The sequence below is a fragment of the Streptomyces sp. SCPE 10 genome (assembly GCF_051980735.1).
GTDB classification, from domain to species: Bacteria; Actinomycetota; Actinomycetes; order Streptomycetales; family Streptomycetaceae; genus Streptomyces; species Streptomyces misionensis.
Genome location: NZ_CP197069.1, coordinates 5739718 through 5797388, shown reverse-complemented (window position 1 = coordinate 5797388; position 57671 = coordinate 5739718). Strand labels below are relative to the sequence as shown.

Below are 57671 nucleotides of genomic sequence, written 5' to 3'. Positions count from 1 at the left end.
CGACCGTGCTGCTCCAGGACAGGTCGGCCGTGCGGGTGGCGTGCCGGTAGCGGACGGTCTCGTCGGCGTGCCTGCCGCCGAGGATCACCAGGCAGCCCGGTGCGTGCTCCTTGGCCAGTTCGGCCATCTCCAGCGCGTAGCGGTGGCCGGCCGACACCGAGCTGAGCAGCAGCACCTTGGGCCGCAGCGCCCGCAGTTCGGTGATGAACGCCGCGCGGGCGACATCGTCCCAGATGCGCGGGTCGAAGACGTGGCCGTCGGTGGTGCGGCTGTCCGCCACGAGCACGGAACGCGGTCCGTCTTCGGCGCGGCGGTAGGCGTCGTCGGGGTAGCGGCCCCAGTCGGCGGCGACGTCGTCCAGCGACGGCTGCGCGGGGAGCCCTCGCACCAGGCGGGCGACGGACCGTTCGATGGTGAGGGAGAGGGCCGAGTACAGGCACATGGGGTCGCCGGGGTAGGCGACCTCCCCGCCACGGCTGGTGGCGACGGGGGCCAGGGCGGCCATGATCGGAAACAGGTAGGGGTCCCGGCCCGGGCGGGTGGCGGTGTCGCCGGCCCGCTCGAAGAGGTCGCGCCGGCGGGCGAGGCGGTCTGCCAGCTCCTGCCGGGCGCCGGAGTCGGGACATCGCGGTTCCAGGGGTGGACGAACCGTCAGTATCACGTGGGGTCCCTGCGCTTCCGGGGCGATCAGATCGCCGAGATCAGCTCGGCGACGGCGGGCTCGGCGGCCCGGCTGGTCACCAGGGAGGTGGTGTCGCCGAGCTTGCGGTAGGCGTGGGTGGCCAGACAGGCGCGCGCCACGTCCGCGAAGTCGGTGACGGCCGGAGTCGCGGCGATCTTGTCGATCGTGGCGGTGTCCTTCGCCTGGGCGGCCTGGCGGAGCCGGGATTCGAGGTCGACGAGTTCCCGCGCCGCCTCGCGGGCGCCCTCCGGAGTGGTGGGGAAGGCCGGCAGGGCGGCCGGGAGCGCCGGGTCGTCCACGATCTTCCGGGCGAGCGCGGTCTCGTTGTCGTAGAAGTGGAACGTGCCGGCCTGGTGGATGTACCGGCCTGCGGGCACACCGAGCAGACCGGCGGCGTACTGCTGCATGCCCATGAAGAGGAAGGCGTCGTAGGGCAGCACGGTCAGCGCCTGCTGGGCGCGCATCACGGTGAGCCAGACGAGGGCCCCGTCCCTCAGGAAGAGGTGCACGCCGACGGCGCACGGGTACTCCCGCGACTTGCGGAAGTTGTCCTGCGGCTCCAGGACCAGGGCGAAGGCCCGGCGGTGGGCGGGGTCGCGCTCGATACGGCCGACGACCTCCTCCAGCTGGTTCCCGTTGGCCGTGATCAGCCGGTGGCCGAAGGCGCCGCTGAGGGTGTGCTGGTCGTCCGAGTACTCGTGGGCGCCCCGGCGGTAGTACGCGGGTGTCTCCACGTCGTTGCGGCCGTCGAGCGACCAGGCGAGGAGGCCGAAACAGTACGAGAGGTTCACCGGCAGGTGCGGGGTGACCGCGAGGCAGGAGGTGGGGTTCTCGACGGTGCTGCGGTGGGCGATGAGTTCGCGGTAGGGGCGGTCGTTGCGGCCGAAGTCGGATGCCTTCGAGAGCGGGTCGCGGACGGAGGGGATGTCACTTCCCTCGTCGAGGACCATCTGGAGACCGGAGGTATAGGCATCAGCAAAAGAACGGAAAACATCCATGCCGCGTTCCCCTTAATTTTGAGAGTTGCCCGAGGGATGGGATGGGCGAAAAGTTCACTTCGCGTCAACTCGGACAAACCATCGTGGCTTGTTGGCCAGCTGCCCAAGTGATCCCACACCAGCCACCCAGCCATTGTCAACCAACCCCTGAAATACGCTAGTTACAGTCGCGATCACCCGAGAGACCCATGAATCAGGAAAGTCACTGGCGCCGTTGACACCCATTGGAGAGGCCCTGCTAGTGTGCGCGCTTGAATTTCCAGTAATCACCTCGCTTCCGTTGGAATGAGGTCAAAGAATGGCTGGTTTCAATCGCTCGGCTCCCCCCTGGCTGAACGAGCGATGGCGTATAGGGTGGGGCACCGGCGTGGTGCTCGTGACCTACGCGGGGCTCATCGCCGTCCACCCCACCTCGACGCACGGCGTGGGTGGCCCGATCGCGCTGCTGGCCCTGGTGGGATATACGCTCGGCGCCCTTCTGATCGTCTCCGGCGCCGTGGCCCGGCTGCCTCCCACCACCGTGGCCCTGTTACCCGTGGCCATCACGGTGAACATCGTGATGGGCAAGATCGTCTACTTCAGCGGACTGCCCCTGCAGCTCGACTCCATAGGGACCGTGCTGGTGGGAGTGGTGGCGGGGCCGGCCGCCGGGGCCGCGACCGGGGCGCTCGCCAGTGTCATCGTGGGCATGACGATCACTCCCGGCGCCCTGCCCTACGCGGTGACGGCGGCCATGATCGGCTTCACCGCGGGTGTGCTGGCACGCGCGGGACTGTTCCGGCGGCTGCCCACCGCTGTGCTCGCCGGTGGCCTGATCGGTGTGGTCGCGGGCGTCATCTCCGCCCCCATCACCGCCTTCGTCTTCGGCAACGCCAGCGGATCGGTGGGCCAGTCCGCGCTGATCGCGACCTTCCAGGCGTTCGGCAACGGCATGCTCAAGGCCGCCACACTGCAAGGGCTGGTGGCGGACCCGCTCGACAAGGCGCTGACGGTGGTGCTCGCGATGGCCATTCTCAAGGGCCTGCCACCGGGATTCCTGCACCGCTTCCCGTTCGTCCGGGACCGGCACATCCTGGCACCCCGGTCCGACCTGGTGAGGGCCGGGTGAACACCGTGCGGGACACCACACCCGCGACCGGCACCTCCGGCATTCACCGGCTCAATCCCCTGACGAAACTCGCCTTCGCCGTCACCGTCACCGTCTGTGCTTTCGCCGTGGTGGATTACTGGTGGCCCCTGCTGCTCTTCGGCGCCCTGCTCCTGCCGGCCGCGATCGGCGCGGGAGTGTTACGACGTTTCCTGCTCCTGCTCGCCACGTTCTGGGTTCCGGTTGCCGTGGTCCTGTTCCTGGTCCAGGGATTTTTCCTCCCCGATGCCCATGACGTGATTGCCCAACTCGGCCCGCTGAAACTCAAGAGCGAGGGCGTCTCCTTCGCCTTTCTGACGGCACTGCACATCCTGGTGCTGATGAGCGGGTTCTTTCTGCTGCTCCTCACCACCCACGCCGGGGCCTTCATGAGCGCCTTGAGTGAACGCAAGGTGTCGCCGAGCCTCATCTACATCGCGTCGGCGGCGCTGCAGATCGTGCCGGCGCTCAGCCGCCGCGCCACGCGCATCCTCCATGCCCAGCAGGCACGCGGCCAGGTGATCCACGGCCTGCGCGGCCGGGCGCGGGCGCTGATACCGCTGATGGGCCCGCTGATCCTCGGCGCCTTCACCGACGTGGGCGAACGCGCCGCCGCCATGGAGACCCGGGGGTTCGGCGCCACCCGCCACCCCACGAGCCTCACCACGGTCCCGGACAGCGGGGCGCAACGATGCCTGCGCGCCGTCATGATGCTGTGCGCCGTGGCCGCGGTCACTGTGAACGTGTGGGGAGTCATGCGTTGATCGAAGTCAAGGGTTTCTCCTTCACCTATCCCACCGGCTCCCGGCCGGCCCTGTGCGACATCGGGTTCGAGGTCGGTCCCCGCGAACTGTGCGCGGTGGTGGGCGGCAGCGGCGCGGGCAAGAGCACCCTGGCCGGCGTGGTGAGCGGCACGGTTCCCCATCTCACCGGAGGCACGGCGCAGGGGGCGGTCCAGGTCAACGGCCGGGACCTGGCCGACACTCCGTTGTCGGGGCTCGTGGGCGAGGTCGGGCTCGTCATGCAGAATCCGTTCAACCAGATCTCCGGCGCCCGCTTCTCGGTACGCGAGGAGATCGCCTTCGGCCTGGAGAACCTCGGCGTCCCACGGGACGAGATGGTGGCCCGGATCGACCCCGTCCTGCACGACCTCGGGCTCGCCGGGGTGGCCGACCGGTCGCCGTACGAGCTGTCGGGCGGGCAGCAGCAACTGCTGGCCATCGGCTCGATCCTGGTCATGCGGCCCACCGTCATGGTGCTCGACGAACCGACTTCGCAACTGGACGCGGCCGGGAACGCGTTGGTCTTCGAGGCGCTCGACACCCTCAAGGAGAAGGGCGTCACCGTCCTGCTGATCGAACACCGGATGGAGCGACTGGCCCGCGCGGCCGACCGCGTCCTCGTACTCGACCGCGGGTCGATCGTGGCGAACGGCACGCCCGAGGAGGTACTGGCGGACGAGCGGCTGGAGCAGTGGGGCGTCGCACCGCTGCGCTACACGATGGCCGCGCGCCGTGCGGCGGACCGGGGCCTCTGGCCGGCCCGCAGACCGCTGCCGGTGACGCTCGACGCCGCCGCCGCGGGATTCGGCGAGACGGCGGGCCACCCCGACCGAGGAGACCGGCGATGATCATACGGATCGATTCCCTGACGTTCCGCTACCCCAACGGCACCACGGCCCTGGACGGGGTGTCCTTCTCCGTCGGGGCCGGTGAACGGGTGGCGATCGTCGGTGCCAACGGCGCCGGCAAGAGCACCCTCGCCCGCCACCTCGTCGGCATCGAACGGCCGGCCTCCGGAACCATCGAGATCGACGGGCGGCGGGCCGACGGCCTCCCCATCGCCGAACTCGCCCGCACCGTCGGGTTCGTCTTCCAGAACCCGGACGACCAGCTCCACGCGGCGAGCGTCGTCAAGGAGGTCGGTTTCGGCCCGCGCAACCTCGGCTTCCCGCCGGCCCGCCGGGCGGAACTGGTCGAGTCCGCCCTGCGCAGGACGGGTCTGACGCAGTGGCGCGACACCCACCCCCACCACCTGTCGCTGGGCGAGCGCAAACGGGTCGCCCTCGCCTCGGTCCTGGCCATGGACACCCGGGTCGTCGTCCTGGACGAGCCGACGACCGGCCAGGACCACGCCTCGGTCGTCCTGCTGGGCAACCTGGTCGACGACTTGGCCGCGGACGGCCGGACCGTCCTCGCCATCACCCATGACATGGACTTCTGCGTGGAGCACTTCGACCGCGTCCTCGTCCTGGACCACGGCCGCATCGCCTGGGACGGCCCGATCACCGGCTGGCTGGCCCACGTCGCCGCCTCCGACGACCAGGCCCTCGAACTCCCGCAACTGGCACGACTCGGCCGCCGACTGGGCTGGGAGGGCCCGGTGACCACCGTGACGGACTTCCTGGAACGCCTCACCCCGGAGTCGGGCCCCGCGCCGGTGACGTCCATCGTTCCCTGACCCGGCGCCCCGGCTCAGCGGCCTTGGACGGGGGACGTCGGCCGGGGGCCGGACCGACTGCTCCGTGGGACAACGTCTAGAAACCCATGGGCCACGGGTGCGGTACGGCACCGGGATCGCCGGACCGTCCGCCGGGGGCGGACGGTTCGATCTCCCCCGCGAAGACGATGACCTGGTCGATGAGGCTCCGCCGTAGATGGACGACGTCCGTTCCCGCCAGACGGGGGCCTCCGTCCGGCGTGGTGAAGACCCACTGGTACCGGGCCCATTCGTCAGGCATGTCCACCGCCGAGCAGCGCACCATCGTGCCGGTCCCCGCCGGGTGGCGCCGGATGTCCAGCACGAACCGCTCGACCGCCGCGATTCCCTCGACGCGGCCCAACGGCCCCCAGAAGACCACGTCCGAGGTCAGGGCCTGGGAGAGCAGGGCGGTCACATAGCTGTCGTCCGAGGCGTTGAACGCGGAGACGAACGTGTCGATCGCGGAGCGTGCAATCTCTTCCTGCATGCCCCAGTAATACCAGCCGCTTCGCGTGCGCTCGCCCCGCCGACGGCGACGGGAGTGGCGGGCACCCCGTGCACCCGCACTTTCCGGGCGCGATACGGCCGCCCCGCCGACGGCTGGGAGGTTCTCCCCACAGGACGGTAAACCGTCGACCACTCGCGCACGGAGATCCACGCACTCGTCGAGCAGACCACGGTCACTCGCAAGACCTGGCGCGTCCTGCGCTAGGCCTCGGTCCACGGAGGCCGGCTACCGCGAGTCCCTCCAGTCAGGGTCGCGCGGCTGCCGGGTCGCGTCCGTGGAAGCGACGGCCCCGAACGGTGATCGTTCCCTGCAACTCGGCCGCGGGCAGGCCGAGTCGGGCTGGCAGGATCGGCGCATGGTTTCTTCGACGACAACCTCTTCCTGGGTGCGTATCGAGACGTGGCTCGCCCAGCTCGCACCGAGAACCTTCGCCGCTCTCGCACCACCCGCGGACCGCTCGGCGATCGCCGCGGCCGAGCAGGCCATCGGACAGCCTTTCCCCGAGTCGCTGACCGAGAGCCTGCTGCGGCATGACGGCACGGGCCACCGGGGGCTGCTGCCGCCGTTCTGGTCGCTGTTGGACACCGCAGGCATCGTCGATGCGTGGGAGACCTGCACGAGGATCAACGCGGACGTGTTCGGGGACGAGGAGGAGGGGGAGCCGGACGGTGAAGACGGTCCCTGGTGGCACCCCCTGTGGTGTCCCATCGCCGCCGACGGTGCCGCCAACCACCTTGTCATCGACCAGCGGCAGCACCGCCGGACGGGGAGGATCGGCAACGCCGATCACGAGACGGGGTGTTCGTTCGAGCCGCAGCCCATGTGGACGTCGTTCCCGGCTCTGCTGGAAGCGACGGCCACCGCCCTGGAGACCGCGGACGTTCTGGACGGTTGCCTCCCCGTCGTCAAGCAAGCCGAACTGCACTGGGAAGTCCTCTGAACGACATTCGGCGCTGGAGGAAGACGGCCGCCTGGAGGAGGGCGGCCGGTGGAAGGTCGTCCACCTCCAGGCCATCGCCAACCCCAGCAAGTTCGGTCCGGACCCGCTCGGCTGGCGGGATGGTGACCCGCTGCCGCATCCGAAGATCCCCACCAGGAACCGGCGGGCGCTGCTGGCCTGGTGGAACGACGTCAAGGGCACGTCGACGGTGCGGGACTGGCACGCCCTGTCGTAGGGCGACCCGCAGCCCTCCGAAGGCGCGCTCGTCTCCCGGGATCTGCTGCGCTCCATCCGTGACGGGATCACGGTGGTGGAGCCGCAGAAGATCGCCGTGTCCATCGACCCGTCCGGCGGGGGCCGGGACACCGCGGGCGTCATCGGCGGCTTCCTCGGCGCCGGCAACCGGGTGTGGATCACCCACGACAAGACGAAGGGCATGTCGTCGGCCGAGTGGTCCCGCACCGCGTGCCTGCTCGCGCACGAGACGAACGCCGGCGTGATCTACGTGGAGTGGAACTTCGGCCGCGACATGTGCACCTTGGCGATCGGCACTGCCTGGCAGGCGCTCCAGGACGAGGGCCGCATCCCCAAGGGCAAGCTGATGCCGATGATCGACGCCGTCAGCGCCAAGCAGGGCAAGCTGCTTCGGGCGGAGCCGATCGCGCAGCAGATGGTCGAGAACCGTGTCCGGCTACGCGGCGCATTCGTCGACCTGGAGAACGACTGGGCGACGTGGCAGCCCACCGACTCCGACAGCCCCGGCCGGATCGACGTCTCCTGTGTCCTCGTGTACGGCCTGATCCCGGAGGGCAACCAGGGCGCCATCGTGCACGCCCCGCTGCCGACCGCGCCGCAGCCCGGCCGGTTCGGGCGCAGCGGCCGGCCGCCAGGGGGCGCAGCGCAGGCGTATGGACGGAGGATCGGGAAGTGAGCACAGGCCCGGTACTGCTCGATGAAGTGTGGACGCTCTGTCAGGCGGACAGGACTTCCGCGAAGTCGCGTGCTGCCCTCTCGTCGTAATGCTGTGCCGGGATCGAGCGGTACAGATCCAGCGCCCGACGGTGGACGAGCCCGGTGCGGTAGGCCACCGGCAGCTCTGCCAGGACGGCGACCGCCTGCTGGCACGCCTCCTGGGTGTTGCCGTCGTGATGGGCGCAGGCCGCCGCGTCGATCCGCAGGAGGGAACGGGTCATGGTGCTCGTCGGAGCGGACAGCTCCAACGCCCGCTGCTGACTCTCCTGGGCCCGCCGGGTGTCACCGAGCGCGGTCAGCGCGTGCGACAGGTGCACGTGGTGCTTCTGCTCGCCGTGCGTGAGCCACGTGTCGGCGCGTTCACCGGCGTCGAGCCACTCCATGCAGGCGTCGGCGGCCGCGAGGGCCTGGCGGGCCGGGACAGGGCGTAGGCGCGGGCAGCGACGGCCGCCGACAGGGTGGCCGCGGCGGTCGGACGTTTCCCGGCGAGACGGCGGGCCTGTTCCGCGAGGGCGGCAGCGGCCCGCGGGGCCCCGTAGTTGATCGAGACCATTGCCTCGCGTGCCAGCACCCACGCGTGAAGCTGGGTGTCGCCGGACTCCTGGGCGGCCCTGGCGGCAGTGGCGAACCACCCGCGCGCTTCCGCTCGGGCGCCGAGGTCGTGGAGCACGATGGCCACCATGCCGCCCAGCTGACCCGCGGTCCGGCACACGCGGACCCGGGTCCCGATCGGCTGCGGGCTGTCCAGGAGAGCCCCCAGACCGGCGAAGTCGGCTACCAGGTCGGCCAGGACCCGGCCCGGGGGCTGCCCGCCGTAGCCGTAGCTGTACGTCTCGGCCGCCGCTTCCAGATCTGTCAGCTCAAGCGGGGTGCTGTTCGCACTCAGGGCGACGTCGAGAGATTGACGGGTGTGGGTCAGGGCGGTGAGCACCGACCCGGTGAGGCCGGCGGCCAGAGCGGCGCGCAGCAGCTGGCGGCGGATCATGTCGTCATCTCCATCGTCGAACTCCGGGAGGGACATCGGGAGGCTGTCTTCCCAGGGTCGCGCAGCCAGGCCCAAAAGGGCACCCGGGATGCGGAGTCCGTCCGCGATCCGCTCCACCGTGGCCAGCGCCGTCACCGCCCACTTGCCCTGTGCGATCAAGGAGACCCGGTCCGGTTTCAGGGCGCACGCCTCACTGATCCTGCGGTAGCTGATCCCGTGCCGGCGCGCGCTGGTGAAGACCGTCGCGAAGTCGCGGTCACGCAAGGCTCGGACGAACTCCGGGTCCCGCAGGAGGTGCTGGGGAAGCTGAGGTGGTAACGCCTGTACGTCGCCCACGAGTTCCCTTTCGAGACGCAGTGTGACGGGCAATCGGCGCAGACGATATACCCGCGGCGGGGACCCCGTGGCGGGGATTACCAGCCGTGCCGGGCCCGGCTTCACTAAGCCATGCACGCGGCTCATCCGGCCGCGGATTCCCTCATGACGAAGGAGCCCCACATGGCGTTCAAGCCCGAGAACGTGCCGGCGGACGACGAGATCACCAGCGCCCCCGTGATCGCGGTCGACGTGGAGGACGAGGAGTAGTTCCGCTCCCCGTTCGTCCTGACCTCGGACTGACCGCGTCCCCGGGCATCCGCGTGTCCGGGGACGCGGGCCGGTTCCTCTCCGTGGGAGACCGTAGTGATTCACGTTTTCGTCGGGCCGACCCTGCCCCGGTCCCACCCGATGCTCTCCGCCCCGGGCGTCCGCCCGGCGCCCCCGATCGGACACGGCGACCTCTTCGACCCCGCGATCGGCAGCAGCGACACCGTGCTGATCATCGACGGTGTCTACCACCAGGCTCCGGCCCTGCGGCACAAGGAGATCCTGGCCGCGATGGGCCGTGGTGTGCGGGTGATCGGTGCGGCGAGCATCGGTGCTCTGCGAGCCGCCGAGCTGGCGCCGTTCGGGATGCTCGGAGTGGGGAGCATCTACGCCGCCTACGCACGAGGTGAGATCGAGGGCGACGACGAAGTGGCGGTTGGGCAGGCCCCGGATGGCCAGTGGAACGCGCTCACCTGGCCGGTCGTCAACCTGCGGCACACGCTGCACCTTGCGTGTGCCACCGGGCTGCTCGACACGGGGCGGGCCGAGCAGCTGCTCGCTGCCCTGCGCGCGGTCTACTACCCGCAGCGCACCACCGCCGCGGTGCGCGCCGTCTGCCACCAGCACAACGAGCGCCAGTTCGCCGGGTGGCTGACCGAGCAGCTGGACCGTGACCCGCACTTCGGTGACCTCAAGCGCACCGACGCCCTCGCCGCCGTCAGCGCCGCCGTCAACGGCATACCGCCGGCCACGACCAGGCCCTCGCCGCACACGTGGGAGTCCACGCACTTCCGGCGCTGGTCCAACGCGTCCGCCCGCGCCCAGGTCGACGGACTGGACCTGCTCACCGAAGACCGGCTGATCTACCAGCAGGTGTTCAACCCGGCCTTCCGCGAGCGGTGGACGACCTACCTGGAACACCGGTCCCTCCACCCCGCTGACGGCAGCCCCGGTCTGCCGTTGAAGACGCGGTCGGCTCAGGTCGGCACGCTGCCCGCCCATCGCCTGTTCCATCCGGTGGTGGACCTGCGGGACAAGGCGGCCGTGGGCTTGCTCCTGGCGGGCGAGACGCCCGAGCACCGCAGGGACGTCGCCCGCCACGCCGCCGCCCTGGCCGCGGCCCGCCGCGACCGGCCCGGGTTCTCGATCGCGGCGATCCGCGCCGATCTCGCCCGCCGGATGCTGCTGAGGGCCTGGCGGTGCCCCGACCACCTCCTCGATGAGGAAGCCTCCGCCCGCGGCCTGGTCTGCGAGGCGCACGCGACCGAGACGGCCAAGCGGATGGTGCCCGGGTACCTGGCCACGGAGCGAGTGGAGGCAGCCAGTGCTGCCCGATAACGGACTTGCTGTACTGCCGGGCACGGTGCGGGCCCGGCAGCCCGAGGAGACATGGGAGATCCTCGCCGGACGGCTGCCGCTGTACGGCATCACCCGCCTGGCCCGCCTGACCGAGCTGGACTGCATCGGGCTGCCGGTCTGGACAGCGGTGCGCCCCGCCTCCTGCACGCTGAGCACGTCCCAGGGCAAGGGCGGCACCGACCTGCTGGCGAAGCTGTCGGCCGCGATGGAGGCGATCGAGCTGTGGCACGTCGAGCAGCCGCTTCCCCTCTCGGTGCGCGGCTCGGCGGTGGAGGTCGCACCTGACTATCCTGTCTGTGCGCTGCCGCTGCGTACGTCGTTCCCCGAGGGCACTCTCGCGAGGATCGTGTGGGAGTGGACCCCGGGAACCGGCCTGCTCAGCGGGGACAAGGTGCTGTTGCCGGTCGACCTGGTGCGGCGCCGGGTGCAGCGGCCCGAGTGGACGCCGGATCTGCTGCGCGCGACCAGCACCGGCCTGGCCTGCGGTAACACGCGCAATGAGGCGCTGTTGCACGCCCTGCTCGAGGTCGTGGAACGGGACGTGCTGTTCCGGGACGGGCAGCTCGGCGGCGGGCTGCGGACGCTGATCGACCCGGAAACGGTCGATGACCCGCACGGCCGGGACGTGATCGATCGGCTGAAGGCCGCCGGCATGGGACTGGAAGTGGCGCTGGTGGACAGCCCGTACGGGATACCGGTGTGCCTGGCCTACCTGTGGTCCGAGGACTTCCCGGCCGTGTTCGCGGGCGGCGGCTGCCACAGCCAGCCGGCCATCGCCCTGACCCGCGCGCTGACCGAGGCCGCACAGTCACGGCTCGCGGCCATCGCCGGGACACGCGACGACCTCCCCACTGACCTCTCCTGGCTGGATACGCCGCCCGCCCAGGCGCAGCCCGTAGGGGAGCTTGCCGCGTGGCCGGAGGCCACGCGCGGTTTCACCCCCGCCTCGGGCGGCTTCGCCGACCAGGTTCGCGACGTGGCGCGGCGCATTCACCTCACCACCGGGCATGAGCCGATGGCGCTGGACCTCTCGGAGGCGGGCTCCCCCATCCACGCGGTACAGGCCGTCTGCCCTGGCACCCGGTCGCGGATCAGAAGGGCGATGCCACGATGACACCCCAGGCCGACCAGCTGGCGGCCCAGTACGACATGCTGCACGCCGCCCGCGCCCGCACCACCCTGGTCGCTCGCCTGTACGCCGAGGCGATGGGCGACGACTACCCCGAGGAAGTCGGCGCCTCCAGCTCGTGCGACTGGCCCCTGCTGGGGCTGATAACCGCCCGGCTGCGCATGCGACCCGGTCAGCTCCTGGTCGACGCGGGCTGCGGCAGCGGCGGCATCGGGCTGTGGCTGGCCCGCGCCCTCGCCGTCCGCCTGCTCGGCTTCGACATCTCGCCCGTCGCCATCGAACAGGCCACTGCCCGCCGCGCCAGCTTCGTCCCCGAAGGCCGTGCGGCCTTCCGGACCGCCCGCCTGGACGCCACCAGCCTGCCCACCGGTCTCGCCCACGGCGCGGTGTGCGTGGACGCTTTCGGCCGCGCCGCCGACAGGACCACAGCACTGCGTGAACTCGGCCGCATCCTGGCCCCGGACGGCCGGCTCCTCCTGACCCGCGGTCTGAAGCCCGGAGCGCAGCCGGCGTGGGAGGCCCAAGCGTCCGCGGCCGGACTAATCCTGGATCACGTGGACGAGCGTCCCGCCGAGCCCGCCATGTGGCAGCGCCTCTACCGGCTCTGGATCGACCACGCCGACGAGCTGCGGCGCGAACTCGGTGACGCCCCGGCACGGAACATGCTGACCGAGGCTCACCGCATGCTGCCCGCCCTTCCCGGCCGCCGTGCGGTCCTGCTGACCCTGCGACGCCCCGCCACCTCCCCGGCCGGGCCCGGGGCGGCCGATACGATGACCGGGCCCGGCCGGCACCCCGACGAGAGGACCCCGCAGTGACCCGTTCCGCCCGTGCTGCGGTGTTCTCGGCAGGGTCCTGGGGTACGGCCGTCGCCAAGATCCTCGGCGACGCGGGTACCAGCGTGGTCCTGCACGCCCGCCGGGACGAGATCGCAGACGCGATCAACGCGCAGCACCGCAATGTCGGTTACTTCCCGGACGTCGACCTGCCCGCGACGGTCACCGCAACGACCGACCCGGCCGCCGCCCTGGACGGCGCGGACTTCCTGGTGCTGTCCATCCCCGCGCAGACCCTGCGGGCCAACCTGAGCATCTGGGCGCCGCACATCGGAGCGGACGCGGTGATCGTGTCGCTGATGAAGGGCATCGAGCAGAGCAGCCGTCTGCGAGCCAGCCAGATCATCACCGAGGTGGCCGGCGTGAGCACGGACCGGGTCGCGGTGCTGTCCGGCCCCAACCTGGCGCGCGAGATCATGGAGGGCCGGCCCGCTGCGGCCACCATCGCCTGCCCGGACGAGGAAGCCGCCCGCCGCTTTCAAGCCGCGTGCCACACCTCCTACTTCCGGCCCTACACCAGCACCGACGTCGTCGGCTGCGAACTGGGCGGCGCAGTGAAGAACGTCATCGCCCTGGCGGTCGGCATCGCCTCGGGCATGGGCATGGGCGACAACGCAACGGCCATGCTCATCACCCGCGGGCTGGCGGAGGCCACCCGGCTGGGCGCGGCCATGGGCGCCCACCCGGTCACCCTCGCCGGCCTGTCCGGCGTAGGCGACCTGGTGGCCACCTGCTCCTCGCCGTTGTCCCGCAACCGCACCTTCGGCACCCACCTCGGCCGCGGCCTGAGCGTCGAAGAGGCAACGGCCGTCACCCGGCAGACCACCGAAGGCGTGAAGTCCGCAGAGGCGATCCTCGCCTTGGCCCGCACCCACGACGTCGAGATGCCGATCACGGAAGTGATCTCCGCCCTGCTGCACGAGAAGGTCACCCTCGCCGAGGCCGCCGCCGCCCTGATGCAACGGCCTCCCAAGTCCGAGCGCTGACCCCCGAAACGGCCCTTCTCGGGCTGCTCGACCGTACGTTCACCCTCCCGTTCTCCGGAGGCTCCCTCATGCCCGATGCTGTGCTGCCCGCCGCCCAGATCGCGGTCTTCGTCGCTCTGGCGGCTTGGATGATCGTCGGCTTCACGCCCGTGCCTGGGCGCTGGATGCGCTGGAAGATGTTCTGCCGGGCCACCTTCACGATCGTCACCCTGACCGGCACCACCAAGGAGGGACGGACCGAGCCGGTAAACGTCTACGACCACCTCTCTCCGGGATCGTTCACCCTCAACCCGCCGCGGCTGCAGACGATCCTGGACTACCTGGTCACCAGCGGCCGCTACGAACGGATCGACGGCCACGGCCGCGTTCTGTCCGCCCGTGGTGAGCAGCACATCGAAGTCAGGGGCAGCCGTGTGGTTCTGTGACGCCCTCGCCTCCGGGTTCCGGCAGCCGACCGATCCCACGCGCCTGCAGATCTTCCGTATCGTGTTCGGCGCTGTGGTCGCGACGCGATTCGTCCTCTCCTTCGGCCAGGGCGGCTGGCACCGGTTCACAGACGGCTCGCTCAGCGCCCACCTCGCCGAAACTCGCTACGGCCTGGTACGCGCCCGGCTACTCGTGACGCTGTACCGGCCCGTGCTGGTCGTACGTGCTACTGCCGCCGTCGCACTGGCCGCCGGCGTCCTGCCTCGGGCGGCGCTCCTGCTCGTTCTGGCCGGGGCCGCCATGGAACTGCTCTACCTCAAGAGCCCCAACGCCATCCGCTACACGCTGCTCACCGGCACCTGCCTGCTCCTCGCCGGCGACCTCGGCCACGGCCTGCACATCGAGCACCGCGCGAGCACAGCGAACACCTGGGCCCAGTGCCTCCTCGTGCTGGTCACCACGGACATCTACTGGAACTCCGCCTGGCAGAAACTCCGCTCGTCGCAGTTCCGCAGCGGTCTGTACCTCGCCCAGTGGGTCCACACCTACAGCCAGGTCAGGGACCGGCTCCCCTACCGGCGTCAGTACGCCGTGCCAGCACCTGTTCGCCGCTACGCGGGCAACCTCACCGATCGGGACGTCCGTCTCTGGCGCGCGGTCGCGGCATGCGTCATCGCGGCGGAGATCGCGCTTCCTCCCGCCCTGCTCATCCCGCAGACGACGCCGTACGCAGTGGCCGCGGGGATCGGGATGCACGCGGCCTTCACCTGCCTGAAGCCGCGCCAGCTCATCACGTTCTCCGGCCTCACGGTCGGGACGTACATCGCGTTCGTCGCCTGACGAGATCGTTCACCAGCAGTTGCTGCCGCTGGGAGTGCGCCACCGAGGAAGCCTCGGGCGGCGCGGCCCGGCGCGGCACCCTGGCCGCGGCTTCGCGAGGATGCCCGTTCCGCCCCTGCTCGGTTCGCTGTGCGCGACGTGCCGGAAATCGCCACACCGGGCAGCGTGAAAATACCTCAAGTTCAGTGCAGTTGCTGCCGCCGGGAGATCGCGGCCGGCATGGTCGCCGGGCAGCCCGGCAAGGGCCGCCTGTGGCGGCACGACCCGTCCGAGCGGCGCAGCCTGTACGGCGATTCCCTCTCTCCTGCCCCGGCTCGCTGTCGAGACCGCCCTGCAGGCACACGACCGCGGCGTCATCTCCGACGCCGCGCTCCGCAGAGAGACTGATTTCGCCGAGGACGACGCCCCCACCGCCGAGGAACTGGCCGCACGGGAGAAGCAGGAGGCCGACCAGGCGCCGCCGCAGGACCAGCCGCAGGAGTAGACCCCGCCGGCCAAGCCCGACCTGCCCGTGGACGAAACCGCCGACGATCCGGACACCCTGCTGGCCTCCGCCACCGCCAGGGCCAGCGAGGGCTTGGTCGCGGCTGCGGACGGGCTGATCTGGGCCGCGCTGTCCTCCGTCGGCGGCAAGCTGTTGCGGACCCCGATCTGCCCGCGCAGCGAGCGCGCCAGGGCCCGCGAGATCCAGCCCGCTGCCCTGCACACCGAGCTGAAGGTGGAACCCGGCCAGGTCGAGCAGTACCGGCTCCTGGACGGCGTGTGGCGGCGCGTCCCCGAGATCGCCGCCTGCTATGGCCTGAGCCCCGAGTGCCTGACGGCCTCCCTCGACTCCTACGCGCATTGCGGGCCCAAGCGGGCCGGCTCGATCAGTGGGTGGCGCGGATCATCACGGTGAGGAGCGGCGAGGTCGGGGAGGGCTGGCTCTGCCCCATGTCCTCGTAGCCCCACGACCGGTAGACCGCGTGGACCTTTCCGTCGCCGGCGGCCTTGTTGACCATGAGCGTCACGTACGGCTCGTCGCGGGTGAGGAGCAGTTCGTCGTGAATGCGGCGGGCGGAGCCGGTGCCGCGCCAGGCCGGGCGGACGCCGATCTCCTTGAGCGCGATGGCAGGCTGCTGGGTGTACTGGTCGGCCGGAGGCGGGGTGGTGCGCTGCCAGTACCGGTCTCTGTGCTCGATGGTGTTGGCGTAGGCGTAGCCGATCGGCTGGCCGTCCGCGTAGGCGAGGACAGCGGCGAAGCCCGGCTCCGCGCCGTGGCGGTCCAGGCGCTCCCCGAAGGCCGTGATGGCGTAGTTCGGCAGGTGGAGCAGGGGAGCGCGTACCTCGGCGTAGACGTCGAGGAGGTCGCCGCGAACGGCGTCGAGCGTGGTGAACGTGCGGAGTTCGCTGTGCACGGGCGTCCGGTCCTGCTCTCGTCGCACCAGCGGTGCTCGCCACCCTGACACGGTTTGACCTGCCCGACAATCCGCCTGACACCCCATCAGAACGAGCGTCAAATGAGCGTCACGAGCGTCATTTCAGCGTCAAGATATCGCCCGTAACGCCCACACCGCACATAATGCACACACACAAAACCGCAGGTCAGGAGCCCTTCCCCACCGGTTCGAGGATCGCCACGCACTCCACGTGATGCGTCATCGGAAAGGTGTCAGCGTGGACACTGGCGGTAAAGCTGCAGTTCAGAGAGGCTTTCCAATACTCCCCTGAGGGCAGCGGGCACCCGGAGCGTCAAATGAGCGTCATGGATGTACGTCAAGGGCGTCGTGCCGAGATGGTCGACGCCGATGCCGGGTGGCCGATGTCAGGTGTGCGTACCGGAAGGTGCGCCCCCCTGGGCGACCCAGCAGGCCACACTGTGCCGGAGAGGCGTCACCGAAGTCGCCCGGCACCTCCCGCAGGACCAGGTCGTCGCTACGGCAGCGGTGGACGGCGACGGGGCAGCGCGGATGAAAGCGGCCCCCCGGAGGCGGGCTGCCGGAGGCGGGGAACTCGCCGGTCAGGGCCTCGGGCCAGGACCCGGTGCCCGTCGGGCACGGGGACGGCAGCCAGCAACGCCCGCGTGTAGGGCTGCCGCGGGGCGTTGAAGATCTGCTCCACCGTTCCGGTCTCGACGATCCGGCCCAGGTACATGACGATCACCCGGTCGGCGAGCGCCCCGACGACGGCGAGGTCGTGGGAGACGTTGGCCGCGGCGGTGATGACCTGGAGTGCTGGCCGAGCAGGGCGCCGACGTCGCCTTCACCTACGTCAGCTCCGAAAAGCAGGCACAGGCCGTGGTCGACGAGGTGCACGGCAAGGAAGCCAGGGCCGTCGGCTTCAAGTCCGACCAGGCGGACACAAGCCGGGCGACGGTGCTGATCAACGACGTGGTCGCGCACTTCGGCGGCCTGGACATCCTCGTCAACAACGCGACGATCTCGGTGGAGCAGGGCCGCAGGAGATGTTTGTGTGGAAGCAACTCCCCGTCCTCACCACCCTCGAACCCCACCTCCCCCTCCTGCTCCCTCGCGTGCTCGAACTCCTCATACGGCATACGACATGCCCCCTCGCCCGCGACCTAGGCGATGAGGGCGAGCCGTTCCGCTGGGACGAGGCACGTCGGGCGCAACTACGGGCCGAGTTGGACGCGTACTTCTTCCACCTGTACGGCATCTCCGCCGAGGACGCCGACTACATCCTGGACACCTTCCAGTCGGAGGCGAGCGGCCTGAGGAACAACGAGATCGCCAAGTACGGCGAGCACCGCACCAAGCTGCTCGTCCCCACCGAGTACGAGCGCATGGCCACCGCTGGCCTCAGCCTGGAGAATGCCCTCGTGGACGGCGAGTCCTACGCCTCCCTGCTCACCCCGCCCCCGGGCCACGGCCCGCGGCCCGCGGCCACCCCGCCTGACAGCTCGTCCCAGAGACAGGAACTCCACGGACCATGAGCGATCCGCAGTACCCGCAGCAGCCCGATCGGCTTCCCTCGGACTACGAGCTTGAGGCATGGCGTGCCATCCAGCAGTTCAGGGGCCGCCCATTGTCACGAGCGATGACCAACGCCGGCGAGTACGTGGCCAACGGCGTCGGGAAACTCGGCACGCGTGTCGCGAAGCAACTGGAGAACCACCCACGGGCCCAATCGGCGGTTTCGCGTGGACAGAAAGCGGTCGCCAAGGGCGCTCAGAAGGTCGGCACAGGGGCTCGCGGAGCCGCCGACGCCCTGCCGGACTGGAGCGGTACTGCCGTTCAGTCCTTTAGACAGACCCTGGGGCGGGTCTCGCGAGCGGGCCTTTCGTCCAAGCGTGTGGTGGCGCTCCACAAGAAGCGCGGGCACGAGGTCGAGTCGCTTCCCGACCTGCGCCGCCTCGACCTGGAGCTGGTCGACGCTGTCCGCGGGCGGAAAGCGAGCTGGTACTACCCGGCCGTCGCGGCGCTCTCGGGAGCGGGCGCAGGGCTGGTGATCTCCGGCGGAGAACTCGTCATCGCCGCCTCCGCCGGCGCCGCCGCAGCGCCTTCGGGAGGTGCGATCGCGGGCGCGTTCGCCGCCGACACGGCAGCCGTCCTCGGACTCGCGTCCCGTGCCGTCGGCCAGGTCTCGTTGTTCTACGGCTACGACCCCGAGGAGCCTGCCGAGAAGCTCTTCGTGATGTCCGTCGTCAACGTCGGGACGGCAAGTTCGGCCACCGCCAAGAACGCCGCGATGGCCGACATCTCCCGGCTCACCCAGGCACTCTTCCGCGGCAAAACGTGGGAAGTCCTCAGCGAGTCGGTCGTCACCAAGGTCTCTCAACAGTTCGCGAAGGCGTTCGGCTTCCGTCTCACCAAAAAGGGACTCGGCAAAGCCGTACCCGCGTTCGGGATCGTCGTAGGAGGCACCCTCAACTGGACCACCCTGGAGGGGATCGTCGACGCCGCCGAGATGGCCTACCGGCGACGGTTCCTCCTGGAGAAGTACCCGCATCTCGCCGACGCGAAGGAGCCGGGTCCGTTCCTCGGTGACGACCTCGACGTACCGGACGACGCCGACGAGGAGATCAGCGTGCTCGCCGAGATCGTCGAGGCGGGTGGACCCGACCTCCACTGACCCTTCGTGTCCCGGCGGGAGCGTCCTTCACGCGACCGCCGGGACGAACACGGCTCAAACCCGCGCTGCAAACCCCACGAACCGCGCCCAGCCGTCCCGGCCGACTGCGCGGTAAGGACGCGTAGCGTCCTTGGAGTCGCGCACATGCACAGCCTGCTCCACGCCGCGACGGCGACCTCCACGCAGTCGTCACCGGAGCTGCCGCTGCAGCTGGACTTGAACCAGGCGAGTTCCGCCGTGCTCATAGCTCTCCTCGCAGTCGCTCTAACAGACCCCGTGAGTCTTTGGGGTTCAGGGCCTGCGAGCTCAGCGTGTCATAGCGCTGGCAAAGGAAGCTCACGTCTTTCGAGCCAGCGGTCAGGCGGCCGTTCTCCTGCCATTCCGAGTACGCGAGCCGTCGGCCCTAGGGTGTCTCCAACAGCCGGAGTGGGCCATCCAGACACGAGTGGAACTCAGCATCCGTCAGCATGATCTGCAGGGTCACATTACGGGGCGCCGTGTGTTCCAACACGTGGTCCAGCTGCCTCCGCTGCATCTCGACACCGCCCAGCCGCCGAAAAAGAGACTCCCCGACTATGAAGTGGACCGGCACAGTCGACCTCTCGTACAACATCTTCTGTCACTCCAGACGCGCTGCGACCTGAGCCTCCGGCTGATCGTCGGTGAGCAGGGAAATGCGGTTTTCAAACAGCGCCCGCGCATACCCCTCCGACTGCAAAAGCCCCGGCACCAACCGGCACTCATACGTGCACAGACTCACCGCGTCCCGCTCCAGCCTCGCCCAACGCCGGAACCAGGCCGCCAGCCCAGCATCCCCCCGAGTCAGATGCCGCGCCGATTTCCGCGGCGCCCCCTATTCCCAGTCGCCTCCTCCGCCCGCTCCACAAACGACTCGTCCGGCATCCGCCTCCCCGAACTCCACCCTGCTGAAGCCCGCATGCTCCCGCAGGGCCTGGACGACGGCCCCGAACGTTTGCAGACTGTCCGAGGGGTCAGGCTCCCACTCGTCCTCGCAGATCGCCAGGTCCTCGTTCTCACTCAGGTCGCCGTACGACATCCGCGGTCACCTGCGTACGTACCGTGTGCCATACCCGCGATCGACGACACCCCGAGTGACGGAAAGCACCCCCCGTACCGCGGTCAGCGTGACGGGCACGCGCGTGCCTGATCCAGGTATGAGGCCCACGGTGCGTCAGCTTACGGGCACGTCATAGACAGCACCGCACCCCAAGCACCCGTCACCCTCCGGACGTTCACCCAGCTGCTGTCCTCCACCCGCCGGGGCGCCCGCCTGGCCCGGCTGCTCGCCTCCGAGCAGCTCCGCTCAGGGGAGGTGTCACCCGCCACCACCGAACAAGCGAAGCAGCTCATCGCCGAGCTCGGCGCCAACGCGGCCCTGCACGGCCGGGTGCGAGGCCGGGACTTCCGCCTCGCTCTCACCCTCGACACGGCAGCCGGCACCCTCCGTATCGCGGTCACAGCCTCCCGGCGGCGGACTTCGCCGACACGGCCAAGGCGTTCGTCTTCTTCGTCGACCGGATGACCGGCCAACTGATGGGCCTGAACTCACGGGCTCGCGAGGCCGGGTGGCCCGACACCGACCCGGCCAGGCAGGACCAGGAACCCTGGTAGACCGCGCGTCCTCCTGACACGCTCTGCTCTCGTCGGCGGAACAGGCCCTCCGCCCGCTGCGGAGCCGTGACCGGACATGCCCGCGATCGCCACGGCCATGTCCGGTCACGGTTCAGGTGCACGGTCCTGTCACCCGCCCAGCGCCACGCACTCCCGGAGCACCGGCTCCAGGCGCAGCTGGGTGCCCTCACGGTCGAACACCTGGAGGGCGTCGAGGCAGTTGACGATCCACCGCGCCTCGTCCTCATCATCGATCTTGAGCGCGACAGCGGTCACCGCGCCCTCAATGTCGAAGAAGCCGTCCTTGAACTCGTCGTCGAGGGACCGGTACCCGGCGGCCAGCAGCGGTTCCGCGTACACGCCGGTCGCCTCGGCGAATGCGCGGGCCTCGGCCCGGTCCGCGCGGAGGCCGGCCAGGCGGCGCAACACCTCGTCGGGGCCGCCCAGTTCCTGGTGCAGGCGGTGGGCCCGGTCCACCAGGAGCGGCCAGCCACCGGTCAGTTCGTGGAGACGGTCCAGGCGGTCCTCCGTGTGGAACATCTCCACGCGCTGGGCCCAGCCGCGCAGGCTGCGGTGGTCATGCCGGCGCAGCACCACCGGGGCGGCCGAGGTGGGTTCGGTTCCCGTCAGCAGGGAGCGCCATAGGGCGAGCTGAGCGGGGTCGGTGACGAGGACGACCGCGCGGGTGACCCCCGGGGTGGCGGGCAGCAGCGTCTCGGCCAGGTCGACGGCTTCGCGGCAGGTCTCGGGCCGGACCGGGTCCCGGTAGTTGACGAAGTCGCTGATGACGACCCGCCGTTCGCGGGGCCGTCCGCCGGTGAGTTCCTGCTTGTAGACGCTGGGCTTGCCGACGGGCGGCAGCGTCCAGCCGTCGATCGGTCCGGCGATGGTGCGCAGGGTCCGGGCGACGTCGGTGACTCCGGTGGCGGTGGTGCCGAGGACGACCCGGGTCCGGTTGGAGCGCTCGCCCAGGAGGTCGTCGAGCTGGGTGTTGGTCAGCGGAGCAGGCCGCCCGTCGGGCAGCTCAGGGCGGCCCTCCTGCACGATGCTCTCCTGGAGTTCGCAGTCTTGTTCGGCCCGGAGCAGACGTGCCTCCACCTCGTGGGAGGTACCGATCATGCGCAGGGCGTTGGGACCGCGCAGATGCCAGCCCAGGCCGTCGTGGTTGGGGGCGAGGATGCCGAGTCCGACCATCTCGGAGAGGTAGGCGCGGAAACCCTCGGTGTCGAGTTGTTCGAAGCCCTTGCGCCAGTACGTCTCGCACTCCTCGCGCAGCTCGGTGTCACTCAGCCGCACCTCCAGGCCGTGATGGCGGGCGTGGTACGCCAGCACGTTGGCGATCACGTCGTAGCGGTGGTCAAGGCTCAGCGTGTCCTTGAAGGCCGCCGAGATGCCGTCCCGGAGCGCGGCGTCCGACTCCACGATCTCGATGTCGGCCACCTCCACCTCGTAAGGGGGTTCCCCGGCGCCGCGCCGCGTCCGCTTGCGGTGCATCAGCTCGACCAGCCGGTGCCCGAACATCTGCAGCAGGAACGGCTGGTACGAGCAGTAGCCGAGTACACGGTTGACGAGATCCAGGTCCTTGAACTCGAACCCGAGCGCCCGCATCGGCTCGACCAGCAGTTCCGCAGCCGACTGGGGAGCCAGCGGGCCGATCACCTTCGGGGTCTGGGCGAGGTGGCCGAACGGCCCGTTGCTCGCGAGCTTGGAGAAGCGCTGGACGGAGTGAAGTCCTGCGAAGACGACCTTCGCCGCGTCCTTGGTGTCGGACCCGAGGCCCTTGAGCTTCTTGGTCTGGTCGAACCGCGGGGCGTCCGCCTCGAAGAACTGGTCGCACTCGTCGAGCAGGATCAGCAGTCGGCGTCGGGAGTCCCCGTCCAGCCAGGTCCGGATGCCGGCGCGCACCCGCTCGGAGATCTCCTGCCTTTTCCCGCGCCCCTGTGGCCGGTCTCCGAGCACCTGTGCCACGGTCAGCTCCCTCAGCAGGACGCTCCACAGCGCCTCCGGCCCGCGCGAGCTGCCCTTGCCGATGTTCTCCTGGTCGAGGTTGACGTACACCGTCTGGTGGTAGCCGGGGCGCTGCTCCGTGAACCGTTCCCCGGCGTCGGCGAGCAGTGCCGACTTGCCCAGGCCCCGGCCGCCGTAGATGACCTGGGTGCCGCGCGGGTCGAGGATGCTCTTGCGTTCGGCATCGCGGCCGTAGAACATCTCGCCGCCGATCCGGCCGCGCTTCTCCCTGATGTACGGGTTGACGCCGGAGAAGGGCAGCAGGGTCTGCGTGGCGGCGCTGACCTGCCGGTTGCCGCAGGCCGCGAGATAGGCGAGGGCGGCGTCGTCCACCACCAGCAGCGGCTGCAACCGGTCGGAGCCGGCAGCGAGTTCGACTCGGGCTTCACGGCTCAGCGTGCCGAAGTAGACGACGAGAAGGCTCGCTCCGCTGGTGTCGCGCTCCGCCCAACTCATGACGACCTTGGCGGGCGGTCTGCCCCAGACCATCATCACCCGCAGGTTGCCGCCCTGCTCCGTGATCTGCGAGCCGAACGCCGGTGCCTTCGCCCTGCCGTTGATCTCCACGCCGGTCGCTTCGAAGAGACGGTACTCCCGCCGGTGCTGGGACCGGTCGTCGAGCGGCCTGGCGCTCTTGGCGTCGTAGCCGAGGAGCTTGAGGAGGGGCGGTACCTGCCGCGTCGGAGCCACCTGGAGCCTGTCCTTCCGGTCGGTGGCCGCAAGCGCACGCCACTCGTCGAGGGCTTCGGCCGCGAGAGCCGCCTCGTCGGTGGAGAGGCCGCCGTAGTCCAGGACGGGGACCATCGGATGCTTGCCGCCTGACCGGACCAGCTCGACGAGGTCGTGGTCGATGCCTCCGGGCAGGCCGTCGGGCACGGCCGGGAAGAACTCGGTCAGATGGGATTCGCCGCCCTCGATCTCCGGGACGGGTTCGCCGATCTCCAGGAAGTAGACGAGGTCGGCGGCGGTCGCCAGGTCGTTCGTCTCTAGGCGCCGCAGGACCTGGGCCCGCTCCTCCACGGAGGGGTCAAGGGCGTCGAGCCGGGCCCGGATCCGGTCCGCCGCCTGCTTCCGGAAGGCCGGCAGGCCACTCCGCACCTTGTCGAGCGCCCGCCGCACGTCCAGCAGGTCGTGTCGGCCGGTGTTTTCGAGGCGGTCACGGGCGTCGGCGAGCAACTCCTGAAGGCCCAGGTCCTGGTCCTCGGTCACGGCACCGTCGGCCTGAGCGCGGTGCAGTTCGGCGACTAGCTCGCTGTGTGCCTTCCGCAGCTGCGAACGCCGGGCGGTCTCCCTGTCGTCGATCTCGGCTTCCGCGGGCGGGACGAACTCCCCCGCCCCGGCGGCAGGCAGCAGCCCTCGTCCGGCGAGGTCGACGATGTCGCGGGCCGCGGTGAAGGCGTCGTGCGAGAGCCGCTCGTCGAGGGCGTCCTGCCAGCTCCGGTCGACCGCGATCAGCAGTTCGCCCAGCGACGGTTGCCCTTCGTGAGTGTCCTGCACCTTCAACAACTCTGCGTCGAGAGCGAGTGCAGGGTCGACCGGGCCGCCGTGACGCGCGGTCACGCTGTCGCCGGCCAGCAGAGCGAACAGCTCCTCCATCGATGCATGGGCCGCCCAGGCCATCGCGCCCGAGAGGGCATCCGGACGCCGCGCCAACCGCTCCAGTTCACCCAGCGCCGCTTCCCTGCCGACCAGCAGGGACTGACGCAGGGAGGAGATCTCCTTGACCGCCCGGCTGCCGTCGGAACGGTCGCCGCGACGGGTGCCGTCGACCGCCAGGCACCACTCCTTGACCAGGCTGACGGCCCGCTCCACGAGATGCACCAGGTCCTGCCGCCCGGAGCCCTGGAGCGGTTTGCCGCTGGACGAGCGGTACTTGCGGTCCATGCGGTCGATCTCGCTGTTGACCTCGGCCAGTTTCGACAGCCGGTCAGCCTGCTCCCGCACCTGCTGCAGCGCGTCGCGGTCGTCGCCGACGACGGTCGTGAGCAGCGATCCGAGCATCCCGTCGCCGGGGGCGAGCCAGCGCTTGGCGATCTCCGTGGCCCGTGCGAACCGCAGCCGCTGCGGCGCGAGCAGGTCACGGCTCTGCTCACGCAGCTCCCGCAGCCGGGCCTCCGTCTCGGAGACGTCGGCGACCAGCGGCGAGGCGATCAGCAGGGCGCCGCTGAGGGCACGGTCGGCGACGGCGGTCGCCGCCTCTCCGAGCCGGTCCGGGAGCCGGGGCACCAGCGCCTTGAGCTGAGCGCCCGCAGCATGGTCACCGGTGATCAGTGCGGTACGCAGCAGGGCGGGCAGGAGGAGAAGTTCACTGCCCTCGGTGTCCTGGCCCGCGTATCCGCCGTACTCCTGGAGCAGGTCCGCCGTCAGCCGGGCACTCTGGCTGTCCCCGGAGGTGAGCAGCGCGGCGGCACCGGCCAGGCGGAGCGCCGCCACCTGGGGCTCGACGTGTCCGGCGGCCCTAGCCACATGGTGGGCGAGTCCGAAGCGCCGCTCCACGACCAGCCGCGCCAGGACCCCCTCGACCGCGGCCTCATCGGTGGCTCCGTCCGCCACCGGGGCCGCTTCCCGAACGGGTGTGTCCTCGACGGGAAAGACCGTGGGAGCGGCGGGCGCCTGGGCAGGCGCGTCGGCGGACGTGGGGGGCGCGGGGTCGCTGTCGGCGGCCGGCGCGGCGTCTGCGCCTGCGCCTGGGGCGTGGACCGGCTCGGCGGTCGTCGTGGCTTCCGGCTCGGCGGTGGACTGGGGCGCGTTCGCCTCAGTCGGGGCGGCCGACTGTACGGTTCCGTGTTCCGCGTTCGTCTCGGCGTCGGCGGGCTGGGCGGTGCCATGCGCCTCGGCGGCCCCGGCGGGGTGCGGGTCACGGTCCACCGGCTGGTCCAGCGTCAGCTCGGGAGCGATCAGCACTGCCATGGCGCACGTGGGCAGGACCCGTACGACCTGCGCCTGCAGTGCCAGGATCTCCGTCGCGGCGTCCGCCTGCCGCCCCAGCCTGATGAGGCGGGCCAGAGCGGCGAGCGCGGCGCTCTCCTCGCGTTGCGGCTCCTCCCACACCGGCACGTCCAGCAGGCGGCGGGCAGCGCCGCGCACGGCCTCGGCGGCAGCGACGGCAGCGGCGGAGCTGTCCGGGCGGCAGGCGACATTCAGCAGTTCCCGCAGCGGCTCGCGGGCCTGGAGGTCACGCTCCCGCGCTGTCCGGTGTGCGCGTGCGGCGCGCGTCATGTCCTCCAGGCGACGAGGCACCCCCTCGATCCCGGCGGCCCGGAACACCGCGTCCACGTCATCGAAGGCAGTGCTCAGCGCGGCCAGCGAAGCCAGGTCCTCATCCTGCGGAGGGCGGCCGTCCATGACCGCGTCGGTGACCTTCTCCGCGGCCTGGCGGGCCTCTGCGAGGGCGGACTCCAGCTGCCGACAGGTCTCCTCCGGAGTCGTTTCCTGCTTGCTCCTGGCGCCCTCGGACGCCGTAGCGGTCTCCTCGTGCGAGGTGCTGGGGTCCGTTGCCGCGGTCTCCGGTCCGGAGGCTCTGGTGCCCGGCCGGTCGGCGACGGCAGCGCGCTCGAGTTTCCCGTTCTCCGCGAGCGCCTGCTCGTCGTCTTCCGCCGCTCCGGAGGCGAAGTCGGGGTACGCCTCCACGAGGGACCGCGCCGCGGCAGCTACGGCGGCGAGCCGAGCCGACTCCTCGTCACCGGCCGTCGCCCCGAGCCACTCCTGGTCCGCCGCCCAGGCAAGGATATGGGCGTCGGTGACGGTGGCGTTGCACCACGCGAACACGGTGGCCCGGACCAGCGTGGCGCCCCACCGGGCAACAGGGTCGGGAACCGTCTCACCGTCCTGCGCCAGGACGAATTCCCCGACCTGATTCATAACGGTAACCGTGAGCTCCCTGACCCCGCATGTGCACCTGTGCTGCCGTGACTCGCGCCGCAGTCTGGCGAGCACGTCCCGGCACAGGGCACTGCTCACCCGTCGGGGGGCCGACATGCGGATGCCCAGACTGGTGAGCAACTCCTGGCGCTGCTTGGGTCGCAGGGAGTTGAAGGCGAGTTCCACCATGTCCGCCGTGAGGTCGTTCAGGGCGGCGATGGCCGGGGACTGCAAGGCGTTGAGCGCGGCGGCGAGGCCTTCCAGGTCCTCGGCCGATACGCTCGGCGGGGACCACGGCGGCCCTGTGACGACGCGGTAGCGGTCCTGCATGTACACGCACTCCGTTTCTGTGGGCGACGGATGGAGGAAAGGGCGGCCGAAGCCATGGACGCGTGAAAGCGGTGAAGGATCAGCCGCCACGCGTGTGCTCGGTCACGAACGTGTAGCCGTACGGCAGTTCCCAGCCGTCCGCCTTGCCGAGCCTGCGGCAGTGCTCCCGAAAGGCCGCGCGCTGAACGTCGCTGGGCGAACACCCCGGCCGCAGGCGGCGCAGATGACCTGGGACGAACTGCACGCCGCGCAGTCCCTCACCGCCCGGTTCGCCACCGCCCCAGGGACGTATCACCCGTGGCCTGGAGGGGCGGTAGCCGATCAGGGGGATGATCCGCTGTCCGTCACGCGGCGGGAAGTGCGGCTGCCCCCAGGCATCCCTGCTGCCGAGGGCCGGCTCCAGAAGACGTTCCGCGAGCAGTTCCGCGACGGCCGCGTCGAGGGCGGCGGCCTGCGACCGGGCCGGGAGACGCCCATAGACCGCGCTCGGCAGGACCGTTCGATCCATCAGGGCATGGCCGTCCAGGGTCAGCAGACCGCAACGGCGCACGGTGCGCATCACCAGCTGCCGGGGACCGAGCCCGACCGCGCTGTCACCATGGCGGCTACTGCCCGGCACGTCCTCCCTCGTGAGCACGCGAGGGTCGTAACAGTGCCCCGCCCCACGGTCACCGACCTGCACGCACTCCTTCAGTCGCGTCGTGGCGAGGCGGATCACTGTGTCGCCACGACGCCTACGCAGCTCCAGCATCAGGCCGGGGAAGAAGTCACCGGGCCAGACGATTCCCGTCAACCGACCCGAGTCGTCGCCGAGTTCGACCGTGACGTCCTGAACCGCCTCCTTCTCGTCCAACGCTTCACCGGCGTGGTCGAGTTCGAGGCGCAGCGTGGGGTGCGCGCCGTGCGACTCGCAAAGCTCCTCCGCGACGAACGGGTGCAGGGGGAACCAGCCGTCGATGAGATGGGCCAGCCGCAGGGGCGCCCGCCAGACGATCTCCTGCGCGTCGCTCCGCAGGAGTTCACCGGTGCCGAGGAGGTCGTCGTCGGCGAGGGGCAGATCTACGGGTTCCAGCTCCTCCTCCGTCTCCGGCTCCGGCGGTGTGGGCAGCGTGGAGGCCCAGCCGCGTCCGGCCGGGACCAGGGGGATTCCGGGGGCCTCCGCGTCACCGGGATGATGGGACCGCCACACCCCTCCCCCCTCGAACGCGTCGTCGAGGGTGATCCGCGAGCCGTTCCCGAACAGACCCTGGTCGCTGTCCCCCTGGACCACGTCGGCGAGCGCCAGGTTCACCCGGCACACCGCAGCGGCGTACCCCGCACCCCTGAGCCGTTCCGCCGCCCCAGGAAAACCGCGCAGCCGTGGTCCGACCGCCGTGTACACAGTGACCGGAGCCACGAGGCCGTATCGCCGCCTCACCGGGGTGGCCGCGCGCTCCACCTCGGCCACGAGAGACCTGACATCGTCACCTCCCAGCGGCCCGGTGTCCCGCCAGCAATCCGCGAGGGAGGCACGGGTCATGGCGTAATGGCCCCAGGTGCGCAACGCGGCACTGGAGTCGAGGACACCCCGCACCGTGTCGAGGAGACCGAGCAGCCCCGCCCGCAGGTCTTCGTCGTGCGTGCCGCCCACCAGGGAGGCAAGGGACACGGGGACGAAGGGGCTGAGCAGCTGCTGCCGTGCCGTCGTCAGAAGGTGGTCCGCGTAGGCCGTCAGATCGTCGCGCCGGGCTGCTTCCGAGGACGGATAGCACACGTCGACGACGACATGCCCGTCCTCATTGATCCAGCGCCCACGCGTGCGTAAGCGATGAAGCTGGACCGGTGACAGGCCCAGTGCCGGACCGAAGGCGTGGAGGTCCGGGACCAGCAGCTCCCTGCGCCGTGGCGCGGCGTCCGCACCCGGCCTCCTGGGGCCCTCGGCACCCGCGGGCGCACCCGACACCCAGGCCGGCACGTCCCCGAGCGCGCCCACCTCCGGGTGCGCGCCCTCCCGGTAGACGATCTCGGCGTAGAGCGGGTCCGACCCGGTGGCAACACACACCATGGCACCGACCGGGAGCACGGGAGCGCACTCACCGAAGGTGATCACGGGGAAGTCGTCGAGGCACAGCGGGCTTCCGCCATACCCGTCGCCGCCGAGGTCGTACCCGAAGTACACGGCGTTGAAGGCAACGGTGGTGTGCACCGGCGCCGGACGGGCCGCGACAACCGCCTCGAGGTAGCTCCGCAGCCGACTGCGTTCCTCGTCGGGGACGGCGGCGTAGCCCTCCGTCATGGCAGAGGTCAGAAGAGCCCGGTCACCGTACGGATCCGGCACCCCCGTCCGCTCACGTTCTCCGACCCCTTGTGCTGATACATGCGGGTCCCCACCCATGACACCTCCGCCGCACTACAGGTCGCCCCGGCCCACCTGCGGTGATTCCCGCAGAGTATGCCCATCCTTCGGATTCCTGTAGCGCTTTCATCACTTTGCGACGGCCCACGACGATCGAATCCGTCACCGCGTTCGTCGGGTCGCGCTCTCGCCCCCAAGGAACGTGAGGCCGGGATGGTCACTCGCACCGCCTTCGGCGGCGCAGCAGAGGCTTCCGCTTCGAGCGTCATCCGAGCGTCAAGAATCTCCGAACGACCCTCTGAAGGCGTCGCTCATGCGGGCGCCTCGCTCGCGAGTACGCCGGTGAGCGAGCTACAAAGATCGAGTCGCTCACTCGACCCCGCAGGAGCACCGTCAACAGGAGCGGAATCCCTGGACGCGCCTGCCCAAGTACGACGAAGAGTTCAACGGTCGCCTCGCTCTCGGCGCGCCCTCCGGGAGCTGGTACCAGCACTCGTACTCGTACAGCGACAGCGCCCGGTGGACATTGGAGTCACGGCTGGGACACCTACTGCAGGATCTCGAACGCCTTGCGGCGGAAGCCGACCGCCTGGGAGCGGGAGACGGAACTGCGTGAGGCCGAACAGCGCCGCCGCTGGTACGCGGCCGTCGCGCGGGCTCGCGAGCAGCAGATCGAGCAGCACAGGGCGACGATTCTTACCGGGTAGATTCGAGCCTGGCGGCAGGCCGAAGAGATCCGCGCATTCTGCCAGGCAGCCCGCGCCCGAGCAGGCGACGCGCCGGTCGCGGCGGACGAGGCGGACTGGCTGGAATGGGCTGAAGCGGCCTCTCCCCGCGCCGTGTGGTCGACCCGGCACCGGCGTCGGAGGCCGCGTCATGACCGGCCCGCGCCGCACGGCCAGCGACAGCGTTCGGCGTCTCGCGCTTGCCGATGCAGCTACGACCCCTGGCTTCCCGGCGGCGCCACTGCTGCACCGCCCCGCCTCTGCAGCGGGCTCGCCGCGCGCAGTTCTTCGCCTCCCTAGCCGAGTCGGAAACGGGGAGGCAGCAAAGGTGATCACCACCCCGTCCCTCGCCACGCAGATCGCCGCGTTCCCGGACGCAACGCCGTTCCCCCACTGGTCGGCCGCCCCAGACAGTCACCACAACGACTCGTGGTGGGGTGACTTCACCGATCAGCCCTGCATGCCCGCGAACCAGCAGGCTCGCCTCGGGCATCTCCGCCACTCACCTGTTGGTCGTCGGGGAGGCCCGGCGTGACGTCCCGTGTGCTGCAGCCGAAAGGCGTTCGGACGGCGCTTGAGGTCGTGATCGAGCGTCGGCCGGACCCCGGTTCTGACCAGATGTCCGAGGCGGACACGCTGTGGCCGCACCGGCTCCGCCACCTCGTCCGAATTGGGCTCACCTACTGGGGGCGTCCGGACCTGGTGGACACCGCGGAACTACTCCTCACGGAGCTGGTGACGAACGCATTGCGGCACAGCAGCGGCCCCGACATCAGCGTCTGTGTCTGTCCTCCCCGCCGACGCGGGGGTGCTCCGCCGCGAGACCGGCGGCCAGCCCGAGGGCGGTCGTCCTCCCCGCCGACGCGGGGGTGCTCCGCCACCATGCGCGGCACCATGGGTGCCGGAGTCGTCCTCCCCGCCGACGCGGGGGTGCTCCGATCGGACGGCCCACCGTATCTGTGGCGAGCAGGTCCTCCCCGCCGACGCGGGGGTGCTCCGTGGCGCTCAACGTGCTTGGTGATCCGGGCCAGCGTCCTCCCCGCCGACGCGGGGTGTTCCGCAGCCCTGGTCCTTCACGATCCGAGTGCCGTCGTCCTCCCCGCCGACGCGGGGGTGTTCCCCTGGCGGCTGCCCTGTCCGCGCAGGTGGACGTGTGGTCCCTGCGCACGCCGAGGGCGCCCGTCAGCCGTGGGAGTCCTCTGGGACTTCTCTGGGACTTCCGGCTTCATCAACCGGCACGAGCATGAAACAACTGAAAGACCATTCGTGCAGGTAAGCGACCAAAGACTCCTCATCATGGCAGGTCACCGCCTTCACTGGCCCCTTCCGGGACATCTGACCAGCAGGACTCAATACGTCTGCGCTCAGCGTCGTCCGCCCTCGGCGCCCCGTTGATATTCGCCGCCTTGAGATGGTCTGCCCTACCAAAGAGGCAGCCTGACACCCCATCAGAACGAGCGTCAAATGAGCGTCACGAGCGTCATTTCAGCGTCAAGATATCGCCCGTAACGCCCACACCGCACATAATGCGCACGGGCAAAACCCGAGGTCAGGAGCCCTTCGCGGCCGGTTCAAGGATGGCGACACACTCCACATGATGCGTCATCGGAAACAGATCGAACGCCCGCAGCGTCCGCACCCGGTACCCGCCGTCCCGGAAGTAGCCCAGGTCACGGGCCAGCGCGGCGGGGTCGCACGCCACGTAGGCGATGCGGCGGGCGTGCAGGGAGGTGAGGTGGGCGACCGTCGTGCGGCCGGCGCCCGCGCGGGGCGGGTCGAGGACGATGAGGTCGACCTCGGTGATGCCGGTGCGCGGCAGGACGGATTCGACCTTGCCCTGTTCGATCCGGACCCGGGGGAAGTCGGCCAGGTTGTGCCGCGCGTCCTCCACCGCCCGCTTGCCGGACTCGATGCCGAGGACCGCGCCCTTCTCGCCGAGGCGGTCGGCGAGGGCGCCGGCGAACAGGCCGACGCCGCAGTAGAGGTCGAGGGCCATCTCGCCCTTGCGCGGGAGCAGCCCCTGCATCACCGCGGTGACCAGGGTGTCCGCCGCCTTCGGGTGGACCTGCCAGAAGCCGCCGGCGCCGACGCGGTGGGTACGGCCGTCGGCCCGCTCGCGGACGAAGGGGCGGCCGTGCACGCGGTGCACGCCGCCGGACTTCTCGTCGACCCGCAGGACCGAGACCGGCTTGTCCAGCTCGACCAGGGGGAGGCGGGCGCCCGGTCGCGGGGTGAGGATGACCTGGCGGTCCTGGGAGCCGGTCGCCGCGATCGCCTCGACCGACTCCATGCCGGTCCAGTCGTGCTTCTCGATGCCCAGCTCGGAGACACCGGCCGCCGCGATCATGCAGTGGTCGATGCGCTCGACCTCGTGCGAGCGGTGGCGGCGCAGACCGGCGTGGCCCTCGGCGTCGACGGCGTACTGGACCCGGGTGCGCCACTGCGGCACCTCGCCGGCCGGCAGCTTGTCGCCCTCGGCCGGGACGACCGTGCCGTCCCAGCCCGCCTCCTCCGGGGTGAGGCCCGCGAGCCGCCTGAGCTGCTCGGCGATCACGTCCGCCTTGAGCCGGCGCTGCGCGCCCGGCTTGGCGTGCTGCCAGTCGCAGCCGCCGCAGCGGCCGGGGCCCGCGAAGGGGCACGGCGCCTCGATACGGTCCTTGGACGCCTCCAGGACGCGTACGGCGTCCGCGCGCAGGAAGCGGGCGCCTTCCTCGCCCTCGGTCACCCGTGCCACCACCCGCTCGCCGGGCAGCGCGTGCCGCACGAAGAGGACCTGGCCCTGCGCGGTGCGGGCGATGCAGTGGCCGCCGTGGGCGACGGGGCCGATCTCGACCTCGTACTCCTCGCCCACCAGAGACGTGGTCGGTTCTGCCTGCATGGTGGGTGACTCCAGATCGACTTGTCGACAGAGGGAAACGGAAGGCCGGGAGACGGGTCCGGGCGGACGAGCACGGCCCGGTGAACCGACAACAGCCCACCAGTCTACGGCCTCGCCGCCCGGGCCCCGACCCTCGGCCCTTCGTCAGCCCTTGGCCGACGGCTCCTTCGGCCGCTCCCCCGCCGGGCCGCGGCGCACGGCACCCGGGGCGCTCCACTCCTGGCGCCTGCGGGCCCTGGCCCGGGCCGCCTCGGAGGACGCCAGCTGGTAGGGGACGGAGGTGACCATCACACCGGGCGTGAACAGCAGACGGCCCTTGAGCCGCAGGGCGCTCTGGTTGTGCAGCAGGTGCTCGTACCAGTGGCCGACCACGTACTCGGGAATGATCACGGAGACCGCGTCGCGCGGGGACTGCTTGCGCAGGCCCTTGACGTACTCGATCACCGGGCGGGTGATCTCGCGGTACGGCGAGTCCAGGACCTTCAGCGGTACGTCGATGCCGCGCCGCTCCCACTCCTCGCGCAGCGCCTTGGTCTCGGCCGGGTCGACGTTGACGGTGAGCGCCTCCAGGGTGTCGGAGCGCATCAGCCGGGCGTAGGCCAGGGCCCGCAGGGTCGGCCGGTGGATCTTGGAGATCAGCACCACCGAGTGCACCCGGGACGGGCGGACCAGGTCGTCGTCGGGCTCCTCGGGGGCGGCGATCTCCTCGGCGACCCGGTCGTAGTGCTTGCGGATCGCGGTCATGGTCGCGAAGAAGATGCACATGCCCAGCAGGGCCACCCAGGCGCCGTGCGTGAACTTGGTGACCAGGACGACGACCAGCACCAGGCCGGTGAGGAAGGCGCCGAAGGTGTTGATCGCCCGCGAGCGCATCATGTGGCGCCGCTTGGCCTGGTCCCTCTCGACCGCGAGGTGGCGGTTCCAGTGCCGGACCATGCCGGTCTGGCTGAGCGTGAAGGACACGAACACGCCGACGATGTACAGCTGGATCAGGCGCGTGGAGTCGGCGCCGTAGATCACGGTCAGCAGCGCGGCGGCGCCGGCCAGCAGCACGATGCCGTTGGAGAAGGCGAGCCGGTCGCCGCGGGTGTGCAGCTGGCGGGGCAGGTAGCGGTCCTGGGCGAGGATCGAGCCGAGCAGCGGGAAGCCGTTGTACGCGGTGTTCGCCGCGAGGAACAGCACCAGCGCGGTCGCGGCCGCCAGGAGCACGAACAGGAAGCTGCCCTTGCCGAAGACCGCCTCGGCGACCTGGGAGATCACCGGGTTCTGGACGTAGCCGGAGCCGATCGGGTGGCCGTTGTGCAGCAGGTCGGTGGCCGGGTTCTCGGCCATGCGGACCTTGGTCACCGCAGCCAGGGCGATGATGCCGCAGAACATGGTGACGGCCAGCAGGCCCATCGCCGCGAGGGTGGTCGCCGCGTTCTTGGACTTCGGCTTGCGGAAGGCCGGGACACCGTTGGAGATGGCCTCGACGCCGGTCAGGGCGGCGCAGCCGGAGGAGAAGGCGCGCAGCAGCAGGAAGACCAGCGCGAAGCCCGCAAGGCCCTGGTGCTCGGCCCTGATGTGGAAGCCGGCGGTCGGCGCCCGCATGGTGTCGCCGAGCACCAGGCCGCGGAACGCGCCCCACAGGATCATGACGAAGACGCCGCCGACGAACACGTACGTCGGGATCGCGAAGAGCTTGCCGGACTCCTTGACGCCGCGCAGGTTCATCAGCGTCAGCAGGACGATCACGGCGGTCGCGCAGAGGACCTTGTGCTCCACCACGAACGGGACGGCCGAACCCAGGTTCTCGATGCCGGAGGCGATGGAGACGGCCACGGTCAGCACGTAGTCGACCAGCAGCGCGCTGGCGACGGTGAGGCCGGCCCTGGGGCCGAGGTTGGTGGTCGCCACCTCGTAGTCGCCGCCGCCGCTCGGGTAGGCGTGCACGTTCTGGCGGTAGGAGGCGACCACGGTGAACATCAGCACCACGACCGCGACCGCGATCCAGGGGCTGAAGTGGTACGCCGACACGCCCGCGATGGACAGGACCAGCAGAACCTCCCCCGGCGCGTAGGCGACGGAGGACAGCGGGTCGGAGGCGAAGACGGGGAGTGCGATGCGCTTGGGCAGGAGCGTTTCGCCCAGCCTGTCACTGCGCAGTGCGCGCCCGATCAGAATCCGTTTGGGCACGTCGGTCAGTTTGGACACGAGAGAGGATCGTAAGCCTTCGCACTGGGCGTCGCCCACCCCGTCCGCAATATCTTCCCCATGGGTGAACTCGACGGCGAAGTGATGTACGGATTCCGTGGCCCGCGCGTCGGCCGTGTCTAGATGGCAAACCCCGCCTGCCGCCCATGCCTGGAGGCCCTCATGCCCCCGACCGCCGAGCTGATCGGGGCCGTGCTCGCGCTGGCCGGCCTCGGAATCCTGACCGTGTGCAGCGTGCGCAGCATCACTCGGAGACGGACCGGATGAGCGCCTGGAGCGACCGGATGAGCGGGCGCACGAGGCGGCTGAGCGGCGCGACCGGGGCACGGGGGTGCCCGACCGGGACGATGCGTGTGTAGCTTGGGCGGCGGTCTGAGAACCTGTTCAGGCCAAGCCAACGACTCTTGACATCGGAAGGACGGTCGTGCACATCGTCATCATGGGCTGCGGGCGAGTAGGCTCCGCTCTCGCCCAGACCCTGGAGCAACAGGGGCACACGGTCGCCGTGATCGACCAGGACCCGACCGCCTTCCGTCGGCTGGGACCGGGATTCGGGGGCCGCCGGGTCACCGGAGTCGGCTTCGACCAGGACACCCTGCGCGAGGCGGGGATCGAGGAGGCCGGCGCGTTCGCGGCCGTCTCCAGCGGCGACAACTCCAACATCATCTCCGCTCGCGTGGCCCGCGAGATGTTCGGTGTGGAGAACGTCGCCGCCCGCATCTACGACCCCCGCCGTGCGGAGGTCTACCAGCGCCTCGGCATCCCCACCGTGGCCACGGTCCGCTGGACCGCCGACCAGATGCTGCGCCGGCTGCTGCCCTCCGGGGCGGAGCCGCTGTGGCGGGACCCCACGGGCGGGGTGCAGCTCGCCGAGGTGCACGCCTCCCCGCAGTGGGTCGGGCACAAGATCAGCAAGTTGCAGGAGGACACGGGCGTCCGGGTGGCGTTCCTGACCCGGCTGGGCGAGGCGATCCTGCCCACCTCCCAGACGGTGTTGCAGGAGGGCGACCTCGTGCACGTGATGATGCGGACGGACGACGTGGAGAAGGTCGAGGCGGCGTTCGCCGGGGGCCCGGAAGAGGAGGGCGGTCACTGATGAGGGTCGCCATTGCCGGAGCCGGCGCCGTCGGCCGCTCGATCGCCACCGAGCTGCTGGAGAACGGCCACGAGGTCCTGCTCGTCGACAAGGCCCCGACCGCCATCTCGGTGGAGCGGGTGCCGCAGGCGGAGTGGCTGCTGGCCGACGCCTGCGAGATCACGTCCCTGGACGAGGCGGCGCTCCAGCGCTGCAACGTGGTGATCGCCGCGACCGGTGACGACAAGGTCAACCTGGTGGTGTCGCTGCTCGCCAAGACGGAGTACGGCGTCCCGCGGGTCGTCGCCCGGGTCAACAACCCGAAGAACGAGTGGCTGTTCAACGAGGCGTGGGGCGTGGACGTGGCCGTCTCCACCCCGCGGCTGATGTCCGCCCTGGTCGAGGAGGCGGTGAGCGTCGGCGACCTGGTACGGCTGCTGCGCTTCAGCCACGGCGACGCCAACCTCGTGGAGCTGACCCTGCCCGAGGAGTCGGCCCTGGCCGGCACCCAGGTGGGAGACGTGCGCTGGCCGGAGGACACCTCGCTGGTCACCATCATCCGGGGCACCCGGGTGCTGACCCCGTCCCGGGAGGACTCCCTGGAGCCGGGCGACGAGCTGCTCTTCGTGGCCGCCCAGGCCCGTGAGCAGCAACTGGAGGAGCTGCTGTCGGTGCGCAGGCCGGAAGAGTCCTGACCGCCGAACCGGCGCGGCCCTGACCGCCCGGGCACAGGAGAAGGGCGCCCTTGGCGACAAGGGCGCCCTCTTCGTCGTCGGAGGCGGCGGTCGGTGACGGCTCACGGCCCGCATCGCCGAGGTGCCGCCGCGGGCCGTGTCACACCTTGCGGTGCCGCCCCGGCTCCGGTTCGCCGCCGTCCGCGGCCAGCGCCGCCCTGCGCTCCTTCTCGGCCTTCTCGGCCTCCTCCTGCGCCTCCATCTCCGCGAAGACGTCGATCGGGGCGGGCGCCTTGGCGAGGAAGACCCAGGTGAGCCAGACCGCGAGCAGGAAGGGCGGGATCTTCAGGGCCACCAGCACCCAGCCGAGCCGGGTGGTGTCCGACCACCAGTACAGCGGGAAGAGGATCGCGCACTTGGCGAGCAGGATCAGGCCCCAGGCCCAACTCGACTTCGCGTAGGCCTTCTTGCGGCCGGGGTTGCGGGTGCGCCAGGAGAGGTTCTCCCGGAAGACCGGGCCGAGGATCAGGCCGATCAGCGGGACCCCGGCGAGGGTCGTGACGATGTACGCCAGCGCCAGGCCAAGCGTGTAGAGCATGCCGGGGAGGTAGAAGTCCTTGGCGTTGCCGGTGAACATCGCGAACACCACGCCGAAGGCCACGCCGAACACACCGCTGAAGGCGTGCTTGACGGTGTCCTTCCTGACGAGGCGGACCACCACCAGGACCAGGGAGACGGCCAGCGCGGCGATCGCCGAGAGGTGCAGGTCCTTGTTGACCGTGAAGATCGCGACGAAGAGCAGGCCCGGCACGACCGTCTCGACCATGCCGCGGACCCCGCCGAAGGCCTCGAACAGTGCCGCCTCGGTCACCGCGCGGGCGTCGCCGGACTGGCCGGGCGTGGTCTGGTCGGTGTCTTCGGTCGGCTTGTCGAGGGACGTCACCGGCTACTCCCGTCCGAGGGGTCGCAGTTCGTACTTCGGGTTGAACAGCACCCGGCGGCCCCGGCTCAGCGAGATCCGGCCCGATGCGATCAGCTTGCGCCCCGGTTCTATACCGACGATGGAACGCCTGCCGAGCCACACCACGTCCAGCGCGGCGGTGCCGTCGAACAGTTCGGCCTCCAGGGCCGGGACTCCGGCACGCGGGCGCAGGGTGACCGTGCGCAAGGTACCAGTTACCGTGACGATCTGCCGGTCCTGGCAGTCGCCGATCTTCGTACAACCCGCCGTCTCGGCGTCCTCGCGCAGCTCCTCGGACTCCAGGTCCTCCTGCGACGAGGACAGCCGGTCGAACATGCGCCGGAGCCGGCCGGCCGGCTTTTCGGAACGAGGAACAGCACTCATACATGAAGCGTACCGGGGCCTGCCGACAGCGCCGTATCCCCGTTCACACTCCCGGTACGCGCACCTCCTCACTTCTCGAACCGGTACCCCATTCCGGGCTCGGTGATGAAGTGTCTGGGGTGCGAGGGGTCCGCCTCCAGCTTGCGGCGCAGCTGCGCCATGTAGACCCGCAGGTAGTTGGTCTCCGTCCCGTACGACGGCCCCCACACCTCCTGGAGGAGCTGCTTCTGGCTGACCAGGCGGCCGGTGTTGCGCACCAGCACCTCCAGCAGATGCCACTCGGTGGGGGTGAGCCGGACGTCCCGGCCGTCGCGGTTGACCTTCTTCGCGGCCAGGTCGACGGTGAACCCCTCGGTGTCCACGGCGGTCAGGCCGTCCTCGCCGGCGCCGACCGGCTCGGCGCGGCGCACGGCGGCCCGCAGCCGGGCCAGCAGCTCGTCCATGCCGAAGGGCTTGGTGACGTAGTCGTCGGCGCCCGCGTCCAGGGCCTCGACCTTCTCGTCGGAGGAGTGGCGGGCGGACAGCACCAGGATCGGCACCCGGGTCCAGCCGCGCAGGCCCCTGATCACCTCGACGCCGTCCATGTCGGGCAGGCCCAGGTCGAGGACGACCACGTCGGGGTGGCGGGAGGCGGCGAGGTCGAGGGCGGTCCTGCCGTCGGCGGCCGCGTCCACCTCGTACTTGCGTGCCTTGAGGTTGATCACGAGGGCGCGCACGATCTGCGGCTCGTCGTCGACCACGAGGACCCTCGTGGGGGTCTGGGGTGTCCCCCCATTCGGGCTCTTCATAGGGTCTGCCTTTCTGGTTCCGCGTTGTCCGCCCCGGCGTCCTCGGGGGCGGGGGTGGCCGCCGTGCCGGGGCCGGGCTGTGCCGAGGGTTCCGTTCCGTTCCGGCTGCGCAGGCTGAGGACCATGGTGAGTCCGCCGCCCGGTGTGTCCTCCGCGTTGAGGGTGCCGCCCATGGCCTCGGCGAAGCCGCGGGCGACGGCGAGACCTAGCCCGACGCCGGCGCCGCGCGGGGCGTCGCCGTACCGCTGGAAGGGCTCGAATATGCGGTCCTTGGCCGCGTCGGGGACGCCGGGTCCGCGGTCCACCACCCGCACCTCCACCCGGTCGGCGAGGGCGCTGGCGGAGACCAGGACGCGCCGTCCGGGCGGGCTGTACTTGACGGCGTTCTCCACCAGGTTGGCCACCGCGCGCTCCAGCAGCCCGGGGTCGGCCTGGATCATCGGCAGCGTCTCGGGCACGTCCAGGTCGACGCTGTCCTCCGGCACGCCGCCCAGGGCCATCGGCACGACCTCGTCCACGTCGATCTCGCGGATCAGCGGGGTGACGGTGCCGGTCTGCAGGCGGGACATGTCGAGCAGGTTGCCGACGAGGTGGTCGAGCCGGTCGGCGCCCTCCTCGATGCCCTCCAGGAGTTCGGCCTGGTCCGCCTCGGACCAGTCGACGTCGTCGGAGCGCAGCGAGGAGACGGCGGCCTTGATCCCGGCCAGCGGGGTGCGCAGGTCGTGGCTGACGGCGGCGAGCAGGGCGGTGCGGATGCGGTTGCCCTCGGCGAGGGCGCGGGCCCGGTCGGCCTCCTCCTGGAGGCGGCGGCGGTCGAGGACGACGGCGGCCTGGGCACCGAACGCGGCGAGCACCCTGCGGTCCTCGGCGGGCAGCGGCCGGCCGGTCAGGGCGAGCGCCATGTGGTCGCCGACGGGCATGTCCACATCGGCGTCCTCGGGCCGCTCCAGGGCGGGTCCGAAGCCGGCCCGGCCCACGCAGTTCCACGGCTCGACGTCGCTCTGCCGCTCCAGCAGGGCCGCCGACTCCATGGCGAAGGTCTCGCGGACCCGTTCCAGCAGCTCCTCCAGGCTGGTCTCGCCGCGCAGCACGTTGCCGGCGAGGAAGGAGAGGATCTCGGACTCGGCGCGCAGCCGGGCCGCCTGGTGGGTGCGCCGGGCGGCGAGGTCCACCACGGAGGCCACCGACACGGCGACCCAGAAGAAGATCACTATGGCGACGATGTTCTTCGGGTCCGCGATGGTCCAGCGGTGCAGGGGCGGGGTGTAGAAGTAGTTCAGCAGCAGTGAGCCGAAGGCCACCGAGGCGAGCGCGGGCAGCAGGCCGCCGAGCAGGGCCGCCGCGACCGTGACGGCCAGGAACAGCAGCATGTCGTTGGCGAGGCCGATGTCGACGGTGATCAGCAGCAGCGCCAGGATCGCCGGTCCGGCGATCCCGGTGGCCCAGCCCCACAAAATGCGGGTGCGGCCGAGCCGGGCGCCGCGGGCCACGGGCAGTCCGCGCCCCTTGGCGACCTCCTCGTGGGTGACGATGTGGACGTCGATGTCGGGCCCCGAGTCCCGGGCGACGGTGGCGCCGACGCCGGGCCCGAAGACGTACTGCCAGGTCTTGCGCCGCGAGGAGCCGAGCACGATCTGGGTGGCGTTGACACCGCGCGCGAAGTCCAGCAGCGCGGCCGGTATGTCGTCGCCGACCACATGGTGGAAGGTGCCGCCCAGGTCCTCCACGAGGGTGCGCTGGACGGCCAGTTCCTTCGGGGAGGCCGAGGTGAGGCCGTCGCTGCGGGCGATGTAGACGGCGAGGACCTCGCCGCCGGCGCCCTTCTCGGCGAGCCGCGCGGCACGCCGGATCAGGGTGCGGCCCTCGGGCCCGCCGGTCAGGCCGACCACGATCCGCTCGCGGGAGCCCCAGATCTTGGAGACCCGGTGCTCGCTGCGGTACTGGTTCAGGTACTCGTCCACCCGGTCGGCGACCCAGAGCAGCGCGAGTTCGCGCAGGGCGGTGAGGTTGCCGGGGCGGAAGTAGTTGGACAGCGCCGCGTCGACCTTGTCCGGCTGGTAGATGTTGCCGTGCGCCATCCGGCGGCGCAGCGCCTCCGGGGACATGTCGACCAGCTCGATCTGGTCGGCCCGGCGCACCACCTCGTCCGGCACGGTCTCGCGCTGGCGCACCCCGGTGATCGACTCGACGACGTCGCCGAGTGACTCCAGGTGCTGGATGTTGACGGTCGACACCACGTCGATCCCGGCGGCGAGCAGTTCCTCCACGTCCTGCCAGCGCTTGGCGTTGCGCGAGCCGGGGATGTTGGTGTGCGCGAGTTCGTCCACCAGGGCGACGGCGGGCGCGCGACGCAGTACGGCGTCCACGTCCATCTCGCCGAAGACGCCCCCGCGGTACTCCAGGTCCTTGCGGGGGACCTGCTCCAGGCCGTGCAGCAGCACCTCGGTCCGGGGGCGGTCATGATGCTCGACGAAGGCCACGACGCAGTCGGTGCCCCGCTCGGTACGGCGATGGGCCTCGGCCAGCATCGCGTACGTCTTGCCCACACCCGGTGCCGCGCCGAGATAGATCCGAAGCTTCCCGCGTGCCATGGCTCCATTGTCTTCCGGTGACGCGTGTGTACGCAGCGTCGACCTTACGGCCAACGATGCGGACAAACCGGACGGGATGGAGGTGGCGGGGGGTCTTTGACGGAACCCTGATGCCGGCCCGGGCGTCAGTGGCTCACGATCTCGCCGTCGTGGAGTTCCAGCACCCGGTCGGCCAGCCCTGCCGCCGGACAGTCAGCTCCATCGGGGACAGCAGCGACTCCACGCGCTCCTCGCGCTCGCGGGTCCCGCACCGCCGCAGCCGCAGCGACAGCGGCACGCCGACGTTCTCGGCCGCCGTGAGGATCGGGATCAGCGCGAAGCCCGAAGGTCTGGAAGACGGAACCAGGGGCGCGGGCCGTATCGGCCTGCCGTCGGCCCTCGGCCACGCGGTGGGGCGCTCAGACCGCGCCCGAGCCGGGCACGCGCCGCGCCGAACCGGCGGACGAGCGGCCCGGCCGAACCCCGCCTACGACCGGAACCGCGAAAAACGGGCCGCGCCCGAGAAGGCACGGCCCGTACACACCCTTGCCGGGCAGGCGGAGCGCTAGCGGACTTCCGTGATCTCCGGTCCGCGCTGCAGCTGCCCCATCCCGCCGGAGAACCGTGAGGACTCCTCCTGCTGCACGCCCTCGGGGACCATCTGCGCATCGTTCGGCAGCTTGAGCACGATCGGGTCGCGGGGCGCCATCGGGCCCTCGCCGCGGACCACGACCGTGTCCCGGAAGATCTGCTCCAGCAGCCCGGCGGCCTGCGGCTGCACCGCGCCCTGGCCGGAGATCACACCGCGCAGGAACCAGCGGGGGCCGTCCACACCGACGAACCGCACCACCTGGAAGCCACCGGTGCCGTCCGGCAGCTGGACCGGCACCTGGGCGCGCAGCTCCCAGCCGAGCGGGCCCTCGACCTCGTCGACGATGCCACCCTGCTGGGTGATGCCGGACGCGATCTCCTCGCGGACCTCGCCCCAGATCCCCTCGCGCTTCGGTGCGGCGAACGCCTGGAGCTGGACGGCGCTGTCGTTCAGGACGACGGTGGCGGCCACGATCGCGTCACCGGCGACCTCGACCCGCAGCTCCATGCCGTCCACGCCCGGCACGAACAGCCCCCCGAGGTCCACCCGGCCCTCGGCCGGGTCGCGCACCTCGGAGCTGTCCCACGGCCCCTCGGGCCGCGGGCCGGGCTCCAGCCGGACGCGCTCGCGCTCGGCCTCCGCTTCCTCGTCCGCCTCGGTGTCGACGCTGTCGACGACCTGCTCGGCCTCGCCGGCCGCGTCCTCGGCGGCACCCTTCTTGTTGCGACGTCCGAACACGTCACTGTCCTTCCCGGTCGGATACGACCGAAGCGTATCGATTCCCACCCGCCGGACCGCTGTTGGCGGACCGGCCGTTTGTGCCGCTCTCGTCGCCCACCGCGGCATGGCCACCGGTGGACCCGAAGCCCCCTTCGGCCCGCGCAGAGCCGGGAAGCTCCGCCACCTCCTGGAAGCGGACCCGCTCGACCTGCTGGACGACCAGTTGGGCGATCCGGTCGAAGCGCTCGAACCGCACACTCTCGCGCGGGTCGAGATTCACCACGATCACCTTGATCTCCCCACGGTACCCGGCATCAACCGTCCCCGGGGCATTCACGAGGGCGACACCGCAGCGGGCGGCGAGACCGGAACGCGGGTGCACGAAGGCCGCGTACCCCTCCGGGAGGGCGATCGACACCCCCGTGGGCAGGACGGCACGCTCTCCGGGGCCCAGCTCGCACGCCTCGGTGGTGCGCAGATCGGCGCCCGCGTCCCCGGGGTGCTCGTACGCCGGAAGCGGTACGTCCGGGTCCACGCGCCTCAGCAGCACGTCGAGCGGGGCACGGCCGGCGGGGCTCACGGGTTCACCTCGAAGGCGCGGGCCCGGCGGACCTGGTCGGGATCGCTCATCGCGGCCCGGATCTCCTCGGGGCGGCCGTGGTCGACGAAGTGGTCGACCTTCACCTCGACGAAGAGGGCGTCGGCGCGGACGGCGACCGGACCCTCGGGGCCGTCGAGGCGGCCCACGGCGGTGGAGTAGATCTTCCGTCCGGCGACGGCGGTGATCTCGGCCTCCAGATGGAGCGTGGTACCGACGGGCACGGGCCGTATGTAGTCGGTCTCCAGGCGGCCGGTGACGGCGATGGTCCGCAGCAGCCAGTTCAGCGAGCCCAGGGTCTCGTCCAGGGCCGTGGCCAGCACCCCGCCGTGCGCGAGGCCGGGGGCGCCCTGGTGGGCGGGCTGGACGGTGAACTCGGCGGTCAGCGAGACGCCCTCGCCCGCGCGTGCCTCCAGGTGCAGTCCGTGCGGCTGTCCGGGGCCGCATCCGAAACAGTGTTCGTAGTGGGCGCCGAGAAGCTCCCCGGGCGCGGGCGCGTCGGGGTGCCGTACCGGTTTCACCGCGTCGGCGGGGGGCTGAAGGCTTGCGGAACTACCACTCACAGCCGCAGACCTTACCCGCCCGTCCGCCGCCCACCACCGCCCCGCCCGGCGGCGCCCCGCACCGGCTCCCCCTGGTTCCGGGCCATCCGGCTCCCCGTGCCAAGCTTGGCTTCATGCAGCACTCCGCCACCCCGTACGAAGAACGCCTCACCGCCCCCCGCTCGTGGTGGCTGATCAGCTTTCTCGTCGGTGTCTCGTTCGCCCTGATCCTGTTCCCCTTCGGCACCCTGCCGATCCTCGGCGGCCTGGTCGGCGGCACGGCCGCGGCCGCGGTGGTCGCCAGCGCGTACGGCTCCCCGCGCATCCGCGTGGTGGGTGACTCGCTGATCGCGGGCGAGGCGAAGATCCCGGTGTCGGCGCTGGGCGAGTCGGAGGTGCTGGACCCGGAGGAGGCCCGCGCCTGGCGCACCCACAAGGCGGACGTCCGCGCGTTCCTGCTGCTGCGCGCGTACATCCCCAGGGCGCTGCGGGTGATCGTCACGGACCCCGACGACCCGACGCCGTACCTGTACCTGTCGACGCGGGAGCCCGAGCAGCTGGCGGCGGCGATCGAGGCGGCGCGCGAGGCGAACGCGAGCGCGCCGGAGGGCCGCGCCTGAGAAGTCCGTGAGAAGTCAGAGTTCCCCGGGCAGATCGCGCATCTTCAGCGGCTCGGCCGGCTGATCCAGGGGCGGCTGCTGCTCCAGCTCTTCCCAGGGGACCTGATTCTTGCGCAGGTCTGCGCGGATGCGGGCCGCGAGTCTTCTGGTGTCCCGGCGGTTCAGGACCGCCCCGACCGCGGCGCCCACCATGAACGGCATGAGGGTCGGCATGTCGCGCACCATGCGCTTCATGATCTGCTGGCGCAGTTCGCGTTTCATGCGGCCGCCCAGGGCCGCGTCGTACGTCGACGGCTTCGTCACGTCGACGCCGCGCTCCGACGACCAGGAGGACAGGTACGCGGTGCTGCGGGTCCTGAGCCCGCCGGGCGGGCGTACGCCGTAGACCTCGTGGAGTTCCGCGATGAGTTTCAGCTCGACCGCGGCGACCCCGGTGATCTCCGTGGCCAGTTCGGTCGGCAGGGCGGGCGGCACGGGCAGCATCGCCATCGCACCGATCCCGGCCCCGATGGTCGAGGTGCCGGCCGCCGCGCCCGCCACCAGTTTGTCGGCCAGTTCCTCGGGGCCGAGGCCCGGGAACTGCCTGCGCAGCGTCGCGAGGTCGCGTACCGGCACACGCGGGGCGATGTCGATGACCCGGTCCACGAGATGGGCCAGCCCCGCACGGGCGCGGGAGCCGCTCCTGCGGGCGCCTTCCCGGGCGATGACCCGGGCCTTGCCACTGATGACCCGAACCCGTCGCCTGGCGACGGGCGCGGGCCCCTGCTCCGGCGCCGGGTGGTCGGCCCGGTCCGCCGTCGGTTCGAGCGAGGCCCCCGCGTCCGGGGAGCCACGCTCGTCGTCACGCGCGCCGAATGAGCCGTCGAGCGGCCCTTGGTCCGCCTTCCGCAGGGAAAGGCGGCGCTTCCGGGGAGGGGTCGAGCCAGTCATGGCCGACCCCTCCTCAGTCGCAGTCGCGGCAGATCGGCTGACCGTTCTTCTCCCGGGCCAGCTGGCTGCGGTGGTGGACCAGGAAGCAGCTCATGCAGGTGAACTCGTCCTGCTGCTTCGGCAGGACCCGGACGGCCAGCTCTTCGTTCGAGAGGTCCGCGCCGGGCAGTTCGAGTCCTTCGGCGGCCTCGAACTCGTCGACGTCCACCGAGGAGGTGGTCTTGTCGTTCCGCCGGGCCTTCAGCTCTTCCAGGCTGTCCGAGTCGACGTCATCGTCGGTCTTGCGTGGAGTGTCGTAGTCGGTTGCCATATCGCTCTCCCCCTCTGGGTGTCTGCGGTGTCTCCAGCGCACGTAACGCGTGAGAGGCCGGACTTGTGCCCGACCTGAGGCGGAGATTTTGCCTCACATCAAGGGCTGTTACTCAATCGACACCCAACCCGATCTCCCGAGAGTGATCGGCTTGGATGGCGGTGAGGACCGTACACGCTTCGAATACCGCACCTCAAAGGCGCCTCATCGTGTACTTCCCGTGATCAAGAGGCCTGAAAACCAGGACTTTCCGGGCTTTCTGCCATCTGTCATGATCACTGACAGTACATGGCCGGAAATCCGCCCATGTGATCGATCACACAGAGAGAAGCCCATTCGGCCCCTGGAAAATTCCGCGTCGAGCGAACATCTCTCGCGTGTGTCGATGTTTTCCGGTGTGGATCACAGCGGAAGTGTCACATGCATCACCAGGCCACCGCCTTCGCGGGGCCGGGCCGTGATGTGCCCGCCGTGCGCGCGGGCCACGGACCGCACGATGGACAGGCCGAGACCCACGCCCTTGTCACTGCCCGTGCGCTCCGTGCGCAGCCGTCTGAAGGGCTCGAAAAGGTTGTCGATCTCGTAGGCGGGCACCACCGGTCCGGTGTTCGAGACGGTGAGCACCGCCTGTCCGTGCCGGATCTCGGTGTCCACCTCGACCCAGCCGTCCTCGGTCACGTTGTACCGCACCGCGTTCTGCACGAGGTTCAGCGCGATCCGCTCCAGGAGCACGCCGTTGCCCTGCACCACGGCCGGTTCGCGCTCGCCACGGATCTCCACGCCCTTGGCCTCGGCCTCGGAGCGCACCTGGTCGATGGCCTGGGTGGCCACCTCCGCCAGGTCGACCGGTTTGCGCTCCACGATCTGGTTGTCGCTGCGGGCGAGCAGCAGCAGGCCCTCGACCAGCTGTTCGCTGCGCTCGTTGGTGGCCAGCAGCGTCTTGCCGAGCTGCTGCAGCTCCACCGGCGCGTTCGGGTCGGAGAGGTGGACCTCCAGGAGCGTGCGGTTGATCGCCAGCGGGGTGCGCAGTTCGTGGGAGGCGTTGCCGACGAAGCGCTGCTGGGCGGTGAAGGCCCGCTGGAGCCGCTCCAGCATCTCGTCGAAGGTGTCCGCCAGCTCCTTGAGCTCGTCGTCCGGGCCGTCCAGCTCGATCCGGCGGGACAGGTCGGAACCGGCCACCGCGCGGGCGGTGCGGGTGATCCGGCCGAGCGGGGACAGCACCCGGCCGGCCATCGCGTACCCGAACGCGAAGGCGATCACGGCGAGGCCGAGCAGGGCCAGCAGCGAGCGGCTGAGCAGGTTGTCCAGGGCGACCTGGCGCTGGTGGTCCACGCACTGGCTGATCGCGTCGTTGAAGTCCGCCAGCGGCAGGCTGGTGGTGTTGATCGCGGGGCAGTTGTCGCTGGAGACCTTCAGCTCCTGGAAGCTGACGATCTTGAACAGCGGCTGGTTGCCGGTGCTGATGGCCTGCGCGGCCAGCAGGTAGATGATCGACAGCAGCAGGATGCCGGCGATCAGGAACATGCCGCCGTACAGCAGCGTGAGCCGTATGCGGATGGTCGGCCGCAGCCACGGGAAGGGGGCCTGCGGCCGCCGGGGGTCCCAGGTGGGCTTCGGAGGCGCCTGCGGGGGTGCGGGTGTCGCGGCCATGGCGGATCAGATCCGGTAGCCGGAGCCGGGCACGGTGACGATCACGGGGGGCTCGCCGAGTTTGCGGCGCAGGGTCATCACGGTCACCCGGACCACGTTGGTGAACGGGTCGGTGTTCTCGTCCCAGGCCTTCTCCAGCAGCTGCTCCGCCGAGACGACGGCGCCCTCGCTGCGCATCAGCACTTCCAGGACGGCGAACTCCTTGGGCGCGAGCTGGACCTCCTTGCCGTCACGGAAGACCTCGCGGCGGTTGGGGTCCAGCTTGATTCCGGCGCGCTCCAGGACGGGCGGCAGGGGCACGCTGGTACGGCGGCCGAGGGCGCGCACGCGCGCGATCAGCTCGCTGAACGCGAACGGCTTGGGCAGGTAGTCGTCCGCGCCGATCTCCAGGCCCTCGACGCGGTCGCTGACGTCGCCGGACGCGGTGAGCATGAGCACGCGGGTGGGCATGCCCAGCTCGACAATCTTGCGGCAGACGTCGTCGCCGTGCACGAGGGGGAGGTCGCGGTCGAGGACGACCACGTCGTAGTCGTTGACGCCGATGCGCTCCAGGGCGGCCGCACCGTCGTACACGACGTCGACGGCCATGGCCTCCCGGCGCAGTCCGGTGGCCACCGCATCGGCGAGCAGTTGCTCGTCCTCGACGACGAGTACGCGCACGTCGCTAGTCCTTCCTGTGTCCACCCGCGCAGCGCGCCGGGCGCCCCGTGCGGGCAGGGGTGTTCGTGGAGTGTGACTCCATCCTGCCCTTTTCGGTCATAAGTCGGCTGTAAGCGGTGTCCCGGCCGTGGGAACGGGCGTCCTGGGGCGGGAATGCGAGATTTTCTCCGCCTACGAGGTTTCCCGGGAATGCAGCGGGGGGAGGACGGGTTTACACCCCGCGATCACGCTCTGCATGTGCCGCAGCACCATGCGGTACCTCGCGATCCGCTTGTGCAGAGCGGCGCGGGTGTCCGGCACCGTAGCCGCCCGGCCAGGGCGTGCCGGGCACCTGCGGGAGACGTGATCGTCCCTTCCCGACGGCACACCCCCGTGCCACCGACCCACCGACCCTGGACGAGGGGGCGCAGCATGGACGCTTTCACCGCAGGACTTCTCCAGCGCATAAAGGCGACCGAGTCCGACCTGTCTCGGGCTCGTGACGAGGGCGACGACTTCCTCGTCGAGGTGGAGCAGGCAGAGCTCGACGACCTGCGCCGCCTCGCCGCCGAACATGGTGTGGAGGTCGGCGCGTCACGCGTCTGATCGGCCTGAGCGAGCTGGAGTGACAGCAGACGGCGAAGGGACCCCGGCGAATCCAGCGCCGGGGTCCCTTCGCGTGCGCCCGGGGGCGTCAGTCGTGCCAGGCCCCGAAGTCCTCCAGCAGCCGCTGGAGGGGCTCGAAGACGCCCGGGGTGCCGGCGACCGCCAGATCGCGTCCGGGGCGTTCTCCGGGCCGTCCACCGGTCAGCGCGCCCGCCTCCCGGGCGATGAGGTCCCCCGCGGCGTGGTCCCACGGGTGCAGTCCGCGCTCGTAGTACCCGTCGAGCCGGCCGCAGGCCACGTCGCACAGGTCGATGGCGGCCGAGCCGCCGCGCCGGATGTCCCTGAGCAGCGGGATCAGCCGGGCGGCCACCTCGGCCTGGTGGCTGCGGACCTCGGCGACGTAGTTGAAGCCGGTGGAGACCAGCGCCTGGTCCAGCGGGGGCGCGGGGCGGCAGGCGAGCGCCCGCTCGCCCTCCCACGCGCCGGTGGCCCAGGCGCCGCCGCCGCGCACCGCCTGGTAGGTCTCGCCGCGCATCGGGGCCGCGACGACCCCGGCCACGGTCTCACCGTCCTGTTCGGCCGCGATGGACACTGCCCAGGTCGGCAGCCCGTAGAGGTAGTTCACGGTGCCGTCGAGCGGGTCGATCACCCAGCGGACGCCGCTGGTGCCGGCGGCCGAGGCGCCCTCCTCGCCTAGGAAGCCGTCGTCCGGGCGCCGCGCGGAGATCAGATCGGTGATCAGTTTCTCCGCCGCGATGTCCATCTCGGTGACGACGTCGATCGGGCTGGACTTGGTCCGTGCCACGGCGAGGTCGGCCGGGCGGCCGTCCCGCAGCAGCTCACCGGCGCGGCGGGCGGCCTCCTGGGCCAGTTCCAGCAGTTCCCTGTGCAGGGCGTCGGTCACGGGTCTCCTCACGCGTAGGGGCTGTCGGCGCCTGCGGCGGCCGGGCGGGGCGCCCGGGCGGGGCAGCAGCCGACCGGGCAGACGTCGTGGCTCGCGCCCAGGGTGCCCAGGGCGCAGGGGGTGACGGCCTGGCCGCGCTCGCGGGCGGCGCGTTCCAGGACCAGCTCGCGCACGGCGGCCGCGAACCGCGGGTCGGCGCCCACGGTGGCCGAGCGCCGCACCGGCAGGCCCAGTTCCTCGGCCTTGGCCCTGGCCTCCGTGTCGAGGTCGTACAGGACCTCCATGTGGTCGGAGACGAAGCCGATGGGCGCCATGACGACCGCCGGGACGCCCGCCGCGTGCCGCTCCTCCAGGTGGTCGCAGATGTCGGGTTCCAGCCACGGGATGTGCGGGGCGCCGGAGCGGGACTGGTAGACGAGCCGCCAGGGGTGGTCCACACCGGTGCGCTCGCGGACCGCGTCGGCGATCAGCTGGGCCACGTCCAGGTGCTCTTCCACGTAGGCGCCGCCGTCGCCGTGGGCCTCGACGGGGCCGGAGGTGTCGGCGGCGGCCGTGGGGATGGAGTGGGTGGTGAAGGCGATGTGGGCGCCGTCGCGGACGTCCTCGGGGAGGTCGGCGAGGGAGCGCAGCACGCCGTCGATCATGGGTTCGACGAAGCCGGGGTGGTTGAAGTAGTGGCGCAGCTTGTCGACCTTCGGGAGGTCGAGGCCCTCGCCCTCCAGGGTGGCCAGCGCGTCGGCGAGGTTCTCGCGGTACTGGCGGCAGCCCGAGTAGGAGGCGTAGGCGCTGGTGGCGAGCACCAGGACGCGGCGGCGGCCGTCGGCGACCATCCGGCGCAGGGTGTCGGTCAGGTACGGCGCCCAGTTGCGGTTGCCCCAGTAGACGGGCAGGTCCAGGCCGTGTCCGGCGAAGTCCTCGCGCAGGGCCTCGATCAGGGCGCGGTTCTGGCCGTTGATGGGGCTGACCCCGTCGAACAGGAAGTAGTGCTGCCCGACTTCCTTCAGGCGTTCCTTGGGGATGCCGCGCCCGCGGGTGACGTTCTCCAGGAACGGGACCACGTCGTCGGGGCCTTCGGGGCCGCCGAAGGAGAGCAGGAGCAGGGCGTCGTACGGGGTGGCATCGAGCGCGTCTGGCATGACTCGATCCTGCCACCCGGTGCCGACGGCCCGGCAACCGCGGGGTGAAGAGTCGGGTTCCAATCGGTTCATGGCGTTATTTCCCACCGTTGAACCGGATGCGCTTAGGGTCACCTAACTCGTAAGCTGTATCCGCCGCATTCGCGCCTTACGGACCGCCCCGGAGACCTCGTGCCCAGCCCCTACAGAGCCTTGTTCGACGTGCCCGGCACCAAGGCCTTCTCGGCCGCCGGGCTGCTCGGCCGGATGCCGCTGTCCATGATGGGCATCGGCGTGGTCACGATGGTCTCCCAGCTCACCGGGCGCTACGGGCTCGCGGGCGCGCTGTCGGCCACCATCGCGCTGTCCGCGGCGGTCCTCGGCCCGCAGGTCTCCCGCCTGGTGGACCGGCACGGCCAGAGCCGGGTGCTGCGGCCCGCGACCCTCGTGGCCCTCGTGGCGACGGCCGGGCTGCTGCTCGCCGCGCACTTCGGGTGGCCGGACCGGGCGCTGTTCGTCTGCGCCGCCGGCATCGGCGCGGTGCCGAGCCTGGGCGCGATGATCCGGGCCCGCTGGGCCGCCATCTACCGGGGCACGCCCAAGCTGCACACCGCCTACTCGTTCGAGTCGGTCATGGACGAGGTCTGCTTCGTCTTCGGGCCGATCATCTCCATCGGCCTGTGCACGGCCTGGTTCCCCGAGGCCGGTCCGCTGCTGGCCGCCTGCTTCCTGGCGGCCGGCGTCTGCTGGCTGACCGCGCAGCGGGCCACCGAGCCGCGGCCGCATCCGCGCGAGCGGCACGGCGGCGGCACCGCCCTGCGCTCACGGGCACTCCAGGTGCTGGTGGCGACCTTCGTGGCGACCGGCGCGATCTTCGGGTCGGTGGACGTGGTCACCGTCGCCTTCGCCGACGAACGCGGCCACAAGGGCGCGGCGAGCGTGGTCCTCGCCGTGTACGCGGCCGGCTCCTGTGCGGCCGGGGCGGTCTTCGGGCTGCTGCGCCTGGCCGGGGCGCCGGAACGCCGCTGGCTGCTGGGCGTCGCGGCCATGGCCGTGAGTATGATCCCCCTCCTACTGGTCGGAAACCTGCCGCTTCTGGCCGTGGCGCTGTTCGTTGCGGGGTTGTCCATCGCACCGACGATGATCACGACGATGTCCCTCATCGAAGAGCACGTACCTCGCGCGCAGCTGACCGAGGGGATGACCTGGGTGAGCACCGGCCTGGCGGTCGGCGTGGCGCTCGGCTCCTCGCTGGGCGGCACGGTGATCGACGCGGCCGGCGCGCGGGCCGGGTACGGGGTTCCGGCGCTGTCCGGGGCCGTCGCGGTCGTGGTCGGTTTCCTCGGGTACCGCCGGCTGCGCAGGCCGGCCGCGGGTCGGGGAGGCACCGTTGAGCAGCACGGCGAGCGGGAAGACGAGCGGCGCGAACGGCACATGGCGTAACTGGGGCGGGAACGTCGCGGCCCGGCCCGCCCGGCAGGTCGCGCCGGCCTCGGTCGAGGAACTGGCCGCGGCGGTGCGCCGGGCGCGCGAGGACGGCCTGAAGGTGAAGGCGGTCGGCACCGGGCACTCCTTCACGTCGATCGCCGCCACCGACGGTGTGTTGATACGCCCTCAACTGTTGACCGGTATACGCAGGATCGACCGGGAGGCCATGACGGTCACGGTCGAGTCCGGCACCCCGCTCAAGAGGCTCAACGCGGCCCTGGCGCGCGAGGGCCTGTCGCTCACCAACATGGGCGACATCATGGAGCAGACGGTCTCCGGCGCCACCAGCACCGGCACCCATGGCACGGGCCGCGAATCGGCCTCCATCGCCGCCCAGATCAAGGGCCTCGAACTCGTCACGGCGGACGGCTCGGTGCTCTGCTGCTCCGCGCAGGAGAACCCCGAGGTCTTCACGGCCGCCCGGACCGGGCTCGGCGCGCTCGGCGTCGTCACCGCGATCACCTTCGCCGTGGAACCGCTGTTCCTGCTCACCGCCCGCGAGGAGCCGATGCCCCTCGAACGGGTGCTCGCCGAGTTCGATCAACTGTGGGCGGAGAACGAGCACTTCGAGTTCTACTGGTTCCCGCACACCGAGAACACCACCATCAAGCGCAACAACCGCAGTCTGGGCCCCGAGCGGCCCGTGGGCCGGCTGGCCGGGTGGTTCGAGGACGAGTTCCTGTCCAACGGCGTGTTCCAGGTGGCCCAGTGGGTCGGCCGGGCGGCCCCCGCCACCGTCCCGGCCATCGCGCGGATCTCCAGCCGGGCCCTGTCCGCGCGGTCGTACACCGACATCCCGTACAAGGTCTTCACCTCGCCGCGCCGGGTGCGCTTCGTGGAGATGGAGTACGCCGTTCCGCGCGCGGCCCTGGTGGAGACGGTGCGCGAGCTGAAGGCCATGGTGGAGCGCTCGAACCTGCGCGTCGGCTTCCCCGTGGAGGTGCGCACCGCCCCGGCCGACGACATCACCCTGTCCACCGCCTCCGGCCGGGACAGCGCCTATGTCGCCGTGCACATGTACCGGGGCACGCCGTACCAGGCGTACTTCACCGCCGCCGAGCGGATCTTCACGGCGCACGAGGGCCGGCCGCACTGGGGGAAGGTGCACACCCGGGACGCGGAGTACCTCGCCCGGGTGTATCCGGGGTTCGCCGAGTTCACGGCGTTGCGGGACCGCCTTGACCCGGATCGGCTGTTCCAGAACGACTATCTGCGGAGGGTGCTGGGGGCGTAGTCGCCGGGGCGGAGCCGCTGGGCGTGGGGGACGGGCCGGTCCCGCCGCCGTCCGCCCGCCCGTCGGGCGAGGCGCTCGGGGTCGGCGACGCCGGATCCGCCGTACCGCCGGAGCCGGAACCGGAGCCGGTGCCGGAGCCCTGGGAGGGGAGGCCGCCGTTCGGAGTGGTGAGCGAGGGGGTGCCGGAGGGCTCACGGCCGGGCCGGGGGTCGTTCGTCCGGTGCGCCGACGAGTGCCGCCCGCTGACGGCGTCGCCGACCGTCGTGCCGGTGCCGCCGCTGAAACTGCTGCCGGACACCAGTTCGTACACCGTGATGCCGCCCATGGTCACCCCGAACACGAGAGCGGCGGCGACCAGCGGCCGGCGCCAGCTCTTGATCCGCGCCCGGTAGACGGTGCCCTCGGAGAACTCGCCCGGGACCGGCGCCGCCTGCACCTGGGGCCGGGCCCCGGTCTTGACCACCCGCAGCTGTTCCCCGGTCCGCTTGAAGAAGTGCTGGAAGACGGTGCCGCCACAGGTGGCGATCACACTGACGACGCCCGCGCCGAGGATCGTGCCGTACACGCCGAAGGAGGAAGCCAGCTTGGCCGCCACGACCGCCGCCAGGGCGCTTCCCGCCACCTGGGGGACGTTGAGGTCGATCCGCTTCCGCTCCGCATCGGGTGTTTCGCGCATACCCGGAACTTGCCTGCCTTTCCCGTACTTGATCGACATTGAGTGGCCGACTGCACGAGAGAGGGACGTATGCACGAAACCATTAGTTCCGTTTCTGGAGATTACGTGAAGTTCGCCACGTTCATGATCGACAAATCCCGTTGCGGCGGGCCAAGTCGCGCCCGTTGCCAGAAGTTGGGCGGCGCGCCAATCCACGCACGTGGCCCGAATGGAGTACTGTTGCGAGCCCTGGGTCCGGTCTCCCACCAGGGCGTCCGGGGCCGCCAAGGACCGCCGGGAGGGGGCTAGTTGCACAGGGTGACGAACTTGGTCACTTAGCGTGGCGAACAGGTAACCGTGCCATAACGGCGATCCAGGGCCCGTGCCCGACACGCCGGGCAACTCGGCAAGGTTGTGGCAGGCTGCACCCGGGCAGGCCACACTCGACTAGCGGAAGCAGCGACGCACGTGACGTCGGCAGGCACCACCCGGGAGGTCCCCATGCCCGAACTGCGTGTCGTGGCCGTCTCGAATGACGGCACACGGCTGGTGCTGAAGGCTGCCGACTCAACGGAGTACACGCTTCCGATCGACGAACGGCTGCGCGCCGCCGTACGCGGCGACCGGCCGCGCCTCGGCCAGATCGAGATCGAGGTCGAGAGCCATCTGCGCCCCCGCGACATCCAGGCGCGGATACGAGCCGGTGCCACCGCGGAAGAGGTCGCCCAGCTCGCGGGCATCCCCGTCGACCGGGTACGGCGCTTCGAGGGTCCGGTGCTGGCCGAGCGCGCCTTCATGGCCGAGCGCGCCCGCAAGACCCCGGTCCGCCGCCCCGGCGAGAACTCCGGCCCTCTGCTCGGCGAGGCCGTCCAGGAACGGCTGCTGCTGCGCGGCGCCGAGAAGGACACCGTGCAGTGGGACTCCTGGCGCCGCGACGACGGCACCTGGGAGGTCCTGCTCGTCTACCGGGTCGCGGGCGAACCGCACTCCGCGAGCTGGACGTACGACCCGCCCCGGCGGCTGGTCCAGGCCGTGGACGACGAGGCGCGCTCGCTGATCGGCGAGTCCGACGACCTCGCCGCGCCCGAGCCGAGCTTCCCGTTCGTCCCGCGCATCGCCCGGCTGCCGCGCGAGCGCTCCATGGACCGCGCCCTCGACCGGCAGACCGACCGCGAGCGGCCCACCCTGCCCGCGCAGTCGGCCGAACCCGCCGAGGAGAGCACCGGTGAACGGGACTCGCTGACCAGCCTCTTGGAGGCCGTGCCGTCCTTCCGCGGCGACATGGTCGTCCCGGAGCGCGCCCCGGACGCCTCGGACGAGCCCGACGAGGAGGCCGTCGCGGAGGAACCGCCGGCGCCCGCCGCCTCGGCCGGTTCGGCCTACGCGGACGTCCTCATGCCCCGCTCGGTCGGCAGCCACCGCGACCGGCTGATCGGCGCGACGGACCGCCAGGCGGAGGCCGACGGCGTCCGCCCCGGCCGCCGCGCGGCCGTCCCGAGCTGGGACGAGATCGTGTTCGGCACCCGCCGCAAGAAGCAGGAGTAGCCGGCCGTACGACGACGCGGAGCGGCGGGTCACTCCAGTGACCCGCCCTGTCGCCGCTGCCGCCCGCTCGCTACTGCGGGTCCGCGCCCGTCGCGACCGGCCGGGACGGGTCCGCGGACCACTCCGACCAGGAACCGACGTACAGCGCCGCCGGGATGCCGGCCACCGCGAGGGCCAGCACCTCGTGCGCGGCCGACACGCCCGAGCCGCAGTAGACGCCCACCTCCGTGTCGGCGCGGACGCCGAGCGCCTTGAAGCGGTCCTTCAGCTCGGCCGCGGGCAGGAAGCGCCCGTCGGGGCCGACGTTCTCCGCCGTGGGCGCCGAGACCGCGCCCGGGATGTGCCCGCCGACCCGGTCCACGGGCTCCACCTCGCCCCGGTAGCGCTCCCCCGCGCGGGCGTCCAGCAGCACACCCGTGCGGGCCAGCGCGGCGGCGCCGTCCGCGTCCAGCAGGCCCGCCACGTCCGGCGCCGGCCTGAAGTCGCCCTCGGCCGGGGTGGACGTCCCGGTCGCCAACTCGCCTTCCCAGGACGGCAACCCGCCGTCCAGAACTCGCACGTCCGGGTGACCCGTCCAGCGCAGCAGCCACCACGCGCGCGCGGCCGCCCAGCCCTGTCCGCCGTCGTAGACGACGACCGGACGGCCCGCCGACACGCCCGCGCGGCGCATCGCGGCGCCGAACTCCGCGATGTCCGGCAGCGGATGGCGGCCCCGCGCGCCCGGGGCCGCGGCCAGTTCCCGGTCCAGGTCGACGAAGGCCGCGCCGGGAATGTGCCCGGCCGCGTACTCGGCCCGGCCGTCGAAGGCCGGGGCACCCGCCGCCTTCGCCAGGCTCAGCTGCCAGCGGACGTCCAGCAGGACCGGCGGCGCCTGCCCGGCGAGCTCCCGGGCGAGTTCGGATGCGGTGATGATGACTGTCATGGCGCCATGCATACGCCAGGGGTGGCCGCGGCGTCCAGGTACGGCTACTCTGCTCGGCCGGACAGCCTCGATCACGAAACGTGAAGGATCGGGCACGAAGCGTACGTCCGGCGGACGCCCGTCGGACGCCGTCAGGTGGCGGCGGAACACGTCGGCCTGGAAATCATTCCGAAGACACCGCCAAGAGGCGGCGCGGCAACGGGACATGGCCGCGAGAGCGTGGAAGATGCGGACACCGGTACGGGCGCACGCGCCGATGGCGTGTGCACACCCCTGCCGGGAGAGCGGAAGCGACACGGCCACCGCACGGGCGGCCGGGGAGAGAGTGATCGATGACCGAGGCACGGGAGTCGGCCGGTCCGCACGCGCTGCGCGCGCCCGGCACACCCTGCTGGGTGAGCCTGATGGCGCACGGGCTCACCGCCACCGAGGAGTTCTACGGGGCGCTGTTCGGCTGGGAGTTCCGGCCGGGCCCGCGGCAGTTCGGCCCGTACGTGCGGGCACTGCTGGACGGGCACGAGGTGGCGGGCATGGGCCAGCTGCCGCCGGACCACCGGCTGCCGATCGCCTGGACGCCCTACCTCGCCTCGGACGACGTGGACCGCACCGCCGAGACGGTGCGGCTGTGCGGCGGCACGGTGGCGGTCGGCCCGCTGGACGCGGACGAGGCCGGGCGGCTGGCCATCGCCGCCGACCCCTGTGGCGCGGTGTTCGGCATCTGGCAGGGCCCCGCGCGCCCGGGCACCCCGGCCTCCGGGGTGCCGGGCACGCCCGCCTGGAACGAACTGCTCACGTTCGAGACGGAAAGCGTCACCACGTTCTACGCGAGCGTGTTCGGCTACGAGACGGAGGCGGCGGCCGACGCGGGCGCGGACCGGGTGACCCTGCGTGTGGACGGGCACCCGGTGGCCGCGCTGCACGGCCTGGGCCGGGCGCTGCCCCGGGACCGGGGGCCGTACTGGGCCACCTGCTTCCAGGTGACCGACACGGACGGGGCGCTGCGCCGGGTGACCGCGCTCGGCGGCCGGGTGGTCCGCCCGGCCCAGGACGGTCCGCACGGCCGGGTGGCAACGGTGGCGGACCCGGAGGGCGCGGTGTTCTCGGTGGTCCAGGAGCCGCGCTGAAGGGATTCGGACGGGCCGGTCCGTACGCGGGCGGGCTCGTCCGGGAGAACCGGCTCAGGAGACCGAGGAGGACGGGCTCAGGAGGACGAGACCGGCAGCACGTCCGGGGAGATGGCCGCCGCGCGGGCCGTCGCGGAGGT

At 71.1% G+C, this 57671-nt stretch carries 52 protein-coding genes and 3 pseudogenes (2 of these 55 only partly in view); 25 read left to right on the top strand and 30 right to left on the bottom strand.

Annotation, left to right across the window (positions count from 1 at the left end; translation table 11 throughout):
• Together ACSP97_RS26795 and ACSP97_RS26790 are read right to left on the bottom strand one after the other, a co-directional pair.
• Positions 1-661: the 5' end (the start) of a B12-binding domain-containing radical SAM protein gene (locus ACSP97_RS26795; protein ID WP_355524050.1), read on the bottom strand. Its footprint begins 1205 nt before the window's first position; 661 of the gene's 1866 nt are visible here — the first part of the coding sequence; it begins with the start codon at positions 659-661; the stop codon falls past the left edge of the window.
• Positions 662-687: 26 nt separating this feature from the next.
• A complete protein-coding gene (locus tag ACSP97_RS26790) occupies positions 688-1680 on the bottom strand; it encodes a thymidylate synthase (RefSeq protein WP_358677552.1) in 993 nt (330 codons plus the stop codon).
• A gap of 367 nt (positions 1681-2047) precedes the next feature.
• Between ACSP97_RS26790 and ACSP97_RS26785 the strand changes: the two genes are divergently transcribed.
• Genes ACSP97_RS26785 through ACSP97_RS26770 form a run of 4 tightly spaced genes read left to right on the top strand, consistent with a single transcriptional unit; the run spans position 2048 to position 5266 of the window.
• Positions 2048-2788: a hypothetical protein gene (locus tag ACSP97_RS26785; RefSeq protein WP_355149397.1), complete on the top strand. Its 741-nt coding sequence runs from the start codon at positions 2048-2050 to the stop codon at positions 2786-2788.
• The gene (locus tag ACSP97_RS26780; protein WP_440554607.1) at positions 2785-3570 is read left to right on the top strand and encodes an energy-coupling factor transporter transmembrane component T family protein; all 786 of its coding nucleotides are present in this window, start codon (positions 2785-2787) and stop codon (positions 3568-3570) included. Before ACSP97_RS26785 ends, ACSP97_RS26780 begins: the two co-directional genes overlap by 4 nt.
• Positions 3567-4436: an energy-coupling factor ABC transporter ATP-binding protein gene (locus ACSP97_RS26775; protein WP_382070486.1), complete on the top strand. Its 870-nt coding sequence runs from the start codon at positions 3567-3569 to the stop codon at positions 4434-4436. Before ACSP97_RS26780 ends, ACSP97_RS26775 begins: the two co-directional genes overlap by 4 nt.
• A complete protein-coding gene (locus ACSP97_RS26770; RefSeq protein WP_355524062.1) occupies positions 4433-5266 on the top strand; it encodes an energy-coupling factor ABC transporter ATP-binding protein in 834 nt (277 codons plus the stop codon). The genes ACSP97_RS26775 and ACSP97_RS26770 overlap by 4 nt, the downstream gene beginning before the upstream one ends.
• 76 nt (positions 5267-5342) lie before the next feature.
• Here the strand turns inward: ACSP97_RS26770 and ACSP97_RS26765 are convergent, their stop codons facing one another.
• On the bottom strand, positions 5343-5774 hold the full coding sequence (locus tag ACSP97_RS26765) for a nuclear transport factor 2 family protein (RefSeq protein WP_355149389.1): 432 nt from the start codon (positions 5772-5774) through the stop codon (positions 5343-5345).
• Positions 5775-6180: 406 nt separating this feature from the next.
• Between ACSP97_RS26765 and ACSP97_RS26760 the strand changes: the two genes are divergently transcribed.
• Positions 6181-6735 carry an SMI1/KNR4 family protein gene (locus ACSP97_RS26760; RefSeq protein ID WP_440554604.1) on the top strand — a complete coding sequence of 185 codons (555 nt, stop codon included), beginning with the start codon at positions 6181-6183 and terminating at the stop codon, positions 6733-6735.
• A gap of 307 nt (positions 6736-7042) precedes the next feature.
• Positions 7043-7666 carry a hypothetical protein gene (locus ACSP97_RS26755; RefSeq protein ID WP_440554602.1) on the top strand — a complete coding sequence of 208 codons (624 nt, stop codon included), beginning with the start codon at positions 7043-7045 and terminating at the stop codon, positions 7664-7666.
• A 40-nt stretch (positions 7667-7706) separates the two neighbouring features.
• On the opposite strand, the gene ACSP97_RS26750 is transcribed toward ACSP97_RS26755, so the two are convergent.
• Both ACSP97_RS26750 and ACSP97_RS26745 read right to left on the bottom strand, forming a co-directional pair.
• A complete protein-coding gene (locus ACSP97_RS26750) occupies positions 7707-8024 on the bottom strand; it encodes a hypothetical protein (protein ID WP_440554600.1) in 318 nt (105 codons plus the stop codon).
• On the bottom strand, positions 8003-9028 hold the full coding sequence (locus ACSP97_RS26745; protein ID WP_440554598.1) for a hypothetical protein: 1026 nt from the start codon (positions 9026-9028) through the stop codon (positions 8003-8005). The genes ACSP97_RS26750 and ACSP97_RS26745 overlap by 22 nt, the downstream gene beginning before the upstream one ends.
• A 345-nt stretch (positions 9029-9373) precedes the next feature.
• On the opposite strand from ACSP97_RS26745, the gene ACSP97_RS26740 reads away from it, so the two are divergent.
• From ACSP97_RS26740 to ACSP97_RS26710, 7 genes are all read left to right on the top strand, one after another.
• On the top strand, positions 9374-10615 hold the full coding sequence (locus ACSP97_RS26740) for a TfuA-like protein (RefSeq protein ID WP_440554597.1): 1242 nt from the start codon (positions 9374-9376) through the stop codon (positions 10613-10615).
• Positions 10602-11750: a YcaO-like family protein gene (locus tag ACSP97_RS26735; protein WP_440554595.1), complete on the top strand. Its 1149-nt coding sequence runs from the start codon at positions 10602-10604 to the stop codon at positions 11748-11750. The genes ACSP97_RS26740 and ACSP97_RS26735 overlap by 14 nt, the downstream gene beginning before the upstream one ends.
• Entirely contained in the window at positions 11747-12583 is an 837-nt protein-coding gene (locus ACSP97_RS26730) for an SAM-dependent methyltransferase (protein ID WP_440554593.1), read from the top strand. Before ACSP97_RS26735 ends, ACSP97_RS26730 begins: the two co-directional genes overlap by 4 nt.
• A complete protein-coding gene (locus ACSP97_RS26725) occupies positions 12580-13587 on the top strand; it encodes an NAD(P)H-dependent glycerol-3-phosphate dehydrogenase (RefSeq protein WP_358677575.1) in 1008 nt (335 codons plus the stop codon). Before ACSP97_RS26730 ends, ACSP97_RS26725 begins: the two co-directional genes overlap by 4 nt.
• 68 nt (positions 13588-13655) lie before the next feature.
• Positions 13656-14012, top strand: a complete 357-nt coding sequence (locus ACSP97_RS26720; RefSeq protein WP_355149373.1) for a hypothetical protein — start codon at positions 13656-13658, stop codon at positions 14010-14012.
• A 73-nt stretch (positions 14013-14085) separates the two neighbouring features.
• A complete protein-coding gene (locus ACSP97_RS26715; protein WP_440554590.1) occupies positions 14086-14853 on the top strand; it encodes a hypothetical protein in 768 nt (255 codons plus the stop codon).
• A 511-nt stretch (positions 14854-15364) separates the two neighbouring features.
• Positions 15365-15751: a hypothetical protein gene (locus tag ACSP97_RS26710; RefSeq protein ID WP_355149369.1), complete on the top strand. Its 387-nt coding sequence runs from the start codon at positions 15365-15367 to the stop codon at positions 15749-15751.
• Here the strand turns inward: ACSP97_RS26710 and ACSP97_RS26705 are convergent.
• Both ACSP97_RS26705 and ACSP97_RS26700 read right to left on the bottom strand, forming a co-directional pair.
• Complete coding sequence (locus tag ACSP97_RS26705) at positions 15723-16250, bottom strand: N-acetyltransferase family protein (RefSeq protein WP_440554587.1); 528 nt, start codon at positions 16248-16250, stop codon at positions 15723-15725. The genes ACSP97_RS26710 and ACSP97_RS26705 overlap by 29 nt on opposite strands.
• A gap of 517 nt (positions 16251-16767) precedes the next feature.
• The gene (locus ACSP97_RS26700; protein ID WP_355149459.1) at positions 16768-16986 is read right to left on the bottom strand and encodes an ABC transporter ATP-binding protein; all 219 of its coding nucleotides are present in this window, start codon (positions 16984-16986) and stop codon (positions 16768-16770) included.
• 77 nt (positions 16987-17063) lie between these two features.
• Between ACSP97_RS26700 and ACSP97_RS26695 the strand changes: the two genes are divergently transcribed.
• From ACSP97_RS26695 to ACSP97_RS26685, 3 genes are read left to right on the top strand one after another with little or no spacing between them, the layout of a single operon-like run.
• Entirely contained in the window at positions 17064-17417 is a 354-nt protein-coding gene (locus ACSP97_RS26695) for an SDR family NAD(P)-dependent oxidoreductase (protein WP_364731897.1), read from the top strand.
• Complete coding sequence (locus tag ACSP97_RS26690) at positions 17366-17785, top strand: hypothetical protein (RefSeq protein WP_355149365.1); 420 nt, start codon at positions 17366-17368, stop codon at positions 17783-17785. Before ACSP97_RS26695 ends, ACSP97_RS26690 begins: the two co-directional genes overlap by 52 nt.
• Complete coding sequence (locus ACSP97_RS26685; protein ID WP_355149363.1) at positions 17782-18924, top strand: EcsC family protein; 1143 nt, start codon at positions 17782-17784, stop codon at positions 18922-18924. The genes ACSP97_RS26690 and ACSP97_RS26685 overlap by 4 nt, the downstream gene beginning before the upstream one ends.
• Positions 18925-18978: 54 nt before the next feature.
• Here ACSP97_RS26685 and ACSP97_RS26680 read toward each other — a convergent pair.
• The 4 genes and pseudogenes from ACSP97_RS26680 to ACSP97_RS26665 form a co-directional block, all read right to left on the bottom strand.
• Positions 18979-19169 (bottom strand): annotated as a pseudogene (locus ACSP97_RS26680) (DUF397 domain-containing protein).
• Positions 19166-19981 (bottom strand): annotated as a pseudogene (locus tag ACSP97_RS26675) (DUF5753 domain-containing protein). The pseudogenes ACSP97_RS26680 and ACSP97_RS26675 overlap by 4 nt, the downstream one beginning before the upstream one ends.
• 704 nt (positions 19982-20685) lie before the next feature.
• Positions 20686-26754, bottom strand: a complete 6069-nt coding sequence (locus ACSP97_RS26670) for a hypothetical protein (protein WP_440554584.1) — start codon at positions 26752-26754, stop codon at positions 20686-20688.
• A gap of 79 nt (positions 26755-26833) precedes the next feature.
• Complete coding sequence (locus ACSP97_RS26665) at positions 26834-29029, bottom strand: hypothetical protein (RefSeq protein ID WP_440554582.1); 2196 nt, start codon at positions 29027-29029, stop codon at positions 26834-26836.
• A 629-nt stretch (positions 29030-29658) separates the two neighbouring features.
• Here ACSP97_RS26665 and ACSP97_RS26660 point away from each other — a divergent pair.
• Complete coding sequence (locus ACSP97_RS26660) at positions 29659-29796, top strand: hypothetical protein (protein ID WP_355149359.1); 138 nt, start codon at positions 29659-29661, stop codon at positions 29794-29796.
• Between the two features lie 1567 nt (positions 29797-31363).
• On the opposite strand, the gene ACSP97_RS26655 is transcribed toward ACSP97_RS26660, so the two are convergent.
• Positions 31364-32692 carry a class I SAM-dependent RNA methyltransferase gene (locus ACSP97_RS26655; protein WP_355149357.1) on the bottom strand — a complete coding sequence of 443 codons (1329 nt, stop codon included), beginning with the start codon at positions 32690-32692 and terminating at the stop codon, positions 31364-31366.
• 144 nt (positions 32693-32836) lie between these two features.
• Entirely contained in the window at positions 32837-34885 is a 2049-nt protein-coding gene (locus ACSP97_RS26650) for an APC family permease (protein WP_440554579.1), read from the bottom strand.
• 424 nt (positions 34886-35309) lie between these two features.
• Between ACSP97_RS26650 and ACSP97_RS26645 the strand changes: the two genes are divergently transcribed.
• The gene (locus tag ACSP97_RS26645; protein WP_180329041.1) at positions 35310-35981 is read left to right on the top strand and encodes a potassium channel family protein; all 672 of its coding nucleotides are present in this window, start codon (positions 35310-35312) and stop codon (positions 35979-35981) included.
• Positions 35981-36655, top strand: coding sequence for a potassium channel family protein (locus ACSP97_RS26640; protein ID WP_355149353.1), 675 nt, complete (start codon positions 35981-35983; stop codon positions 36653-36655). The genes ACSP97_RS26645 and ACSP97_RS26640 overlap by 1 nt, the downstream gene beginning before the upstream one ends.
• A 139-nt stretch (positions 36656-36794) precedes the next feature.
• Here ACSP97_RS26640 and ACSP97_RS26635 read toward each other — a convergent pair whose 3' ends face one another.
• From ACSP97_RS26635 to ACSP97_RS26600, 8 genes and pseudogenes are all read right to left on the bottom strand, one after another.
• Complete coding sequence (locus tag ACSP97_RS26635; RefSeq protein ID WP_355149351.1) at positions 36795-37577, bottom strand: DUF3159 domain-containing protein; 783 nt, start codon at positions 37575-37577, stop codon at positions 36795-36797.
• A 3-nt stretch (positions 37578-37580) separates the two neighbouring features.
• A complete protein-coding gene (locus ACSP97_RS26630; RefSeq protein ID WP_440554575.1) occupies positions 37581-37979 on the bottom strand; it encodes an OB-fold nucleic acid binding domain-containing protein in 399 nt (132 codons plus the stop codon).
• Between the two features lie 68 nt (positions 37980-38047).
• Complete coding sequence (locus tag ACSP97_RS26625) at positions 38048-38767, bottom strand: response regulator (protein ID WP_355149349.1); 720 nt, start codon at positions 38765-38767, stop codon at positions 38048-38050.
• Positions 38764-41358: an ATP-binding protein gene (locus ACSP97_RS26620; protein ID WP_388313090.1), complete on the bottom strand. Its 2595-nt coding sequence runs from the start codon at positions 41356-41358 to the stop codon at positions 38764-38766. The genes ACSP97_RS26625 and ACSP97_RS26620 overlap by 4 nt, the downstream gene beginning before the upstream one ends.
• Before the next feature lie 205 nt (positions 41359-41563).
• Positions 41564-41677: pseudogene (locus tag ACSP97_RS26615) on the bottom strand (ABC transporter ATP-binding protein); the annotation flags it as partial.
• A gap of 225 nt (positions 41678-41902) precedes the next feature.
• Complete coding sequence (locus tag ACSP97_RS26610) at positions 41903-42667, bottom strand: DUF3710 domain-containing protein (RefSeq protein ID WP_355149345.1); 765 nt, start codon at positions 42665-42667, stop codon at positions 41903-41905.
• 1 nt (position 42668) lies between these two features.
• Positions 42669-43229, bottom strand: coding sequence for a dUTP diphosphatase (gene dut, locus ACSP97_RS26605; RefSeq protein WP_355149343.1), 561 nt, complete (start codon positions 43227-43229; stop codon positions 42669-42671).
• A complete protein-coding gene (locus ACSP97_RS26600) occupies positions 43226-43810 on the bottom strand; it encodes a PaaI family thioesterase (protein WP_355149341.1) in 585 nt (194 codons plus the stop codon). Before ACSP97_RS26600 ends, dut begins: the two co-directional genes overlap by 4 nt.
• Before the next feature lie 113 nt (positions 43811-43923).
• On the opposite strand from ACSP97_RS26600, the gene ACSP97_RS26595 reads away from it, so the two are divergent.
• Positions 43924-44409, top strand: a complete 486-nt coding sequence (locus ACSP97_RS26595; protein ID WP_355149339.1) for a DUF3093 domain-containing protein — start codon at positions 43924-43926, stop codon at positions 44407-44409.
• Positions 44410-44424: 15 nt separating this feature from the next.
• Here ACSP97_RS26595 and ACSP97_RS26590 read toward each other — a convergent pair whose 3' ends face one another.
• The 4 genes from ACSP97_RS26590 to ACSP97_RS26575 form a co-directional block, all read right to left on the bottom strand.
• On the bottom strand, positions 44425-45339 hold the full coding sequence (locus tag ACSP97_RS26590) for a hypothetical protein (RefSeq protein ID WP_355149337.1): 915 nt from the start codon (positions 45337-45339) through the stop codon (positions 44425-44427).
• Between the two features lie 13 nt (positions 45340-45352).
• Positions 45353-45649, bottom strand: coding sequence for a DUF4193 domain-containing protein (locus tag ACSP97_RS26585; protein ID WP_053655247.1), 297 nt, complete (start codon positions 45647-45649; stop codon positions 45353-45355).
• A 402-nt stretch (positions 45650-46051) separates the two neighbouring features.
• Complete coding sequence (locus tag ACSP97_RS26580) at positions 46052-47299, bottom strand: sensor histidine kinase (protein WP_355149335.1); 1248 nt, start codon at positions 47297-47299, stop codon at positions 46052-46054.
• Between the two features lie 6 nt (positions 47300-47305).
• On the bottom strand, positions 47306-47959 hold the full coding sequence (locus tag ACSP97_RS26575; RefSeq protein ID WP_003993508.1) for a response regulator transcription factor: 654 nt from the start codon (positions 47957-47959) through the stop codon (positions 47306-47308).
• A 411-nt stretch (positions 47960-48370) separates the two neighbouring features.
• On the opposite strand from ACSP97_RS26575, the gene ACSP97_RS26570 reads away from it, so the two are divergent.
• Positions 48371-48544, top strand: a complete 174-nt coding sequence (locus ACSP97_RS26570; RefSeq protein ID WP_167381439.1) for a hypothetical protein — start codon at positions 48371-48373, stop codon at positions 48542-48544.
• Positions 48545-48632: 88 nt separating this feature from the next.
• On the opposite strand, the gene ACSP97_RS26565 is transcribed toward ACSP97_RS26570, so the two are convergent.
• Both ACSP97_RS26565 and ACSP97_RS26560 read right to left on the bottom strand, forming a co-directional pair.
• Positions 48633-49448: an inositol monophosphatase family protein gene (locus ACSP97_RS26565; protein ID WP_358304224.1), complete on the bottom strand. Its 816-nt coding sequence runs from the start codon at positions 49446-49448 to the stop codon at positions 48633-48635.
• A gap of 8 nt (positions 49449-49456) precedes the next feature.
• Positions 49457-50584, bottom strand: a complete 1128-nt coding sequence (locus ACSP97_RS26560; protein ID WP_355328466.1) for a ferrochelatase — start codon at positions 50582-50584, stop codon at positions 49457-49459.
• Between the two features lie 171 nt (positions 50585-50755).
• On the opposite strand from ACSP97_RS26560, the gene ACSP97_RS26555 reads away from it, so the two are divergent.
• Both ACSP97_RS26555 and ACSP97_RS26550 read left to right on the top strand, forming a co-directional pair.
• Positions 50756-52006, top strand: a complete 1251-nt coding sequence (locus tag ACSP97_RS26555) for an MFS transporter (protein WP_355524100.1) — start codon at positions 50756-50758, stop codon at positions 52004-52006.
• The gene (locus tag ACSP97_RS26550; protein WP_391871211.1) at positions 51954-53285 is read left to right on the top strand and encodes a D-arabinono-1,4-lactone oxidase; all 1332 of its coding nucleotides are present in this window, start codon (positions 51954-51956) and stop codon (positions 53283-53285) included. The genes ACSP97_RS26555 and ACSP97_RS26550 overlap by 53 nt, the downstream gene beginning before the upstream one ends.
• On the opposite strand, the gene ACSP97_RS26545 is transcribed toward ACSP97_RS26550, so the two are convergent.
• A complete protein-coding gene (locus ACSP97_RS26545) occupies positions 53209-53961 on the bottom strand; it encodes a hypothetical protein (RefSeq protein WP_355149325.1) in 753 nt (250 codons plus the stop codon). The genes ACSP97_RS26550 and ACSP97_RS26545 overlap by 77 nt on opposite strands.
• 480 nt (positions 53962-54441) lie before the next feature.
• On the opposite strand from ACSP97_RS26545, the gene sepH reads away from it, so the two are divergent.
• Positions 54442-55485 carry a septation protein SepH gene (gene sepH, locus ACSP97_RS26540; protein ID WP_355149323.1) on the top strand — a complete coding sequence of 348 codons (1044 nt, stop codon included), beginning with the start codon at positions 54442-54444 and terminating at the stop codon, positions 55483-55485.
• A gap of 70 nt (positions 55486-55555) precedes the next feature.
• On the opposite strand, the gene ACSP97_RS26535 is transcribed toward sepH, so the two are convergent.
• Positions 55556-56407, bottom strand: a complete 852-nt coding sequence (locus tag ACSP97_RS26535; RefSeq protein WP_440554564.1) for a sulfurtransferase — start codon at positions 56405-56407, stop codon at positions 55556-55558.
• A gap of 332 nt (positions 56408-56739) precedes the next feature.
• On the opposite strand from ACSP97_RS26535, the gene ACSP97_RS26530 reads away from it, so the two are divergent.
• Complete coding sequence (locus ACSP97_RS26530; RefSeq protein ID WP_440554562.1) at positions 56740-57531, top strand: VOC family protein; 792 nt, start codon at positions 56740-56742, stop codon at positions 57529-57531.
• A 77-nt stretch (positions 57532-57608) separates the two neighbouring features.
• Here the strand turns inward: ACSP97_RS26530 and ACSP97_RS26525 are convergent, their stop codons facing one another.
• On the bottom strand, positions 57609-57671 hold the 3' end of the coding sequence (locus tag ACSP97_RS26525) for a thymidine kinase (RefSeq protein WP_355149317.1). The gene runs 588 nt beyond the window's last position; 63 of the gene's 651 nt are visible here — the last part of the coding sequence; its start codon lies off the right edge, out of view; its stop codon occupies positions 57609-57611.

Coding starts and splice junctions, on each gene's coding strand:
- ACSP97_RS26790 (WP_358677552.1), bottom strand. CDS start 1,680: ATGGATGTTTTCCGTTCTTTTGCTGATGCCTATACCTCCGGTCTCCAG.
- ACSP97_RS26560 (WP_355328466.1), bottom strand. CDS start 50,584: ATGCCAGACGCGCTCGATGCCACCCCGTACGACGCCCTGCTCCTGCTC.
- ACSP97_RS26630 (WP_440554575.1), bottom strand. CDS start 37,979: ATGAGTGCTGTTCCTCGTTCCGAAAAGCCGGCCGGCCGGCTCCGGCGC.
- ACSP97_RS26720 (WP_355149373.1), top strand. CDS start 13,656: ATGCCCGATGCTGTGCTGCCCGCCGCCCAGATCGCGGTCTTCGTCGCT.
- ACSP97_RS26535 (WP_440554564.1), bottom strand. CDS start 56,407: ATGACAGTCATCATCACCGCATCCGAACTCGCCCGGGAGCTCGCCGGG.
- ACSP97_RS26620 (WP_388313090.1), bottom strand. CDS start 41,358: ATGGCACGCGGGAAGCTTCGGATCTATCTCGGCGCGGCACCGGGTGTG.
- ACSP97_RS26700 (WP_355149459.1), bottom strand. CDS start 16,986: ATGTACCTGGGCCGGATCGTCGAGACCGGAACGGTGGAGCAGATCTTC.
- ACSP97_RS26765 (WP_355149389.1), bottom strand. CDS start 5,774: ATGCAGGAAGAGATTGCACGCTCCGCGATCGACACGTTCGTCTCCGCG.
- ACSP97_RS26685 (WP_355149363.1), top strand. CDS start 17,782: ATGAGCGATCCGCAGTACCCGCAGCAGCCCGATCGGCTTCCCTCGGAC.
- ACSP97_RS26770 (WP_355524062.1), top strand. CDS start 4,433: ATGATCATACGGATCGATTCCCTGACGTTCCGCTACCCCAACGGCACC.
- ACSP97_RS26665 (WP_440554582.1), bottom strand. CDS start 29,029: ATGACGGAGGGCTACGCCGCCGTCCCCGACGAGGAACGCAGTCGGCTG.
- ACSP97_RS26585 (WP_053655247.1), bottom strand. CDS start 45,649: ATGGCAACCGACTACGACACTCCACGCAAGACCGACGATGACGTCGAC.
- ACSP97_RS26570 (WP_167381439.1), top strand. CDS start 48,371: ATGGACGCTTTCACCGCAGGACTTCTCCAGCGCATAAAGGCGACCGAG.
- ACSP97_RS26590 (WP_355149337.1), bottom strand. CDS start 45,339: ATGACTGGCTCGACCCCTCCCCGGAAGCGCCGCCTTTCCCTGCGGAAG.
- ACSP97_RS26670 (WP_440554584.1), bottom strand. CDS start 26,754: ATGCAGGACCGCTACCGCGTCGTCACAGGGCCGCCGTGGTCCCCGCCG.
- ACSP97_RS26640 (WP_355149353.1), top strand. CDS start 35,981: ATGAGGGTCGCCATTGCCGGAGCCGGCGCCGTCGGCCGCTCGATCGCC.
- ACSP97_RS26545 (WP_355149325.1), bottom strand. CDS start 53,961: ATGCGCGAAACACCCGATGCGGAGCGGAAGCGGATCGACCTCAACGTC.
- ACSP97_RS26730 (WP_440554593.1), top strand. CDS start 11,747: ATGACACCCCAGGCCGACCAGCTGGCGGCCCAGTACGACATGCTGCAC.
- ACSP97_RS26580 (WP_355149335.1), bottom strand. CDS start 47,299: ATGGCCGCGACACCCGCACCCCCGCAGGCGCCTCCGAAGCCCACCTGG.
- ACSP97_RS26595 (WP_355149339.1), top strand. CDS start 43,924: ATGCAGCACTCCGCCACCCCGTACGAAGAACGCCTCACCGCCCCCCGC.
- sepH (WP_355149323.1), top strand. CDS start 54,442: ATGCCCGAACTGCGTGTCGTGGCCGTCTCGAATGACGGCACACGGCTG.
- ACSP97_RS26530 (WP_440554562.1), top strand. CDS start 56,740: ATGACCGAGGCACGGGAGTCGGCCGGTCCGCACGCGCTGCGCGCGCCC.
- ACSP97_RS26655 (WP_355149357.1), bottom strand. CDS start 32,692: ATGCAGGCAGAACCGACCACGTCTCTGGTGGGCGAGGAGTACGAGGTC.
- ACSP97_RS26625 (WP_355149349.1), bottom strand. CDS start 38,767: ATGAAGAGCCCGAATGGGGGGACACCCCAGACCCCCACGAGGGTCCTC.